This is a genomic window from Woronichinia naegeliana WA131 (genome assembly GCA_025370055.1).
GTDB lineage: Bacteria > Cyanobacteriota > Cyanobacteriia > Cyanobacteriales > Microcystaceae > Woronichinia > Woronichinia naegeliana.
The window spans coordinates 1,038,088-1,095,758 of record CP073041.1; the positions used below are offsets into that span (position 1 = coordinate 1,038,088).

54 protein-coding genes, 1 tRNA gene and 12 pseudogenes (1 of these 67 running past the window's edge) are annotated in these 57,671 nt (G+C 41.3%); 22 read left to right on the plus strand and 45 right to left on the minus strand.

Going from position 1 to position 57,671, the window contains the following annotated elements:
* Positions 1–515: 515 nt before the first annotated feature.
* The 3 genes from KA717_05490 to KA717_05500 all read right to left on the minus strand — a co-directional run bounded on the left by KA717_05490 (position 516) and on the right by KA717_05500 (position 5,036).
* A complete protein-coding gene (locus KA717_05490) occupies positions 516–2,360 on the minus strand; it encodes an AAA family ATPase (GenBank protein UXE62271.1) in 1,845 nt (614 codons plus the stop codon).
* 84 nt (positions 2,361–2,444) lie between these two features.
* Positions 2,445–4,346, minus strand: a complete 1,902-nt coding sequence (locus KA717_05495) for an ArsA family ATPase (GenBank protein UXE62272.1) — start codon at positions 4,344–4,346, stop codon at positions 2,445–2,447.
* A gap of 12 nt (positions 4,347–4,358) precedes the next feature.
* Complete coding sequence (locus tag KA717_05500) at positions 4,359–5,036, minus strand: GvpL/GvpF family gas vesicle protein (protein UXE62273.1); 678 nt, start codon at positions 5,034–5,036, stop codon at positions 4,359–4,361.
* Between the two features lie 98 nt (positions 5,037–5,134).
* On the opposite strand from KA717_05500, the gene KA717_05505 reads away from it, so the two are divergent.
* On the plus strand, positions 5,135–5,467 hold the full coding sequence (locus KA717_05505; GenBank protein ID UXE62274.1) for a hypothetical protein: 333 nt from the start codon (positions 5,135–5,137) through the stop codon (positions 5,465–5,467).
* Positions 5,468–5,756: 289 nt separating this feature from the next.
* Here KA717_05505 and KA717_05510 read toward each other — a convergent pair whose 3' ends face one another.
* The 10 genes and pseudogenes from KA717_05510 to KA717_05555 form a co-directional block, all read right to left on the minus strand.
* Positions 5,757–6,017, minus strand: coding sequence for a gas vesicle protein GvpG (locus KA717_05510; protein ID UXE62275.1), 261 nt, complete (start codon positions 6,015–6,017; stop codon positions 5,757–5,759).
* A 14-nt stretch (positions 6,018–6,031) separates the two neighbouring features.
* A complete protein-coding gene (locus KA717_05515; protein ID UXE62276.1) occupies positions 6,032–6,772 on the minus strand; it encodes a GvpL/GvpF family gas vesicle protein in 741 nt (246 codons plus the stop codon).
* 9 nt (positions 6,773–6,781) lie between these two features.
* Positions 6,782–7,255 (minus strand): gas vesicle protein K, encoded by a 474-nt coding sequence (locus tag KA717_05520; GenBank protein UXE62277.1) that lies wholly within the window; start codon positions 7,253–7,255, stop codon positions 6,782–6,784.
* 667 nt (positions 7,256–7,922) lie between these two features.
* Entirely contained in the window at positions 7,923–8,333 is a 411-nt protein-coding gene (locus KA717_05525; GenBank protein UXE62278.1) for a gas vesicle protein, read from the minus strand.
* Between the two features lie 29 nt (positions 8,334–8,362).
* Entirely contained in the window at positions 8,363–9,406 is a 1,044-nt protein-coding gene (gene gvpN / locus KA717_05530; protein UXE62279.1) for a gas vesicle protein GvpN, read from the minus strand.
* Between the two features lie 764 nt (positions 9,407–10,170).
* On the minus strand, positions 10,171–10,623 hold the full coding sequence (gene gvpC, locus KA717_05535; GenBank protein ID UXE62280.1) for a gas vesicle protein GvpC: 453 nt from the start codon (positions 10,621–10,623) through the stop codon (positions 10,171–10,173).
* Between the two features lie 886 nt (positions 10,624–11,509).
* Positions 11,510–11,725 (minus strand): gas vesicle structural protein GvpA, encoded by a 216-nt coding sequence (gvpA, locus tag KA717_05540; protein ID UXE62281.1) that lies wholly within the window; start codon positions 11,723–11,725, stop codon positions 11,510–11,512.
* Positions 11,726–11,979: 254 nt separating this feature from the next.
* On the minus strand, positions 11,980–12,195 hold the full coding sequence (gvpA, locus tag KA717_05545) for a gas vesicle structural protein GvpA (GenBank protein UXE62282.1): 216 nt from the start codon (positions 12,193–12,195) through the stop codon (positions 11,980–11,982).
* Between the two features lie 444 nt (positions 12,196–12,639).
* Positions 12,640–12,860: pseudogene (locus tag KA717_05550) on the minus strand (ISAs1 family transposase).
* Between the two features lie 613 nt (positions 12,861–13,473).
* Positions 13,474–13,593 (minus strand): annotated as a pseudogene (locus KA717_05555) (ISAs1 family transposase).
* 75 nt (positions 13,594–13,668) lie between these two features.
* Here KA717_05555 and KA717_05560 point away from each other — a divergent pair.
* Positions 13,669–14,950, plus strand: a pseudogene (locus KA717_05560) (ISKra4 family transposase).
* Between the two features lie 36 nt (positions 14,951–14,986).
* On the opposite strand, the pseudogene KA717_05565 reads toward KA717_05560, so the two are convergent.
* Positions 14,987–15,175: pseudogene (locus KA717_05565) on the minus strand (ISAs1 family transposase).
* A gap of 413 nt (positions 15,176–15,588) precedes the next feature.
* Between KA717_05565 and KA717_05570 the strand changes: the two are divergent.
* Positions 15,589–15,783 carry a transposase gene (locus KA717_05570; protein UXE62283.1) on the plus strand — a complete coding sequence of 65 codons (195 nt, stop codon included), beginning with the start codon at positions 15,589–15,591 and terminating at the stop codon, positions 15,781–15,783.
* Between the two features lie 17 nt (positions 15,784–15,800).
* Entirely contained in the window at positions 15,801–16,976 is a 1,176-nt protein-coding gene (locus KA717_05575; GenBank protein UXE62284.1) for an IS4 family transposase, read from the plus strand.
* Between the two features lie 1,113 nt (positions 16,977–18,089).
* Here the strand turns inward: KA717_05575 and KA717_05580 are convergent.
* Positions 18,090–20,096 (minus strand): NAD(P)H-quinone oxidoreductase subunit 5, encoded by a 2,007-nt coding sequence (locus tag KA717_05580; GenBank protein UXE62285.1) that lies wholly within the window; start codon positions 20,094–20,096, stop codon positions 18,090–18,092.
* A 380-nt stretch (positions 20,097–20,476) separates the two neighbouring features.
* Here KA717_05580 and KA717_05585 point away from each other — a divergent pair, with 380 nt between their 5' ends.
* Positions 20,477–20,950 carry a hypothetical protein gene (locus KA717_05585; GenBank protein UXE62286.1) on the plus strand — a complete coding sequence of 158 codons (474 nt, stop codon included), beginning with the start codon at positions 20,477–20,479 and terminating at the stop codon, positions 20,948–20,950.
* A gap of 38 nt (positions 20,951–20,988) precedes the next feature.
* Here the strand turns inward: KA717_05585 and KA717_05590 are convergent, their stop codons facing one another.
* Positions 20,989–22,104 carry an IS630 family transposase gene (locus KA717_05590; protein UXE62287.1) on the minus strand — a complete coding sequence of 372 codons (1,116 nt, stop codon included), beginning with the start codon at positions 22,102–22,104 and terminating at the stop codon, positions 20,989–20,991.
* 48 nt (positions 22,105–22,152) lie between these two features.
* Here KA717_05590 and KA717_05595 point away from each other — a divergent pair, with 48 nt between their 5' ends.
* The 4 genes from KA717_05595 to KA717_05610 all read left to right on the plus strand — a co-directional run bounded on the left by KA717_05595 (position 22,153) and on the right by KA717_05610 (position 23,751).
* Complete coding sequence (locus tag KA717_05595; GenBank protein UXE62288.1) at positions 22,153–22,395, plus strand: hypothetical protein; 243 nt, start codon at positions 22,153–22,155, stop codon at positions 22,393–22,395.
* Positions 22,383–23,261: an ISKra4 family transposase gene (locus KA717_05600; protein UXE64558.1), complete on the plus strand. Its 879-nt coding sequence runs from the start codon at positions 22,383–22,385 to the stop codon at positions 23,259–23,261. The genes KA717_05595 and KA717_05600 overlap by 13 nt, the downstream gene beginning before the upstream one ends.
* A gap of 149 nt (positions 23,262–23,410) precedes the next feature.
* On the plus strand, positions 23,411–23,557 hold the full coding sequence (locus KA717_05605; GenBank protein UXE62289.1) for a hypothetical protein: 147 nt from the start codon (positions 23,411–23,413) through the stop codon (positions 23,555–23,557).
* Positions 23,506–23,751, plus strand: a complete 246-nt coding sequence (locus tag KA717_05610) for a hypothetical protein (protein ID UXE62290.1) — start codon at positions 23,506–23,508, stop codon at positions 23,749–23,751. Before KA717_05605 ends, KA717_05610 begins: the two co-directional genes overlap by 52 nt.
* Before the next feature lie 205 nt (positions 23,752–23,956).
* On the opposite strand, the pseudogene KA717_05615 reads toward KA717_05610, so the two are convergent.
* The 3 pseudogenes from KA717_05615 to KA717_05625 form a co-directional block, all read right to left on the minus strand.
* A pseudogene (locus tag KA717_05615) lies at positions 23,957–24,538 on the minus strand (transposase).
* A 54-nt stretch (positions 24,539–24,592) separates the two neighbouring features.
* Positions 24,593–24,889: pseudogene (locus tag KA717_05620) on the minus strand (ISKra4 family transposase).
* Positions 24,890–24,913: 24 nt separating this feature from the next.
* Positions 24,914–25,674: pseudogene (locus KA717_05625) on the minus strand (transposase).
* A 365-nt stretch (positions 25,675–26,039) separates the two neighbouring features.
* Here KA717_05625 and KA717_05630 point away from each other — a divergent pair.
* From KA717_05630 to KA717_05645, 4 genes and pseudogenes are all read left to right on the plus strand, one after another.
* Positions 26,040–27,652, plus strand: a pseudogene (locus KA717_05630) (IS1634 family transposase).
* An 80-nt stretch (positions 27,653–27,732) separates the two neighbouring features.
* On the plus strand, positions 27,733–28,236 hold the full coding sequence (locus KA717_05635) for a helix-turn-helix domain-containing protein (GenBank protein ID UXE62291.1): 504 nt from the start codon (positions 27,733–27,735) through the stop codon (positions 28,234–28,236).
* A gap of 70 nt (positions 28,237–28,306) precedes the next feature.
* A pseudogene (locus KA717_05640) lies at positions 28,307–29,632 on the plus strand (IS4 family transposase).
* A 52-nt stretch (positions 29,633–29,684) separates the two neighbouring features.
* Positions 29,685–30,050 (plus strand): transposase, encoded by a 366-nt coding sequence (locus KA717_05645; GenBank protein ID UXE62292.1) that lies wholly within the window; start codon positions 29,685–29,687, stop codon positions 30,048–30,050.
* Positions 30,051–30,069: 19 nt separating this feature from the next.
* Here the strand turns inward: KA717_05645 and KA717_05650 are convergent.
* Positions 30,070–30,207: pseudogene (locus KA717_05650) on the minus strand (ISKra4 family transposase).
* Between the two features lie 95 nt (positions 30,208–30,302).
* Entirely contained in the window at positions 30,303–30,746 is a 444-nt protein-coding gene (locus KA717_05655; GenBank protein ID UXE62293.1) for a hypothetical protein, read from the minus strand.
* Positions 30,747–30,992: 246 nt separating this feature from the next.
* Here KA717_05655 and KA717_05660 point away from each other — a divergent pair.
* Positions 30,993–32,329 (plus strand): annotated as a pseudogene (locus tag KA717_05660) (IS5 family transposase).
* Between the two features lie 268 nt (positions 32,330–32,597).
* Here KA717_05660 and KA717_05665 read toward each other — a convergent pair.
* Both KA717_05665 and KA717_05670 read right to left on the minus strand, forming a co-directional pair.
* On the minus strand, positions 32,598–33,773 hold the full coding sequence (locus KA717_05665; protein ID UXE62294.1) for an IS4 family transposase: 1,176 nt from the start codon (positions 33,771–33,773) through the stop codon (positions 32,598–32,600).
* 17 nt (positions 33,774–33,790) lie between these two features.
* A complete protein-coding gene (locus KA717_05670) occupies positions 33,791–33,985 on the minus strand; it encodes a transposase (protein ID UXE62295.1) in 195 nt (64 codons plus the stop codon).
* A 495-nt stretch (positions 33,986–34,480) separates the two neighbouring features.
* Here KA717_05670 and KA717_05675 point away from each other — a divergent pair, with 495 nt between their 5' ends.
* Positions 34,481–35,524 (plus strand): IS630 family transposase, encoded by a 1,044-nt coding sequence (locus KA717_05675; protein ID UXE62296.1) that lies wholly within the window; start codon positions 34,481–34,483, stop codon positions 35,522–35,524.
* On the opposite strand, the gene KA717_05680 is transcribed toward KA717_05675, so the two are convergent.
* The 3 genes from KA717_05680 to KA717_05690 form a co-directional block, all read right to left on the minus strand.
* Positions 35,506–36,096, minus strand: a complete 591-nt coding sequence (locus tag KA717_05680) for a hypothetical protein (GenBank protein UXE62297.1) — start codon at positions 36,094–36,096, stop codon at positions 35,506–35,508. The genes KA717_05675 and KA717_05680 overlap by 19 nt on opposite strands.
* A 50-nt stretch (positions 36,097–36,146) precedes the next feature.
* Positions 36,147–36,284: a hypothetical protein gene (locus KA717_05685; GenBank protein ID UXE62298.1), complete on the minus strand. Its 138-nt coding sequence runs from the start codon at positions 36,282–36,284 to the stop codon at positions 36,147–36,149.
* Positions 36,285–36,806: 522 nt separating this feature from the next.
* Entirely contained in the window at positions 36,807–37,850 is a 1,044-nt protein-coding gene (locus KA717_05690; protein ID UXE62299.1) for an IS630 family transposase, read from the minus strand.
* A gap of 99 nt (positions 37,851–37,949) precedes the next feature.
* On the opposite strand from KA717_05690, the gene KA717_05695 reads away from it, so the two are divergent.
* Positions 37,950–38,384 carry a discoidin domain-containing protein gene (locus KA717_05695; GenBank protein ID UXE62300.1) on the plus strand — a complete coding sequence of 145 codons (435 nt, stop codon included), beginning with the start codon at positions 37,950–37,952 and terminating at the stop codon, positions 38,382–38,384.
* 92 nt (positions 38,385–38,476) lie between these two features.
* Here KA717_05695 and KA717_05700 read toward each other — a convergent pair whose 3' ends face one another.
* The 3 genes from KA717_05700 to KA717_05710 are packed head-to-tail and all read right to left on the minus strand — an operon-like array spanning position 38,477 to position 39,589.
* Positions 38,477–38,839 (minus strand): type II toxin-antitoxin system RelE/ParE family toxin, encoded by a 363-nt coding sequence (locus tag KA717_05700; GenBank protein UXE62301.1) that lies wholly within the window; start codon positions 38,837–38,839, stop codon positions 38,477–38,479.
* Positions 38,820–39,029, minus strand: coding sequence for a hypothetical protein (locus KA717_05705; protein ID UXE62302.1), 210 nt, complete (start codon positions 39,027–39,029; stop codon positions 38,820–38,822). The genes KA717_05700 and KA717_05705 overlap by 20 nt, the downstream gene beginning before the upstream one ends.
* Before the next feature lie 5 nt (positions 39,030–39,034).
* Positions 39,035–39,589 carry a hypothetical protein gene (locus tag KA717_05710; GenBank protein ID UXE62303.1) on the minus strand — a complete coding sequence of 185 codons (555 nt, stop codon included), beginning with the start codon at positions 39,587–39,589 and terminating at the stop codon, positions 39,035–39,037.
* A 192-nt stretch (positions 39,590–39,781) separates the two neighbouring features.
* Between KA717_05710 and KA717_05715 the strand changes: the two are divergent.
* Positions 39,782–41,063: pseudogene (locus KA717_05715) on the plus strand (ISKra4 family transposase).
* On the opposite strand, the gene KA717_05720 reads toward KA717_05715, so the two are convergent.
* From KA717_05720 to KA717_05775, 12 genes are all read right to left on the minus strand, one after another.
* The gene (locus KA717_05720; GenBank protein UXE62304.1) at positions 41,036–41,290 is read right to left on the minus strand and encodes a hypothetical protein; all 255 of its coding nucleotides are present in this window, start codon (positions 41,288–41,290) and stop codon (positions 41,036–41,038) included. The pseudogene KA717_05715 and the gene KA717_05720 overlap by 28 nt on opposite strands.
* A gap of 8 nt (positions 41,291–41,298) precedes the next feature.
* Positions 41,299–41,541 carry a hypothetical protein gene (locus KA717_05725; protein UXE62305.1) on the minus strand — a complete coding sequence of 81 codons (243 nt, stop codon included), beginning with the start codon at positions 41,539–41,541 and terminating at the stop codon, positions 41,299–41,301.
* Between the two features lie 320 nt (positions 41,542–41,861).
* A complete protein-coding gene (locus tag KA717_05730; protein ID UXE62306.1) occupies positions 41,862–42,653 on the minus strand; it encodes a Uma2 family endonuclease in 792 nt (263 codons plus the stop codon).
* Positions 42,654–42,740: 87 nt separating this feature from the next.
* Entirely contained in the window at positions 42,741–43,298 is a 558-nt protein-coding gene (locus KA717_05735; protein ID UXE64559.1) for a Uma2 family endonuclease, read from the minus strand.
* Positions 43,299–43,321: 23 nt separating this feature from the next.
* Positions 43,322–43,504, minus strand: a complete 183-nt coding sequence (locus KA717_05740; protein ID UXE62307.1) for a hypothetical protein — start codon at positions 43,502–43,504, stop codon at positions 43,322–43,324.
* Between the two features lie 402 nt (positions 43,505–43,906).
* Entirely contained in the window at positions 43,907–45,049 is a 1,143-nt protein-coding gene (locus tag KA717_05745; GenBank protein UXE62308.1) for a transposase, read from the minus strand.
* A gap of 129 nt (positions 45,050–45,178) precedes the next feature.
* Positions 45,179–45,334 (minus strand): hypothetical protein, encoded by a 156-nt coding sequence (locus KA717_05750; protein UXE62309.1) that lies wholly within the window; start codon positions 45,332–45,334, stop codon positions 45,179–45,181.
* A 283-nt stretch (positions 45,335–45,617) separates the two neighbouring features.
* Entirely contained in the window at positions 45,618–46,661 is a 1,044-nt protein-coding gene (locus KA717_05755) for an IS630 family transposase (protein UXE62310.1), read from the minus strand.
* A 77-nt stretch (positions 46,662–46,738) separates the two neighbouring features.
* Positions 46,739–47,122 (minus strand): hypothetical protein, encoded by a 384-nt coding sequence (locus tag KA717_05760; protein UXE62311.1) that lies wholly within the window; start codon positions 47,120–47,122, stop codon positions 46,739–46,741.
* Between the two features lie 129 nt (positions 47,123–47,251).
* On the minus strand, positions 47,252–47,407 hold the full coding sequence (locus tag KA717_05765; protein ID UXE62312.1) for a hypothetical protein: 156 nt from the start codon (positions 47,405–47,407) through the stop codon (positions 47,252–47,254).
* A 157-nt stretch (positions 47,408–47,564) separates the two neighbouring features.
* Positions 47,565–51,107 (minus strand): tetratricopeptide repeat protein, encoded by a 3,543-nt coding sequence (locus tag KA717_05770; GenBank protein UXE62313.1) that lies wholly within the window; start codon positions 51,105–51,107, stop codon positions 47,565–47,567.
* Between the two features lie 108 nt (positions 51,108–51,215).
* On the minus strand, positions 51,216–51,677 hold the full coding sequence (locus tag KA717_05775; GenBank protein ID UXE62314.1) for a hypothetical protein: 462 nt from the start codon (positions 51,675–51,677) through the stop codon (positions 51,216–51,218).
* A 226-nt stretch (positions 51,678–51,903) separates the two neighbouring features.
* Between KA717_05775 and KA717_05780 the strand changes: the two genes are divergently transcribed.
* The 4 genes from KA717_05780 (at position 51,904) to KA717_05795 (ending at position 54,530) form a co-directional block, all read left to right on the plus strand.
* A complete protein-coding gene (locus tag KA717_05780) occupies positions 51,904–52,095 on the plus strand; it encodes a hypothetical protein (protein UXE62315.1) in 192 nt (63 codons plus the stop codon).
* An 84-nt stretch (positions 52,096–52,179) separates the two neighbouring features.
* Positions 52,180–52,746, plus strand: a complete 567-nt coding sequence (locus KA717_05785; GenBank protein ID UXE62316.1) for a hypothetical protein — start codon at positions 52,180–52,182, stop codon at positions 52,744–52,746.
* 77 nt (positions 52,747–52,823) lie between these two features.
* Positions 52,824–53,378: a type I restriction enzyme HsdR N-terminal domain-containing protein gene (locus KA717_05790; GenBank protein ID UXE62317.1), complete on the plus strand. Its 555-nt coding sequence runs from the start codon at positions 52,824–52,826 to the stop codon at positions 53,376–53,378.
* A gap of 147 nt (positions 53,379–53,525) precedes the next feature.
* Positions 53,526–54,530, plus strand: a complete 1,005-nt coding sequence (locus KA717_05795; protein UXE64560.1) for a zinc-dependent alcohol dehydrogenase family protein — start codon at positions 53,526–53,528, stop codon at positions 54,528–54,530.
* Positions 54,531–54,536: 6 nt separating this feature from the next.
* On the opposite strand, the gene KA717_05800 is transcribed toward KA717_05795, so the two are convergent.
* Positions 54,537–55,790, minus strand: coding sequence for a molybdopterin molybdotransferase MoeA (locus tag KA717_05800; GenBank protein ID UXE62318.1), 1,254 nt, complete (start codon positions 55,788–55,790; stop codon positions 54,537–54,539).
* 50 nt (positions 55,791–55,840) lie between these two features.
* A tRNA-Val gene (locus tag KA717_05805) sits at positions 55,841–55,913 on the minus strand.
* A gap of 92 nt (positions 55,914–56,005) precedes the next feature.
* On the opposite strand from KA717_05805, the gene KA717_05810 reads away from it, so the two are divergent.
* Positions 56,006–56,575, plus strand: coding sequence for a metal-binding protein (locus KA717_05810; protein ID UXE62319.1), 570 nt, complete (start codon positions 56,006–56,008; stop codon positions 56,573–56,575).
* A gap of 57 nt (positions 56,576–56,632) precedes the next feature.
* On the opposite strand, the gene KA717_05815 is transcribed toward KA717_05810, so the two are convergent.
* Positions 56,633–57,097 (minus strand): hypothetical protein, encoded by a 465-nt coding sequence (locus KA717_05815; protein UXE62320.1) that lies wholly within the window; start codon positions 57,095–57,097, stop codon positions 56,633–56,635.
* A gap of 415 nt (positions 57,098–57,512) precedes the next feature.
* Positions 57,513–57,671: the end of a valine--tRNA ligase gene (locus KA717_05820; protein ID UXE62321.1), read on the minus strand. 2,562 nt of this gene lie beyond the right edge of the window; 159 of the gene's 2,721 nt are visible here — the last part of the coding sequence; its start codon lies beyond the right edge, outside the window; the stop codon is at positions 57,513–57,515.

Consider the following 57,671-nt stretch of genomic DNA (forward strand, 5'->3'; position numbering starts at 1 on the left):
GTGAGTCAATGTTTTAAAAATTGCATCTTTAGAGATTCATACCTCAAGTCAGCAACGCCCGATTTTCTTCGTCCAATTTCCCCTCAAACAGGTTTTTGAAGTTTTCCAGTGTTTTTCTGCGTACTGTTCTTTGCAGTACATACTATTGAGGGGAGGGATGCAAGGTTTTCGGCTCATTTTAGCTTATTTTCCTACACCTTTGACATTGTATATTGTTATTGTTATTATGGCAGGGCAAACGCATCTAAATTCTAGACTCCTTATCTGATAAGACTTTCAGCGTTTCATAAAAAATCAATCATGATCTCGGAAACCCTTATCCAGCCTACCTTTCAAAAATAAGATGCGTTCGCCCTGGTTATTATGGCTATACTCTTTTCTCTATAAGGGTTTTAGCCTTTTTCAGTAAGCCCTAATTAGACCGATTATTGCAGACATTCTGGCAAATTTTCCTTTTTAGGATGGTTTTCCTGAGTTGAGATTCTCCCTCCTTACTTTAAGTAAGGGGGAAAAAATTAATTGGCACGCTGTTCAACCAACATTTGGTAAGCATGATCAAAATCAGCCGTTGTAATGCGAATCTCAGCCGGGTCAGTCATTCCCTGATGGCGATAACGACGAATTGCCATCAGGGCCGCTTGGTTACATAATAACGCTAAATCTGCGCCATTCCAGCCTTCGGTTGTCTCGGCCCAATAGCCTAAATTCACATCCTCTAAAGGACGTTCATCATTATGAACCCCTAGAATTGCTAAACGACTAGAGGCATTCGGTAAATCAACTTTTAACTGTAAATCCAAGCGTCCCGCTCGCAATAAGGCCGGATCTAACGCATCTGGACGATTAGTAGCCCCAATCACTAAAATCGTTGCCCCCGTTTGCAACCCATCTAACTCCGTGAGGATTTGTCCTACAACCCTGTCACTCACTCCTGAATCCCCACTATAACGACCTCTTGCTGGGGCTAAAGTATCAATTTCATCAATAAAAACCACACAAGGGGATGCCTGACGAGCTTTGGCAAACAACTCACGCACCGCCTGTTCACTCGCCCCTACCCATTTACTCAAAAGCTCAGGTCCATTAATACTAATAAAATTAGCTCGCGCCTGAGATGCAACCGCTTTGGCCAATAAGGTTTTTCCCGTTCCGGGGGGACCCCAAAGTAAAATCCCTTTGGGAGCTTGGGCTTTGGTTTGCGTATATAATTGCGGATGGAGTAATGCCCCTTCCACGGACTCCTGTAGGGTTTGTTTAATCTGTTCAAGTCCGCCAATATTGTCCCAAGCCACATGGGGAGATTCCACTTCCACAGACCGCAATACCGCCGGTTTAACTTCTTTAAGGGCTTGTAAAAAGTCAGCTTGAACCACCGTCATTGTTTCGGGAATTTGCGAATCAATCGTAGGAACCTGGCGTCGCAAAGCACTATAGGCCGCTTTCTGACAAACGGCTTTTAAATCTGACCCGACAAATCCCACCGCATTATCGGCAATCAGAGCTAGGGAAACTGATTCATCTAGGGGCATGGAACGGGTGAGAATCTGGAGGATTTCTAAACGGCCTTTGCGGTCAGGCACCCGAAAGAGAACTTCTCGGTCAAACCGTCCAGGACGACGGAGGGCAGGGTCAAGATGGTCGGGACGGTTTGTCGCCGCTAGAACAATCACCCCTTGACTTTGGGCAAAGCCATCCATTAAACCCAGCAATTGGGCTACCAATCTTTTTTCGACTTCCCCTTCAACTTTACTGCGATCAGGTGCCATGCTGTCAATTTCGTCAATAAAAACGATACAAGGCGCATTCTTACTAGCTTTTTCAAAAATTCCCCGCAGTCTTTGCTCAGCCTCCCCATAATATTTACTGATTACCTCCGGTCCGACTAAGGCAATATAGTTAACATCAAGTTCTTCGGCCAAAGCACGGGCGGTTAGGGTTTTACCTGTTCCAGGAGGGCCGACTAAGAGAACGCCGCGAGTAGGTTCAAGTCCTAACTTGGCCAACAAGTCAGGGCGTTTCAGAGGAATGGCAATTAGTTCTTTGAGTTCCTTAATCACTTCCGTCAATCCACCAACATCTTTCAGGGAAGCCGTAGTGGGTTCTTCGGGCGGTGTCATACTGTCTTCAACCCCTGAATCGGTGGAGGATGAGCGATGGCGATTGACCTCAAAATCACCCCCATCAGAATTGCTCGGGCGAGAAACTCCTCCTGAACGGGGAATACCGCCAGAACGGGGAATATTACTCAAGGAACGAGAATTAAATTGCACTTCGGTTTTAATTTCCCCTTTTTCCAGTTTTTCTTCTAAGGTTTTGGCTAGTTCGACTAATTGCTCAAAGCCTTTGAATAATTCTGCCATAAAATTTCTCCTGAATCAATTGAAGGATGGGGACTGGATGATAGATGGGGTTAAGAAGTCCGACTTGATTCAGACTAATTACCTTTAGAATAACAGATCTGCCGCGCCTTTTACCCTGGCTAGAGGTTCTACTGACCGGGGTAAACTGGGTAAGCGGATCAAAGTTTGAGCTGGGAATAAATCCTGATCAATTTCCTCATTAGCGTGATAACGATTCTGCACGACATAACGTTGATAGACTCCCATTTTTTTCAAAGATTCTGTCAATCGCAGTTGTTCAGCAACGATCGCATCTTGGGCTTGTAAAATTCCAATAAATTCTGTATGTTGGGGGTCTTTTAGTTTTTTCTGGGCATACATCACTTGTTGTCTTAAGGTTCGCAATCGTCCCATTAAATCTACGCGCCCTAAGACATTTTGATACTTTATCCAAAGCTTAAAAATCCAACTTAACCAATCTCCTAAAGCCGTTGGCATTTCCAAAAATCGCAGGAGATGACCGGTAGGAGCCGTATCTAAAATAATCAAATCTTGTTGTTTCTGGTCTAATAAATCCATCACTGTTACTAGGGATAACATTTCATCAATTCCTGGCAGAGATTGAGCTACAATTTGTCGCCAAGCTTCTGGAGTATAAGCTAGTTTGATGTTTCCTTCTTCCTTACCTTCACCACTAATCATTTCTGCCAGTTCCCATAAATAATCATCCCGAAATTTTTCTAAAATGATATTAGCATCAACTTCTTGACCACTTAAATTAGCAGTTAATTGTGTGGATTGATGTCCTAACTTTGTCCCAAAGGCATCTCCTAAAGAATGCGCTGGATCAATAGAAATAATTCTAATTTTTTGATCGGGATAACGATTAGCTAACGCCCAACCAATGGCCGCCGCAACGGTTGTTTTTCCCACCCCTCCTTTACCACCAATGATAATGAGTTGGCGTTTATCGTCAATAAAATCACTAAAACTCGGCAGAATTTTTTGCGGCCATTGAAGAGGAGGCGGGGTAATAAATTCTACTTTTTCGAGGATTTTAATTTGACTCATGATCTGATCTAATGCTTCACCTCCTAGGGGTTCTTTTACTTGTTGGGGCAGGGTGAAAATTGTCTCTTGACCTGGAATTTTTAGGAATTTATCGAGAAGTTGCTGTTGCTCACTATAGCGATCTAAATTTTGATTAGGGTCCGTTAGAATGCGATTAATAAATAAGCTGCCGCAGGGAATGTTTAAGTGATGCAAACTATTGAGTAATCGTTCGGTTTCTAATAAACTCATCGGTTCAGCAATTGCTACAATTAAACAAAGAGTAAAATCTCGATCTTGTAGGAGTTGTTTGCCTTCGGTTAATTCTGATTTTGTTTTGACTAAAAAGTCATCCACATCATCGGCATTGTCGGTTTTTGAAAAAGTTTGCGAAATAACACGGTGTTTTTCTTGAAACAACTCTAAAGAATTGAGAATAATCTCTAAAAAATCTTTAATTTCCAATAAATTTAAGGTATGACCAGAGGGAGCCATATCAACAACAATTCGATCAACAACATTCTCAATAAGTAATCGTTCAATTTCTAATAGACCCATGATTTCATCTAAACCTGGCCAGTCCAAATCCCAAACGGGAGTTAAATCTTCTCCTTCAACAAAACTGCCTCGTTCTACTAAAAGTTCTAAAAATTTTCCGTATTTTGCTTTAAATTCTAAAAGCAATTTTTCCGCATCTAATGCCCTAACTTTTAAGTTAGGTAAGTCTTTTACAGGTAATGCCTCATCGCTAACTTCTGTTTGCAATACATCCCCTAAAGAATGAGCAGGATCGGTTGAGATTAACAGGATTTGTTCCTCGGGGAATAATTTAGCCCAACGGCGAGCAAATCCACAGGAAAGGGTGGTTTTTCCCACTCCTCCTTTGCCACTAAACATAACTAAATGTCGAGTGTCATAACGACTTAGAGAGTTATTTACCAAGTTAAAGTTAGTCATAGAGAAATCAAGTTAAGTAAAGTGATAGGGGGGAGAAACTTGTCCTAATTGTAATTCCCAACGGGGGCAGGCTTTCTGCCAACGCAAGACTTGCTCAATTAGTAAAGGTTCTTCTTGAAAATTAACTAAAAGATAAATTCGTGATTCTGTCCCTGGAGCAGTAATAATCCTCGTTGACGAATAGCTTTGGCTCACTAAATGCACGAGATTTTGCCATTCTGAACCTTGCAAAGTATAAAAATCTTGTTGGGCTTCATAATGCTGTTTTTTTGCTAAAAAATATTGTCGCCCCTGGCTTTCAGAAAAGAGTACAGGCTCTTCTAACTTACGGGTAATACATTTTAAAAAATATTCCCCTTTTCCTTCAAGTTGTTCAATTTTCTCTTGATATTCTTGGGCATGAGAACAAAGATAAGTCAGTAAATTTTCCGCCTCTAAAAAAGATGTACCAAAACGTAAGGGTAAAATAGTGGTTTGTTGAAATAATTCACAGATGACCCTATCATGACATAAAACCGATTGAATCAAGCGTTCATCATCATTTTGTAAAGTGTCTAAACAAACTTCGGGTTCAACTACAGCCGAGAGATCTCCACCAGTTATCAGTAACAATGGGTTAGCCATTCCAACCGGGAATACTAGGCTTTCTATAGGGGTCTTCAAAAAAGCGTAGGCATATAGATTGTACAATTTCATAGGGTTTACCAAAAGAAAATTGACGATTTTTTACAAATCTTTATATTGGGGCGTTGATATGCTAGAATATCCTAAGTTATTCGGGGATTGTTATGACAACCACTCGTTCACCCAGACCAATTAGATCTAAAATTAGCACCATGCCTCGGAAACAATCTGAAGCAGATCACCAACTTGAGCTTTATAAGTTAATTACTGAAAAACAACGTATCCAAGAAAAATTAGAACTGATGGAGCTGCAGAGCCAGCAATTAAAAAATCGTCTGACGTTTGTGACAGAGCAAATTGAGACTACAGAACAAAGTATTCAAAATTTGCGTACAGTCAATCCTCCTAGTTTAGCTAAAAAACCTGATTCCCCTAAAACTGTTGCTCACTCCTCTAATAATTCTAGTAATTTCCAAGCTTTTTACCTAGAATATTAAGGCTTAGTCAAGGGCTGGTTCTGACCAAGCTTCAACGAGTCAGGGCAAACGCATCTAAATTCTAGACTCCTTATCTGATAAGACTTTCAGCATTTCATAAAAAATCAATCATGATCTCGGAAACCCTTATCCAGCCTACCTTTCAAAAATAAGATGCGTTCGCCCTGTTCAACGAGTTCTTGTGCTTGTCAAATCCGTCCTTATTAAACTTACAACTTGTGATTTCTGTCCATGGCTTATAGGGTGAGAAAAATTGCCAGTTCTGAGACTGAAGAAGTATATAAAAATTTTAGAGAGAAGATTCAGATTGGTTTTCTGCCTCCTCTTCTTCTAAGGCTTGAATTTTTAATAAAAGTTCTTCTTCCCTAATTTCAAACTCTTCCTCAGGAATATTGCCCATATCGTAAGCTAGTTGTAAGGATAATAATAATTTGTGCAAATTTTCAGACTCATCATGTTCTATATTTGCACGCTCTTGAATTTTCTCTCCAATCCAGATCAGACCTCCAATAGGACCGGTAACAGGAAGAAATAAAAGATCGAGAAACATAACTAATACTCTCCTTATATAAGTTGGGCAAAGGTATAGGGTGCAGTTAAGTTATTATAGCGGATTCTTAGGCGATCGCCAAACTGCTGATCGATCGCTTCGACATTTTGGCTAAATTCTGGCTCTTGCTCCCAGGGAATTAAATAAGCTGCATTGTAAATCATGTCATCGGTCATCGGATCGCTTTCAACCACCTCTTGGGCCCGATGATTTAATTGATCTCTAAAGACTTGAATAATGCCTTGTTTCCGTTGAAATACAGTGGCTTCAATGAGTTGACCTATATGGATAATTTCTTCCATATTTAAGTTTTTCCCCATCATCGCATCTCGTTCTTGCTTTAACTTAGGATTAGACTCCAAAGCCGCTTGTAATTCCCACTGATTATCCCAAAAAATCTTAATGCTAACTTCTCGTTGGCCTGACAGTTTAGCAAATAATTCTTTCAGTTGGGTTTTATAGGGATTAATTAATTGTTCGGTGACGGATTCCCATGTTTTGGTAACTAAGCCGAACCGCAGGGGCAACAACGTTGTAAACCCTGCTTCCATGGCACTTTCTAATACTTTTTCATGGCAAATTAAATAGCGACGGGATGCCAAATACTTCTCTTTATGAGCAGCGGAGTAAAGAAAACTAAAACCATCAATCATCTCACTGTGAACTGGCTCATTATCAATCCCTTGCAAAACGAGTCCGTCAGGAACTGGTTCGGGAAATATGCCATATAAATAAAGACCCACTGTCATCAGCATTCTCCCAAATTAAACCGGCTGAGAAGTTAAAACCAAACGAAGCTTTAGATGAATTAGATCTAGTTGAGCTAAACCCAGATCAACATTTCCTTCCACAACAACTCCCGTATTGAGGAGTCGATCCACTAATTCTAACACAGAAGGCTTAATACCCTCCTCTCCCGGGTAATAACTCCCTGCTTCCGGTAAAAGAGTGCCAAACTCTCCTAGGTGGACATTCAACTCTTCTGGCTCAATTTCAAAAATTTCACACAAATAGAGAATTTGTTCTTGCAATTTTTGGATACTTTCTGCAGCTCTATCTAAATCAGACTCACTGAGAATCCCCTTTTCCATCCGGCGAATGATTTGGGCTTCGAGCAGTTGGCGTACTAGCTCCACGACAGTTAACAGTAAAGGGGCTAAACCGGCTTGGCTATTACTTTCTGGACGGGTCAGCAAGGCTTGATTATCAGAATCGTAAGGTGTGCAAGCAAGTGTCATGGTTAGAATTGAGTAGATGAGCAGTTCTTAACGGTGAGTCTCTAGTGGGGGAGCTTAACCAAGAAATTTTATCTGAGGGAGGAGAATGATGTAACTAAACAATGTCAACTTGCCTCTGCCCTGTGACGAACTCCCCCGACAAGAGGAATGTGCCTGACGTTCGGACTGGTACCATGGCTCTCCATTGCCTCAGATTGGGGTAGGGATTTTAAGGATTGAAGTTTAGATCCTAGGGTTTGAAGTCGGCGTGAAAGTTCTTAGGTTGCTGCCAATAAAACATAGGATTGGGGATAGAGACAGGGGTCCGCTCTTCCACCCATTAGTTGCTATCTCTCTTGCTCTATCGCCTCTATTATCAGAGGCAATCGCTAACTGGTGTAAACTTCTTTACCGTTTGAGGATTCAAGTGAGGAATTTCAATGTATATAAAGAATGTGCATGATCGTTGGGACTGGTACCACGGCTCTCCATTGCACTCGATTTGGTTAAGGATTTTACGGTTTGAAGTCGGTGTAAAAGTTCCAGGTTTTCTGCGAATAAAGCTTGGCATTGGCTAGGGAGGTAGGGATAACCTTGCAAGCAGTTAATCGCCATTTCCCTTACTTGGTCAAGAGGAGCAATCGTCTCGTGTAAATTCCCTAACCTTTGAGGATTCAAGTGAGGAATTTCACGCATCTGAGGGATGTGCTTCATTGTTCGGACTGGTATCATGGCTCTCTATTTTACCCAATTGAGTTAAGGATTTTAAGGTTTCAAGCTCAGTTTCCATAGTTTGGAGTCGGAGTGAAAGCTCTCGATTCTCTGCTAGTAAAGATTGGGATTGGCTATGGAGGTGGGGATCCCCTTCCCACCAGTTGATTCCCATTTCTCTTGCTTTATCAACAGAGGCAATTAACAAACGAATGCGGATATTTAGAAGTTCAGTGGAGGCGATCGAAACGGAAATATCGCCGGCAATCACAATTCCTTTATCTAAAACTCGTTCAAGGATATCCGCTAAACTCGAACCTTGAGTTGCTGTTTTTAGGGAGTTGCTTGATTGGTTTTTGAGCGAGCCAGCAAAAGTAGAAGAAGTCACGGTTGGTTTCACCCAATAAGAGTATAAAACTAGTCTTTTTGCTTCAGCAAGTTCGTTCGCAGTAAAGATTGAATGGCTTTTAATGATTTACTTTCTGTTACAGGCTCAGAAGTTGAGGCTTGGGCGTCGGAAGGCTCCTCTTCCTCCACAACTAATAATAATTCTACCGGATTGTCGTCGAGGATTTCCCATAAAATAGCTCTTGAGCTATCAATAGGCAAGCTTGTGCGGGACAAAAGAACATCAGCACAGATATCACGGAAGTCAGCATTAGAGGAGTTGGCTACAATGTCGTGGGAGGCGCAGACTTTAGCAATCATTAAACAAGAGCGCAAACCTGACGTTTTTTCAGCCGCAGTTTTCAAACGAAAGGTTTTGACGAGGCTGACAATCAATAAAGCATCTTCTCGACCAATCCCCGTTTTTTGGGCAAGAATTTCCATCTGAGTCAGTTGATCCGGTTCAGGCATATTGATAGTTACCAACCGATCCATTAAAGCATCTTGGGTGGCATGAACCCCACAGTATTCTTCTGGGTTAGAGGTGAAAATTGCCCGAAATTGAGAATTAACCTGTAGGTAATCGGGTTGATGGCTAGTGGGCGGCAGGGTGAGAATTTTTTCTTCCAAGGCAGAGAGTAAAACGTTGTTGACCTCGGGGCGAGAACGATTGAACTCATCATAAACGAGGGTAAACCCCTCTCGACAGGCCATTGTTAACCGAGAATCTACCCAATTATGTTTTAGCTCGTCTTCAACTTTGAGAACGTTGTGGATATAGTTATCCATAAGTTTTTTATGGGTATAACCAGACTGGCTACCAATTAAATCGGAACTGGTGAAGTCATCATCGCCAAATATCAGCATCACAGGTCTGGCTAAACAATTGGCCAAGTGCATTGCCAAGGTTGTTTTTCCCGTTCCTGCCGGACCACATAGATGAATGGAGAAACCAGCGTTTAGATAACGTAAGGCACGAGTGGTAATTTGATCAATCGAAGGTGTAACAACAAATTGACCGGGGCGAAGGCAGAGGACGGATCTTCTTGTTGTTTGAGTTTCAGTAAATGTCATAGTTGAAATCTAGTAAGTACTATTGGTGATTCCCGCCCTGAATGAAAGGGTATTATTGAGCTAACAACCGCCCGTTCAGGTTTCCCTTTAATAGCCGAGTAGGCAAGGATACTTGAGTTACCCGAATTTCATGGCAGGTTTAATTGTTTTCAGCTTTCAAGGCTCACTTTATCATAACATAATATTGCCAAAGATTAAGAACTGTCATTAATTAGCCAGCAATTCTAAATTTAGGGTTTCATTACATAAAAAGCCTTATAACAAGTCATTAACATAAAAAGCCTTATAACAAGAGGGTTGTACAATTCTTAACAATTACAGCGATCACTGAAACGATGCAAAATCGTTCCAAATTTATTTTTGCTGTCAATTAGCTCTAGAATCTTGATCCTGAAGGTATTTTTAGGATATTCATTAGTCGAGGGCTAAGGATCTAAAATTCTTGTCTAGATTACTTTTTAAGACTTAAACAACAGTAATTCTGAATTTAGGGTTTCATTACATAAAAAGCGTTATAACAAGAAGGTTGTACAATTCTTAACAATTACAGTACTCCCTGAAACGACGCAAAGCCGTTCCAAATTTATTTTTGCTGCTTAAACATTTATTTTTGCTGCTTAAACAATGAAGAGCCTAAAAGTAGGTTGAACACCAAAGTCTTATAAGGTGAAAACCGCTATAGTCTTCTAGTTTAACCAGAAAAAGGGACTAGAGGAATTTTACTCTAGCCCTAGGCTTAAGTGGTTTGTAATTAACCTAGAGATTTACTTGCCAAAAACGTAGATAGACAAATCTTGACGAAATTGACGCAATTCGTCTTTCAGCTGTTTTGCTTCCGCTAAACGTCGTTCCTGAAATTGACTTAAATCTTCTTTCTGCTGTTTAGCTCGATCTAGATGCTGTTGACGTAAGTCTTCCTCTAGCCGTTTCGCTTCCGCTAAACGTTGTTCTTGAAATTGACTTAAATCTTCTTTCAGCTGTTTAGCCCGATCTAGACGCTGTTGATGTAAGTCCTCCTCTAGCCGTTTCGCTTCCGCTAAACGTTGTTCTTGGAATTGACTTAAATCCTCTTCTTGCTTTTCCGCCTGAGCTAAACGCTGTTTTTGGGTAGCTGTTAAAAACAAGCGGCTTTCCTGTTGAACTTTTTGGAAAGATTGGCGCAAAGCAGTTTCCTGTTCTTGCGCCTGTTTTTGTCTTTCAGTTTTGACATCCAACAAAAAAGCTTGGACTTCTCGCGAGAGCTGAGCTACTTCTTCAACAATCGATAAACGATCATCGCGGAACTTTTCCATGAGAGCAGGCATGGGGTTGTCCTCAATTACTAAATGTTATGGAATGGATTAGACGCAATCACCCGTTGAAAAAAACTTCACGGGGACTGGGAGGAGAGCTGGTTGACTGACAAAACATGGCTCACTAACCCCTGAGACCCTTAGCTGACAAGGATTACAGGCGAGACAAAGCCATAAAACGATCTTGATCACCTAAAACCCTTACTAGAAGGGGCTTTGAGTGGCATCAAGGCAAACTTTTGTCAGTCAATCAGAGGGGGAGAGACAGCAGATTTCGGCTTTTCTTGATTATCCCAAAGTTGAGGTAGGGGACTACTCCAGACTAAACTAAGGTGTGCAACTTTCCATACCAAAGATGGCTTTCTACTGTAAAAAATAGTCAGCTTCACATTCTGGCGATGGGCGGTAAACCAAGCTACAAAGGTCAAATCACGGTTACAAAAATAACTTGTAGGGTATAGCTTTGTTTTTGTTATCCGTTGCCGTGCCAGCCTGATCAATTATAGACCACTGCTCCCCAAGAGAGGTAGGGCTGATTCATTCTAACAAATCTCAATCAATCAAATCCTTATCTGGCAAGGTTTTAAGGCGATTTCTCAGAATAAATATCTGAAAATTTTTAAAAATACCTTACTTTGCTTACCCCATAAGCGATTGAAGAGAGACAAAAAAGGAATCAAACCAGAGAATGAATCAGCCCTACCCAAGAGAGGGGGTAACTAAACTCAATAGAAGTTTATAAAGAAAGCCGAGAATCTGGAAAACCCGCTAGGGTTTTGACTCAACAGATAAGAGAATCTGTGAGCAATCCTTAAGCAGGGACTGCCGCAGATTTAGTCAGACCGACAGCTTCAGCGTATTTGAGGTAGGTTTCAACCGAAGCGATGACTACACGAGCTTCAATCGCTAATAATTCGATGCCCACCAGAGAGACGCGAACCCAAGCATCAATAACGATACCTTTGTCGAGGATGCGATCAATAACTTCAGCTAAGCTAGAGGAAGAGTTAGTTTTTTCAACTGCCATGGTGATAGACTTTCCAGATAGGTTTTTTGGGAAGGGGGAGCATCTTATACTTATGCAATTAAGTAATTATACTTGTGTCCGAAATTAGCTTGCAGCAAGGTTTTCAAAATAGCTTGACATCAAACCTAATTTAGCAGTTACAAAGGATAAGGTGCTCCCTTTAGAAAGTGTGAGAAGTAATTAAACTTAATAGGGATTTAGAGAAAAACCGCTAGGGTTTTAACTCAACAGATAGGAGAATCTGTGAGCAATCCTTAAGCAGGGACTGCCGCAGATTTAGTCAGACCGACAGCTTCAGCGTATTTGAGGTAGGTTTCAACCGAAGCGATGACTACACGAGCTTCAATCGCTAATAATTCGATGCCCACCAGAGAGACGCGAACCCAAGCATCAATAACGATACCTTTGTCGAGGATGCGATCAATAACTTCAGCTAAGCTAGAGGAAGAGTTAGTTTTTTCAACTGCCATGATAGTTAGACCTTTGTGTTGTTTTCATAGAGAGTGTACGTTGCTGAAGTCATGGAGGATTCAGAAATTCATTTGGTTTTCTGCCTTCACAACTTCTACGCCTTTGAAGATAACACCCTTGTCTTGTCGTTGTCAATATCTAATCTCGAGTTTTTAGTTGAAAAATATACAATTTTTAGTTAAGAAGTGTAGTTAATTCTCAGTTTTCGGGTTAAGAAATGCAATCAATTCTCAGAAAAGCATCACACATATACTTTCATTATGAAGCGGTCACTGGCTCTAGCCAAGATCTTACACAAAACGAATCAACCAATAGCACAATAGCAAAAGCCTTACAGGGCAAAATTTTTAGGATTTTAAGACACAAGTGTATTGAAACTTTAGTTTTGATGATCGCTATCTTGGGTGTTATTCGTGGAGCTGAGGGGTTAGGGCGAACGCATCTTAATTTTCTCCCCGTAAAACCTGAAGAAGATAATCTTCGTCCCAACCAGCACGCAGTCGCTTACCCTATAATACCGAGTTTTAGTTTCTTCTCCGTATGTGAGCAAGTTCAGAGCGATATGTCGCACGACCGCTAAATTCTCAGGAGCAAAATCCTTACGAATACGACAAGCATCCTCGTTGAAGGCCAAGTCTAAAACCTAATGTAAGGAGTTCTCTATACTTGGCACGGTCATGGATTGAGATTTTCGCCCCCTGAATCCCCCAATGCTGGGGGACTTTGAAACCGATAAATAGAGAATGTTTCCCCAAAAACTTGGGGGGCTAGGGGGGCTGAACTAAAAAACGCAAATTATCACCGTGCGAGGTATATTAACCAATGACTGCGAACGGATTGGGATAATTTTTGAGCATCACTAGGCAGACTACTGATATAGTAGCGAGTCTCATACTATGTTTTGTCTTTCAATCGCCTCTCTGCTTGAATCATCGAAAAAAATGGGTCTGAAACCCCGTCCTTCTCAGCAATTCCAAATTCAGAATATACGCCTTATGTGAGTTGTCCAAAGGGTTGAACAGGAGTCTGCTCAAAGGTGAGAACATCGATGCCAAAAAGCTGGCGCAACAATATACGTAGCAGGGCGAACGCATCTTATTTTTGAAAGGTAGGCTGGATAAGGGTTTCCGAGATCATGATTGATTTTTTATGAAACGCTGAAAGTCTTATCAGATAAGGAGTCTAGAATTTAGATGCGTTTGCCCTGTCAATATCCTCACATAGATTACCTTGATTGCCCTTTCAGGGCTAAAATATAATCTCCTCCTCGTCCTACCTATCTGCTGGGTAATCTTTGTCTGAGTTCCTATGGCATCAATCGTTACGATACAGCCTTTGACCTCTAACATTTTTAGTAATTTAGGAATCGCTGTGATTTCATTCGACTTACTCTCCACCGGGTGTGACCTTTAGTTGATGAAGGAAAAGAAAAGTGTTAACATGGGATGAAAAGTGACAAAGAGGAAACAATGATGACAGCAAAACTAATTAATGTAGAGGGTTCAAAGATAAAAATAGAACTAACATTAGAACTCAGTCGTTCAATGTTGGATACAGAAATAAATATTCAAAAAGGCTTAAACGAAGTAGGTTGCATCGCCAGCAAAGAAGCCTTGAAATATTTAGATACAGATGGTTCACCCTTAAAAATCGGTGAAGAAATCTGGAAGAGTAAGGGAGAGCAACCGAAAGAATATCAAACACCTTATGGTGAGGTTATAGTGAATCGTCATGTATATCAGCGTTCACCTTTGAGGAAAAACGTATTGCCCCTTAGAAAGAGAAGCAAGGATAATCATAACATCAACGCCATTATTGGCAAAACAGGTATCCTCAAAAATGTCAGGGATGGCAGGCAAAGAGGTGAAAAATGATTTATTAGAAAATCATGGTAGAAAAGTAGCGCTATCCTATATCCAAAGATTGAGTGAAGCAGTAGGAAGTGTGGTACAGGCAAAAGAAGAAGCGTGGAGTTATGCCCCGCCCAAGGAGGATAGCCAAATTGCAACAGTGGGAATAGGATTAGATGGAACCTGTATGCTGATGTGTGAGGATGGCTACCGTGAAGCAATGGTGGGAACCGTTTCCCTATACGATAGTGAAGGCGAACGTCAACCTACAATCTATCTAGGTGCGGCACCAGAGTATGGAAAAAAGAGTTTTCTAGAAAGATTAGAAAGAGAAATTGAGCGAGCGAAAAACCGTTATCCAGAGGCAACATTGGTCGGGATAGCAGACGGGGCAGAATCAAATTGGAAGTTTTTAGAAAAGCAAACGGAAGAACAGATATTAGATTTCTATCATGCCTCTGGTTACTTAGGTGCCTTGGCAGAAGCGTTGCATCCGAATACCGTGTCAAAACAAAAAGAATGGTTGACTGAAAATTGTCGAGAACTCAAGCATGAAAAAGGAAAAGCAGGAGAACTGCTAAATCTGATGAAAGAAGTCAAAGAAGAAAAAAGTCATTCTAAGAATCTTACCGAGAAACTACAAGCGGCGATTACTTATTACGAGAATCATCAGCATCAAATGGATTATGCTGAATACATAGAGAAAAAGTATCCGATTGGTTCAGGTGTTACGGAAGCAGCTTGTAAGACGTTGGTCAAACAACGATTATGTTGTTCAGGGATGCGATGGAAGGAAAAAGGAGCAGGAATTATTTTGAGCCTACGAGCTTTGGTATTGACCAAGGAACGATGGAGTCAATTTTGGGCAAAACTTGATCAATATGGGTTCCCTGTAGAACCCTGATTACAACAGCTTTTATCAACTAAAGGTCGCACCCCTCTCCACCTTGCACTGTCCTAGCACTAAACGATTCGCTGTTGCCCATGCGCTCACCATCTGAATCGCCCCCTTGCCGTTGGCATTATCATCGGACTGGCGAAGGGTTTTACCGTCAATCGCTATCACTTCTCCGCTCCTTACCTGCGCTATACTTCTTACTCAATTCAGAAAGCACTCTTGAAATTGTTCTTGCTGTAAAATTTTCGTTGATTACATCTGACGCGAGCTCGAAAGCCCTATCGTACCGTTTCACAGGATAATCTATCAACGAATTATTTACAGGTAGAAAGCTTTTGTCAATGCGTAACTCCTACATAGGGCTTGCTGAATAAGTATAGAACCCTTGCCAGACAATGCTTTCAAGCATTTTAAAAACGATCAGGTGCAAGGTTATGGCCTTTCTGACTTTTCCCGTTAAGTCCAAAATCCAGCAATGCAAACTTCTAGAGGCTTTATCTGGCAAGGGTTTGAGTAATGATTCTCTTGACAGGAAAAAAATATTCTGAAGCCATCATCCCGCTTATCGTTCAAATTTCAAAAACAAAGGATGAAGGGAGTATGAGACTGTAAAATGGAGAAAATCTTAAAGGGCAGGTCAAAAAATGTTGGAATGGTGGACAAAAAACTTTGCCAGTTGTGAATTGGGAGACGAGAGGCTAAACAATCGTGCCTTCTCGATTGGGAAAAAGTTAAGTGAGGGGTTTGGAAAAGCCTTATCAGAAGTGTTTAAGGGAGGAAACGAGTTAAAGAGGGCCTATGAATTTTTGGGAATCCGAAAACAGACTTTGTCAAGATAATAGAGCCGCACTGTGAAATGACAACTGCCGCCGTAGAAGAATATAAGATAATGCTATCAGTCGGAGATACGACCTTCTTAGATTATCGCAATATCAAGGAAAAAAGGGAAGGGTATGGGCCGACTGGAAAAGGAGGGAATGGATTAATACTGCATAGTGCTTTAGCAATTGAGCCAGAAAAAGGACAAGTATTAGGTTTATTATGGCAAAAACTGTGGAATAGGGAGGTAAAAGAAAAGCCCCCAACAGATGAAACGGCGAAGCAGAAAAAAGAAAGACAGAAAGAACAAAGAAAAGCAGCTCGTCAAAGACCATTTGAGGAAAAAGAATCCTACAAATGGGTAGAGGCTCTAAACACCTGTGAGAAACAGGTAGAAAGTTCAACGAGGGTAATTCATGTATTTGACAGAGAAGGAGATGTTTCAGAAGTCTTTGACTCAGTGCGTCAACTCAAGCATACAGGAGTGCTGGTCAGAGCGTCTCATAATCGTAGTTTAGACAAAAATAGTGAACGACTTTGGCAACATTTGGAATCAGAACCGATTCGTTTTCATCAAGAAATCGAGATTCCGAGTACAGGAAAAAGAAAAGCACGGAAGGTTAAGCTTGCCGTCCGATTTTGCTCAGTTAATCTACGAACTCCCTATCGTTTTGATAATCGTGACCCGTTGAATGTCTATGCTGTTTATGCGACAGAAATCGATTGTCCCGAAGGCGAAACTCCTTTATCTTGGATGCTTCTGACTACAGAAGTTGTTGAGACTATTGAGATGGCTGTCACTATTCTTCGTTGGTACACCTACCGATGGCGGGTTGAAGAATTTCATAAAGTCCTTAAGTCTGGTTGTCAGAGTGAGCGTTATCGACTTGCCTCTGATGGAATGAAAACTCTTTTGGGTTTTTTAAGTGTCATTGCTGTTGAACTTTTACACGTTACTTATCTTCATCGTACCCAGCCCGATGCTCTCGCGATTGAAATTCTTAATCCTCTTCAACTTCAGGTGTTAAAAGCAGCCGCCTCTCAAAAACTTCCCCCTATTTTGACTGTTGCTTGGGCTGTCGAGTCTGTTGCTTTTCTTGGTGGTTATCTTGAACATCGTCGTAAAACTCCTCTCGGTATCCAAGTCCTTTGGCGCGGTTGGTTGAAGTTGCATGACCTTTGCCAAGGCTGGCAGCTTGCAATCCGCACTTAACGGGAAAAGTCAGATGGCCTTTGGAGACTCAAAGCCCATGCACGTCGTTGAAAAACTGGGGGTTGAAATTGGAAACAACTCTCTGAAGTCACCATTTTTCGCGTCCTGTGGCATCTAGGTTCGTTTTGTGGACTTTTTCAGCAGACCCTACATAATTGACAATCCGATGTTTATGTTTGTTTACTGGACAGTGCGAAGTTCTAGGAAAATCAACGAGTTTACTAGGGTTTCAGCCCCCAACGCCCTTCTACCCTCTTCCAGACTCACAATCGCTGAAACCCTTTCAATGCAAGGCTTTTAGGCATTTTATCAAAATGTCTGACAGAGAACTTCGCACTCTCCAGATCTATAAAAAGAAGTATAAATTGGGTATTCCCTCAGAACGCGATCGCAACTAACAGAATATGATCAAAATCGTTAACAAAAAGCACCTCCATTAAGAGAGTGCATTGATTGTAGGTTTAAGAGTGTTTTGGGGTATAAATTTTGGGGTAAAAGTTCTGGGCGCACGCAATCATTGGTGTCAACTTAAGCCAAAACCCTTATTAAATAGGGCTTGCTGAATAAGTATAGAACCCTTGCCAGACAATGCTTTCAAGCATTTTAAAAACGATCAGATGCAAGGTTATGGCCTTTGGAGGCTCAAAGCCCATGCACGTCGTTGGAAAACTGGGGGTTGAAATTGGAAACAACTCTCTGAAGTCACCATTTTTCGCCTCCTGTGGCATCTAGGTTCGTTTTGTGGACTTTTTCAGCAGACCCGAAATAAGGATAGGATTGTGGGATAAGCTAGGTAAGGATTGTGGGATAAGCTAGGTGGTGCTAATAAATTATCAATCAACGATTAATCAAAGGTTATGGCTCCGAGTACTTACAAATAAGGCTCAATAAGATGTCCTAAAGTAGTTTCAAAGCCTTAATCAGAAAGAGTTACCATGGCAAACGCATCTAAATTCTAGACTCCTTATCTGATAAGACTTTCAGCGTTTCATAAAAAATCAATCATGATCTCGGAAACCCTTATCCAGCCTACCTTTCAAAAATAAGATGCGTTCGCCCTGAAAGAGTTACACGTTAAGTTGACACCAATGGCACGCAATGCGTCCCTACGGTTTAAACGACACTAAAAACAATTACAAATCCCAAGACTGCTGCAAAGACAATCAGGGCATAGAATTGGGCGCGACCATTTTCTAAATACTTCAAACCTTCACCACTAACTAAAGTAACTAACCCTGTGAGGTTAACGGCTCCGTCAATGACTTTGTAATCAATTTCCATGATCTGCCGTGCTAAACGACGAGAACCCTTAACAAAGAGGCGATCATAAAGGTCATCAAAATACCATTTGTTTAGGGAAAAACGGTAAAGTGCGGGGTATTTTTCGGAGATCGCGGCGGGATCAATTTTGTGTTGCAGATACATCAAGATAGCAAAACTAATACCGATTAAACCTATACCGATGGAACTGCCCGCCATCACATAAAACTCAGACCAGTCAAATTCTGCCGCTTGTTCAAAAATTTCCCCAGGGGCATGAATAAAGGCTTCAAATTGATTAGCCCAGGGACGACCAATTAAGCCAATTAAAATCGAAGGAACAGCTAAAGCCATTAACGGGAAAGTCATGGCGATCGGGGATTCGTGGGGGGAATGACCGTGACCGTGATCATCGTGATCATTTTCCGTCGGTACTAACCCGTAAAAATCAAATACTTTTTTGTGCAGAGCCTTATCATTACCGCGAAATGGGCCTTCAAAGGTCATAAAGTACATACGGAACATATAAAAGGCGGTTAACCCTGCGGTTCCGAAACCAATTAACCAAAGGGCTGGATTGGCTTGGAAAGCTAGACCGAGAATTTCATCCTTTGACCAGAAACCGGCAAAAGGCGGAATCCCACAAATCGCCAGGGTTCCGATTAAGAAACAAGTGGAGGTAATGGGCATATATTTTCGCAAACCGCCCATAATTCTCATGTCTTGGGCTAAAACAGGATCATGGCCGACCACGCCTTCCATACCGTGAATAACGGAACCCGAACAGAGGAACAGCATCGCCTTAAAGTAAGCGTGGGTCATCAGGTGAAATAAGCCCGCAGAATAGGCTCCAATGCCCATGGCCATGACCATATAGCCCAATTGGGAAATGGTGGAGTAAGCTAAACCCTTTTTAATATCGTTCTGGGTGAGGGCGATCGTGGCTCCCAAAAAGGCCGTCACACAACCCGTCCAGGCGATCACATTCATCGCGGCGGAAATCGGTTCAAAGACGGGATACAGCCGTGCGATCAGAAATACCCCTGCGGCTACCATTGTGGCGGCATGAATCAGGGCAGAAATGGGAGTCGGGCCTTCCATCGCGTCGGGAAGCCAAACGTGTAGAGGAAATTGAGCGGATTTAGCGACAGGGCCAAGGAAGAGTAAAACAGCAATGAAGGCGGCAATGCCTGCTCCAATGGTTCCAGAGTTAACGGCCTGTTCTAGGCGTTCTCCTGCAATACCGAAGTCAAAACTGTTGGTGGACCAATATAAGCCTAAAATGCCGAGCAGTAAGCCAAAGTCACCGACACGGTTAGTGACAAAGGCTTTTTGACAAGCATCCGCCGCCGCCTTGCGATCGTACCAGAAGCCGATGAGCAGATAGGAACACATCCCCACCAATTCCCAAAAGATATAAACCTGCACCAGGTTGGGACTAATGACTAGACCGAGCATGGAGGAGGCAAATAAGCTGAGATAGGCGTAAAACCTAACATAGCCAGGGTCATGGGCCATATAGCCATCGGTGTAGATCATCACTAGAAAGGCTACGGTGGTCACGATGACCAGCATTAACGCGCTGAGGTGATCAATGGCAAAACCCATATTCAGGTGAAAATTGCCCGCACTGGCCCATTCCAGTGATCGCGTATAGACTTCATGGCCTTGCAGTTGATCCGCAAGTAGCAGGAAGGATAACACCATCGCGGTTCCAGCCAAAAAGACAATGAGAAAGGCATTGAGTTGCCGTAACCCATTGGTAACTTGATTAAAAGAAATGAGTCCTAGACCGACGATCACTGCTCCCACCAGAGGCAGGACAGGAATTAGCCAGGCATATTCATAAAGCAGTTCCATATTGTGTAATACCCACCTAAACGATTCGCTTCTTATTCTAGGGATAAGGCCCTTTATTGTGACACAGGCGGGCCTTAAGAAAGTATTTATACTTACCGACTGAGGACAAACGGCGATCACAGCTTCAATAACCGGCTAATCAGCGATCGTGATTTTCGATAGATAATGGGGAGGCGATCGCGAATTGAAAATTTGAATATGAGCAATGACGATATTTACGCACAAGTTAGACAAGCGGAACTGGTATCGTCTGATCAAAGTTGAAAAAAGTTATGGTGTAAGGCTTTGAGAAAATAGAAAAATAGTTTAAGACTAGACATCGGCCCGTTTTTATTATATTATTATTGTCATTATATCAAAGAAGAAGGAAACAGAAAACAATGTCAATATTAAAGAAAAGCTCTATGGAAATCCTGAATGATGTTGGCTTGTGCCAAAAGAAAGAGGATGCCTTATTCAAGAAAAACTGTCCTCATTGCTATAGTGAAAAAGTAAAAATACATTCTCATTATCAAACGAAAGGTAACGGGGAACGTAAAATGTTCATTTGTCAAGAATGTAGTTCTTGTTTTGCTGAGACTTATGGTAGCGTAATCGCTGGCTTAGAAACCCCATTAAGTGAAATTGTAAAAGTATTAAAAGCCAGAATGGAAGGAATAGGATTAAATGCAGCAGCCCGAGCATTCGGCTACGCGAAAACAACAATATTGAATTGGGAAAAGAAATTATCAGGATTACAAGAGACATTATTTTTATACGCCTTAGTGAATGAATTTGTTAAATTAGTAATAGAAGGGGATGAACTATATACAAAAGTTGGAAAAAATAAAGAAGCAAGTGCCTCTGAGGGTTAGACAATCGTGCTCATGGAAAGGGCTAAGCTGTCATCAGTTTAACTTGCAATAATACTTGAGCCCTTGTTTTTGATTTTACGTCCCCAACATATTGTCAATCCACCTTCATTAAGAAGTTTATGGATGAGAGATTCTAATTCTTCAATTGATTTGAATAATTTATTTGCAATATATTCTTTTGCTGAATGCCATACCAATTCCATTAAATTATAATCGGGACTATAGGGGGGTAAAAACTCCAAAATAATGTTTGGCATTTCTTCCGTGCTCTCGTCTAGAATTTCTTGCTTTTTGTGGAAGCTCGCATTATCTAAAATAATCACAATCTTCAGACCATTCTTTTCAAAGTCTTCTTTTTTATTTCCTTGTTCTATCCATTCTCTTTGTATGTCTTTGTAAAATTTTAATAATACACTCTTGAAGTTCTGAGAGTTACCAGTGGGAATCAAATCAACCCACCGTTTTTTGTCAGTATATCTAATACCACCCATTACATTGACTCTTCCTTTTCTTCTATCTCCCCTCACTTTTTTACGCTTTCCTTTTTTTGTCCAATGTTTTCTCCGTATTACTCTTAAGCTGAAGCCACTTTCATCCCAAAACCATATCTGGATTGATTCTGGCTTTTCTTTCAAAAGCTTCTTGTACTCTTCAACTTTCTTTCTAAATTTCTCTCTTTTTTGCTCATCTTGTTTATCTTCTAGACTATATTTTGCCCAGATGTAGACAAATCGCTTTTTTTTAAGCATATTTCTAAGTTGTGTATTTCCTAACAATATACCCGTTTCTTTTTCCATATGAGTTGATAGTCTTGCTACTGTCCAACGTCCAAATTCATATCCAAACTCTTCAGGCTCTTTGATTATTATCTCCGTCAATTTCTCTATGTATTCTTCTGTTACTTTCCTGTGATTTCCTTTTTTTCTTTTGTCTCTTAAGCTTTCTATCTCTTTCGGATTTCCATTATTGCACCAGTACCACACTTGTCGTTTGCAACATCCTAATAATCCTGATATTTCATCATACGTTTTTCCTTCATTTCTCAGTAACATAATCAATATTCTCTCTCTTGTAACTGCGTGCTCTTCCGTTTTAAGGGCTTTTTGTAGCTCTTTCTTGGTCTTTTGGTCTAAGAAGTTTAACGTCGGGTACATCCCGGATAAAGTAGTACACAGAATCTGGGGTAAAATGGAAAAAAACTGATGAGCGAAAAAAGTATGTTACCGATTCCCCCAGAAGAAAAAGCACTGTTAAAACAGCATCTCACCGAATCAGCCCGTATCTTGCGCAAATATACGGAACCAGAGAAACAGAAGGACTTTGGAAGCATCGAAGTAGAAGTCAGAACCCAGATGTTAGAAATTGTGGGGCCAACAATGGGGGAGTTTTTTTTTCAGAAGGGGGAAAAAAACGGTCTGGAAACAAGCGAAAAATCAAAACCCTAGTCGGAGAAGTGGAAATAAGCCAAAAACAAGCCAGAAAACTAAAGGTGTCGCCAAAAATCGTCTTAAGTCCAGGTTTAGAGAAATGCTGTCTAAGAGCCAGTGCGAAAACATCCTACCAACAAGCAGAAGAAGATATAGAGGAGTTGATGGGGATAAAAGTAGGACATAGCAGTTTACATCGCTTGGTAGAACGGACAGAACTGCCCTTAGCTCAAGCTCAGTCAGAGAGTGCGGGGGTCAGTATAGATGGGGGAAAGATTTGTCTGCGGGGCGAGGAGAAGGAAGGGGGACAGTGGCGAGATTATAAACTGGTGAGTCTTCATGGCAATGTCTGTGAAGCCTTTTTCCAAGACCCAGAGGGCTTAAAGAATTGGAGCAATGTTCAACCTTTGTCCCCAATAGTGACCTTTTTGGGAGATGGTCATCCCGCAATCTGGAATGCGGTAGAGAGTTTCGCCACTCAATCGTGGCTGATACGACGAGAGGTGTTGGATTGGTATCATCTCAAGGAGAATCTGTTCAAAGTGGGTGGCTCTCTCAAACGGCTAGAAGCAGTGGAGCATTTACTGTGGCGGGGTTTTGTGAACAAGGCAATAGATGCGTTTGATGGAGTCAAAAGCAAGAGGGCAAAGAATTTTCAAGCCTATTTGACGAAGCATTATCAGCGTATCCCTGATTACCAATACTATCAACAGCTTGGTATTGTGATTGGTTCTGGTGATGTGGAGTCTAAGATTAAACAGGTGGGAGCTAGGGTTAAATTGTCGGGAGCACGTTGGCATCTTCATAATGTTTCTCGTATTCTTCGGCTACGATGTGCTTATCTCAATCACTCTCCTCTTTTGAGTGTCAATGTATTATCTTAAGTGGGATGCACCCTTTAACGTCAGCATAGTCATACAAAAAAGTAAGTCTATATATTCTACCTTATATCCACTTAGAGTGATGACAGCTTAGCCGCTTTATTTGGCATTTAAAATGTGGTCGAAAAGAGCAGAAATTATTTCTAGAAGCAATGATGACGGTAGCGGAATTATTTGAAAGGAGTGCAGAATCTCTCCAGTTATTTACAGATGGAGAAAAGCGATATAGTCAACTGCTATTTGATATTTGTCACGAAGTATTAAGGACTGGAAAGCGATATTACCGAAGGGTCTTGTAGTAAGACTAAAAAATAAGAGTAGTAAACGTCGAGATTCTGAGGGTAAACTAAAGAAAGTAGAAACTCCGAAACCAGAACATCCAGAGATAACAGAAAAACCAGAAGAAAAGGACGTCCATGCCAACCACGTTGAGGCATTTAATAGTGCTATCCGACGCTATTTAGCCGCCTTTCGTCGTCGTACAAATACTTAGGGCTTGCTGAAAAAGTCAAAAAACGAAAGAAATGTGGGTTAGGGAAGTATGGACTGAAAAAGCATAGATAACTTATCCTTATGGAAACAAATCAAAATACAGATTTTGTTTAATCTATTGTTCCTTTCTGTCTAAAAAGGTCAACACAAATCACTCCTCACAAAAGAGAGGAAAATTAACACCATTTTTCACAAGAAAAACGACTCTACAACTTTTTACTTTTTGTCTTCTGAAGTAGAGTAGAAAGATTCATTACCAAAAAGTTCATCGCAATTACCGTTTCCGAGGTCTCAGGTAGTTTGGCCATCACTCGACCAAGACTAAATTTCCTCTTTCCCTGTCCGAATTTACCCTCAATGGCATTATGCACTCTTTCATCTGAGCGTGCCTCTTTCTTTTTTTCTTTGCTCACCTCTTTCGGCGGTCTTCCCAATCGGGGACCACTCATTCTTATATCCCTTTCTTTACAATAAGCTCGATTCGCTTTTGTTCGATAGATTTTATCCACATGAACCGATTCCGGATAACATCCTGTTTCCCTTTTATATTCTTCTATTCGCGCTTGTAAATCTCCCGATTCGTTGTAATTATCCCAACTTAATTTGTCTAAGAAGACAAAGCCATTCACATTACTTGCCGATATTTTAGCTCCAAACTCTACTGCTTTTCCCGCTTTTCCACGCACTATTGGACGCACGTGAGGTTGGCTTACACTCACAATTCTGTTTTCTACTTTATTTGTCTTTTTTTCATACATTTCTAACTGTTGCTCATACACTTTTCCTAGGGAGCATCTCACCTTTGCAATAAGTAGAAATACTTAACGAGGTAAATGAAAGAGTCAAAAAAGGTAATCATTTAAATAGGAACAGCGATGACGAAGTACTTGTGGTACATTGTCAGAATTCCAACTCGCACCAGTAATTTTAAGACGATGACCAATTTGTTTAACTTGAGATTCGACAGAGCCAGAGCCAATAGAAATGCCCTCTGCCTGCAAATAACCATAATTGACAATCCGATGTTTATGCTTGTTTAAATAAATGATAAAATTCTCAGCTTGAGGCTCTGACCATCCCTCAAAACAGGAGATAGCGGCATCCACTTCACCCGTCCAAAGAAAAGACTTGACCTCCTCTTTTCCTATCGTTACAAGCTCTTCTTGCTCTTTTTTCGTTAGTTTTTCTAACTTTGCTCCCTCTTCTATCATTTTTTCTATATGAGACAAGTTTCTTTTTATATATCCTAGTTGTTTTTTTGTTCCTTTTCTTCTTTCTTTTTTTGACACACGACGTTTTTTTGCTATGGCTAAGTACTCTTTTCTTGCCACTTCCCTATAAGTCCTCGGCTTTTCTTTCCTTTTCTCTTTTATTTCTTCATACAGCTTATCTATTATTTTTTCTGTTTTTTCTCTGGCATCATTCAATATTCCTATATCCGTTGGATATTTTATATCTGCTGGTGTACAAGTCGCATCTAACAATAACTTTCCTTCATTTTCTTTTTTTCTGACGCTACACCCGTCGCTTTTTTTTCTATTTCTTTATTAATTTTATTTATTAATTCCATTCCTATTTTTTTACGAAAATGAACCATCATTGACGCATTAAATGCTTCTTTGCTACTATAGCTTTCCATTCCTATAAAGTACTGTAAATAAGGGTTCTCTTTTATTTGTTCTACTGTTTCTCTGTCACTTTTTCCTGAAATTTCTTTGATAATTAATGCTCCTAATGCCATTCTAAATGATTTGGCTGGGGCTCCTTTTTTTTCTGTGAAGTTTTTTGCATATTCTTCCTCATATTCTTCCCAGGGAATCATTTTTGACATTTCTATCCAACGATTTTCTTCGTCTAACTGCCCGCCGAACAGATTTTTCAAGTTTTCTGGTGTTTCAATTGAGTACTGTTGCTTTCGGTACATCTGCTTTCTCTCTTCTTAATGCAATGGTTTTGAGGCATTCTACCCTATTTTCGTGCATTCTAGCGGTTCTTAATTCGCCTACTATTTTTCTCCGTAAAGGTTTCAGCTTTTTTCAGCAAGCCCTACTTATGCTAAATCTGTTGTGGGATTACAGCGAGTCCTAGATATTTTCTGGATGGTTCATAACTTTGTTCGCAGCCATTTTACTACTAGTAGTCTAAGGCGTAAGTTAAGATACTATTATTAGGCAACCGATAAAAAGATAAATATAGCCCGTATTTCGTACTAGTTTTGAAAAAATAAAAATAGATTCAAAAATGGCTACAGAATAGTTAAAATAAAAAAGCTAATAAACCCAAGAGAAAATGACCCAATTAAACGTTAAAAATCTCGACCATTTAGGAATAATCGCGGCGATAGTTGATGAACTAGGTCTAGTGGATTATATCAATGAACAACTAGGAGAAAATGACCGTGCTAAAATCAGTGCGGGTCTGGTAGTGAAAGCGATGATTCTCAATGGCTTAGGCTTTATCAACTCTCCTTTATATTTGTTCAGTCGTTTTTTTGAAGATAAACCAGTAGAACATCTTTTAGGAAAAGGAATAAAAGCCAGCGACCTGAATGATGACCGTTTAGGGAGAGTCTTAGATTTAATCTTTATGGCCGGCATCAGCCGTTTGTTTCTCGGAATTTGTCTAAAAGCCGTAGAAATCTTCAAAATAGTGATGAAAAGTTCCCATTTAGACTCCAGTTCATTATCGGTACAAGGGGAATATAAATTATCGGTGGAGAGAGAAGACAAAGAAAGCCAAATAATCCATATCACTCATGGCTATTCAAAGGATAAGCGACCAGACTTGAAACAATTTGTCTTGAATCTAGTCTGTTGGGGGGATGGCGACATTCCCGCTTTTCTCGAATTAGGAGATGGCAATCAAAGTGATAAAAAAGAGTTTGCTAAACTCTTGAAAAAGTTCAATGAGCAGTGGCAATTCGATGGTTTGTATATAGCAGATTCAGCCTTATACAGTGCCGATAACTTGCAAAAGTTAACCGGCATATACTGGTTATGTTCTGTGCCGAAAACGATTAGAGAAGTGCAGGATGTGGTCAGTCAATTAGCCTCGGAGCAATTCATCACAACTGATTTAGAGGGCTATCGTCTTACCTCCTTAGAAAGTGAATATGGGGGAGTCAAACAACGTTGGATAGTGGTAGATAGCGAGCAAAAAAAGCTTTAGACCTCAAACAACTGACGAAGAAGACAGAGAAAGCAACGGCTCAAGCTCAAAGACAATTAGAACAATTACAGCGTCAGGAATTTGCTTGTCGGGAGGATGCTTTAACCGCCCTGAGCCGATGGGAGAAGAGTTTAGAATGGCATCTTCTTCAAGACCTAACTGTCGTCGAAAAATGTCATTACGGTCATCGAGGTAAACCCCGTCCCCATGAACAGCCCATTCGTCGTAGCTATCATGCCCAAGCCACTTTCAGCCTCAATAGTGCGAAAGTTCAAGCTTCAGAGCGGGCAGCAGGACGTTTTGTCTTGGCGACGAATCAGCTAGATGGAGACTCTTTGAGCGATGAGCAACTGCTTGTCCACTACAAGCAACAGCAAGGGGTAGAGCGAGGTTTTCGCTTCCTTAAAGACCCTCTGTTTTTGGCGTCCAGTGTTTTTCTCAAAACCCCTGAGCGGATTATGGCATTGAGTTTCATCATGGTGTTGTGTTTACTGGTGTACAGCTTGGGACAACGTAAACTGAGACTGGCTCTGGCAGAGCAGGAGGAGACTGTGCCTAATCAGTTGGGAAAGCCGACTCAGCGTCCGACACTGCGTTGGATTTTTCAGACTTTGAGGGGGATTCATTGGGTTGTACTGGATAATTGTCCCCAAATAATCAATCTAACGCTTGAGCGAGAGAGGATTTTGCGCTTTTTTGGGGCTACTACTTGTCAGTATTATCTTTTGTCATAATGACTTTTCTTATTTTCTTTGTTCTTTTTTTATGTACGGAATGTGGGATATAGGTATATAGGTATATAGGAGAAAAAGTCATGCCCCGATTAGCCCCCAAAGAGTTAAAGTTGGAAGCAAAAGAACGAGAACATCTAGAAAAACTGATAAATCGTCATACAACAGAGCAGCAAATTGCCTTAAGGGCAAAAATAGTGCTTCTGGCAGATGAGGGAGAAAATAATCGAGAAATTGCTAGAAAATTAAAAATCAGCCGAAAAATGGCAAGTCAATGGAGAGAAAGATGGATAGCAGGACAGAAAAGTGAAATAGAAATAACAGAAAGAATCAAAGATGCTGAACGTAGTGGAGCACCCGCCAAGTTTAAACGCGAACAAATCTTGAAGTTGTTCAAATTAGCCTGTGATGACCCAAAGAATTATGAGCGTCCGATAAGTCACTGGACAGGACGAGAATTAGCCGAGGAATTAGTAAAGCAAGGAATAGTGGAAAGTATATCTCCTCGACAGGTAGGAAGATTATTGGAAGAAGCAGATATTCATTGGTGTCAACTTAAGCCAAAATGCCTACTCACAAAAGATTAGCCTAAAAGCAGGCGGAAGTAAGAGTAGGCTGAAAAAAAGGTTAGTATATAAAAAAGTGAGCAAAAAACAAATGGCAAGACAACATCCTCGGAGAAAAGGAAACCCAGACTTACGTCGTAAGACAAATCAGCCAGGGGTAGAAATCCCTGAAATAACAAAAGAGTTGTTTGAATTACTAGAACCCACAATGTTTACACCATTAAAATATTTACAGGGAACTCATGAGAAAATGATGAGAGATAGGGTGTTAAATTTACCAGTAATGGTGGCATTAGTGTTAAGTATAGTGTATCGTCAAATAGCGGGTATAAGTGAAGCGGTAAGACTGTTAGAGGAAGAGGGATTGCTATGGGTAGCATCATTAAAAGTAAGCAAACAGGCAGTATCAAAAAGAATGATGAATGTGCCAGCCGAAATATTTGCAATATTACTAAAAGGAGTGTTAGAAAAAGCAGCCGAAAAAGGGAAGAAGCTCCAAGTAGGAGAAAAATGGGAAAAAATAAGAGAAAAGTTTAGTGCAGTGTGGATAGCAGATGGCTAAACGCTAGAGCAGATAAGGAAAAATATGAAAATAAGTAAAGAAGAAAAGAGTAAATTGGGGGGTAAAATAATGATGGTAGTGGAAGCCTTTACCCAAAGACCCGTTACTTTATGGTACACAGAAAATGATAAATCAAATGATAAAATATGGTGTAAAGAATTGGCAGCTAAATTACCAGAAAATGGTTTAATTCTCGTAGATATGGGATTTTTTAGCTTTGTGTGGTTTGATTTGTTAACAGAAGCTAAAAAGTTTTTTCTAACCAGATTTAGAGCGGGTACATCTTACAAAACCAAACAAGTATTGTCTCAAGGTAGTCATTACAGAGATGAGATTATCATTATGGGAAATTACCGTTCTAATCCTTGCAAGCATCCGGTGAGATTAGTCTCAGTATTATGGGGAACAATCTGGTATCAGTATTTAACAAATGTGTTGTCTCCCGAACAACTGTCCGCCGAAGAGGTCTGTGATTTATATCGAAGACGATGGACAATCGAAGAAGCCTTTTTATTAACGAAAAGACTTTTAGGACTAGCCTATTTATGGGTAGGGAATAAGAATGGTGTCCAAATCCAGATTATTTGCACTTTGATTTTCTATACGGTCTTAAATCAATTGGTAGGGGAAGTGGCGATTGCTCTAAATCAACCGAAAGAAAAAATCTCAGTAGAGATGGTGTTTCGGAGTCTATACTATGTAGCGAAGGCTATTGCTAGAGGAGAAAAGCCTGATACAGTAACCTATCTGGCTGAACGTGCTAAGTTATTTGGTTTGGTCAAAGCTGAGAGAAAGCGACATCGAGAAAAGGCCGCTCTCAATCAACAAATTTGGGAACCCATTCCTTTAAGTTGACACGGATGTTCCCCCCGAAGCCAATGCAGAATTCGTCTGTTGCATGGAAAATGTGCTGAATATTTACAAACGTCCTTATGACCCCAAGCATCCCGTAGTTTGCTTTGACGAAACCAACAAACAATTGGTCAAGGAGAACAAAACGCCCTTAGTTGCCGAATTAGGACAGGTAGAAAGGTATGACTACGAATATGAACGGAATGGGGTGAGCAATTTGTTTATGTTTTCTGAACCCCTAGCTGGATGGCGACACGTAGAAGTAACCGAACGTCGTACTAAAAAAGATTATGCTCATCAACTGAAATCTCTGGTCGATATTTATCATCCAGAAGCCGAAAAGATAACACTTATTCACGACAACCCGAATACCAATGTTCCCTATGCCTTATATGAGACCTTTGAAGGGTGCGACCTTTAGTTGATAAAAGCTGTTGTAATCAGGGTTCTACAGGGAACCCATATTGATCAAGTTTTGCCCAAAATTGACTCCATCGTTCCTTGGTCAATACCAAAGCTCGTAGGCTCAAAATAATTCCTGCTCCTTTTTCCTTCCATCGCATCCCTGAACAACATAATCCAGCAATTCCAAATTCAGAATGTAGTCAAAGATACAAAAGGCTCGATGTATTTACTGGCAAGGGTTTTGCTATGAAAATTGCCAATTAATCAACTAGGAAGAATTCGAGACAGCGAGAGAAACTGAGTCGTCAAGCATAAAATCTAAAAGATGATGCCAGCTTTCAAAGAACAGATATTTGGTCAAAGAGAGAATATCTTGAAAGAATCCCTTACGAGTGCCGCGTTGGACGCGAATTCTCTGGTAACGTTCATCAACCAAACCTAAAACCGTGTGCAAGAGAAAAGCCAGCAAATTCAGGGTAAGCAAAACAGAGGCGAGGTGTTGTTTACCATGCCCAAAATTATGCTCTAAGTGATAGCCTCGATTTTTGAGAATATTGTGATTCTCGTTCTCAGTACGCCAACGAGTCCGTCCAGCACGACAGACATCAAGAACGATGTGAGGGGTGAGAAAATGATTGGTAATCCAACTATTGTGATAAAGAAGTTGAGCATCGGATTCGCGGTGGATTTTTAGCTCACACCAGTTAACCAACAAAGCAGGCTGTTGGTCTCGCAGGGGAATCTGATTGAGATAACGGCAGTGCCAAATCTCGAAATACTTCCCATTCCAACGTCGGTGTTGAGTGGTTTTGACTTCTCCATTAGCTTCTAAATAGGGCTTGCTGAAAAAAGCTGAGACCTTTACGGAGAAAAATAGTAGGCGAATTAAGAACCGCTAGAATGCACGAAAATAGGGTAGAATGCCTCAAAACCATTGCATTAAGAAGAGAGAAAGCAGATGTACCGAAAGCAACAGTACTCAATTGAAACACCAGAAAACTTGAAAAATCTGTTCGGCGGGCAGTTAGACGAAGAAAATCGTTGGATAGAAATGTCAAAAATGATTCCCTGGGAAGAATATGAGGAAGAATATGCAAAAAACTTCACAGAAAAAAAAGGAGCCCCAGCCAAATCATTTAGAATGGCATTAGGAGCATTAATTATCAAAGAAATTTCAGGAAAAAGTGACAGAGAAACAGTAGAACAAATAAAAGAGAACCCTTATTTACAGTACTTTATAGGAATGGAAAGCTATAGTAGCAAAGAAGCATTTAATGCGTCAATGATGGTTCATTTTCGTAAAAAAATAGGAATGGAATTAATAAATAAAATTAATAAAGAAATAGAAAAAAAGCGACGGGTGTAGCGTCAGAAAAAAAAGAAAATGAAGGAAAGTTATTGTTAGATGCGACTTGTACACCAGCAGATATAAAATATCCAACGGATATAGGAATATTGAATGATGCCAGAGAAAAAACAGAAAAAATAATAGATAAGCTGTATGAAGAAATAAAAGAGAAAAGGAAAGAAAAGCCGAGGACTTATAGGGAAGTGGCAAGAAAAGAGTACTTAGCCATAGCAAAAAAACGTCGTGTGTCAAAAAAAGAAAGAAGAAAAGGAACAAAAAAACAACTAGGATATATAAAAAGAAACTTGTCTCATATAGAAAAAATGATAGAAGAGGGAGCAAAGTTAGAAAAACTAACGAAAAAAGAGCAAGAAGAGCTTGTAACGATAGGAAAAGTGTATGAGCAACAGTTAGAAATGTATGAAAAAAAGACAAATAAAGTAGAAAACAGAATTGTGAGTGTAAGCCAACCTCTCGTGCGTCCAATAGTGCGTGGAAAAGCGGGAAAAGCAGTAGAGTTTGGAGCTAAAATATCGGCAAGTAATGTGAATGGCTTTGTCTTCTTAGACAAATTAAGTTGGGATAATTACAACGAATCGGGAGATTTACAAGCGCGAATAGAAGAATATAAAAGGGAAACAGGATGTTATCCGGAATCGGTTCATGTGGATAAAATCTATCGAACAAAAGCGAATCGAGCTTATTGTAAAGAAAGGGATATAAGAATGAGTGGTCCCCGATTGGGAAGACCGCCGAAAGAGGTGAGCAAAGAAAAAAAGAAAGAGGCACGCTCAGATGAAAGAGTGCGTAATGCCATTGAGGGTAAATTCGGACAGGGAAAGAGGAAATTTAGTCTTGGTCGAGTGATGGCCAAACTACCTGAGACCTCGGAAACGGTAATTGCGATGAACTTTTTGGTAATGAATCTTTCTACTCTACTTCAGAAGACAAAAAGTAAAAAGTTGTAGAGTCGTTTTTCTTGTGAAAAATGGTGTTAATTTTCCTCTCTTTTGTGAGGAGTGATTTGTGTTGACCTTTTTAGACAGAAAGGAACAATAGATTAAACAAAATCTGTATTTTGATTTGTTTCCATAAGGATAAGTTATCTATGCTTTTTCAGTCCATACTTCCCTAACCCACATTTCTTTCGTTTTTTGACTTTTTCAGCAAGCCCTAAATAGTTTAACCATTCATAGAGTGTGCTGACTTTTCCCGTTAAGTGCGGATTGCAAGCTGCCAGCCTTGGCAAAGGTCATGCAACTTCAACCAACCGCGCCAAAGGACTTGGATACCGAGAGGAGTTTTACGACGATGTTCAAGATAACCACCAAGAAAAGCAACAGACTCGACAGCCCAAGCAACAGTCAAAATAGGGGGAAGTTTTTGAGAGGCGGCTGCTTTTAACACCTGAAGTTGAAGAGGATTAAGAATTTCAATCGCGAGAGCATCGGGCTGGGTACGATGAAGATAAGTAACGTGTAAAAGTTCAACAGCAATGACACTTAAAAAACCCAAAAGAGTTTTCATTCCATCAGAGGCAAGTCGATAACGCTCACTCTGACAACCAGACTTAAGGACTTTATGAAATTCTTCAACCCGCCATCGGTAGGTGTACCAACGAAGAATAGTGACAGCCATCTCAATAGTCTCAACAACTTCTGTAGTCAGAAGCATCCAAGATAAAGGAGTTTCGCCTTCGGGACAATCGATTTCTGTCGCATAAACAGCATAGACATTCAACGGGTCACGATTATCAAAACGATAGGGAGTTCGTAGATTAACTGAGCAAAATCGGACGGCAAGCTTAACCTTCCGTGCTTTTCTTTTTCCTGTACTCGGAATCTCGATTTCTTGATGAAAACGAATCGGTTCTGATTCCAAATGTTGCCAAAGTCGTTCACTATTTTTGTCTAAACTACGATTATGAGACGCTCTGACCAGCACTCCTGTATGCTTGAGTTGACGCACTGAGTCAAAGACTTCTGAAACATCTCCTTCTCTGTCAAATACATGAATTACCCTCGTTGAACTTTCTACCTGTTTCTCACAGGTGTTTAGAGCCTCTACCCATTTGTAGGATTCTTTTTCCTCAAATGGTCTTTGACGAGCTGCTTTTCTTTGTTCTTTCTGTCTTTCTTTTTTCTGCTTCGCCGTTTCATCTGTTGGGGGCTTTTCTTTTACCTCCCTATTCCACAGTTTTTGCCATAATAAACCTAATACTTGTCCTTTTTCTGGCTCAATTGCTAAAGCACTATGCAGTATTAATCCATTCCCTCCTTTTCCAGTCGGCCCATACCCTTCCCTTTTTTCCTTGATATTGCGATAATCTAAGAAGGTCGTATCTCCGACTGATAGCATTATCTTATATTCTTCTACGGCGGCAGTTGTCATTTCACAGTGCGGCTCTATTATCTTGACAAAGTCTGTTTTCGGATTCCCAAAAATTCATAGGCCCTCTTTAACTCGTTTCCTCCCTTAAACACTTCTGATAAGGCTTTTCCAAACCCCTCACTTAACTTTTTCCCAATCGAGAAGGCACGATTGTTTAGCCTCTCGTCTCCCAATTCACAACTGGCAAAGTTTTTTGTCCACCATTCCAACATTTTTTGACCTGCCCTTTAAGATTTTCTCCATTTTACAGTCTCATACTCCCTTCATCCTTTGTTTTTGAAATTTGAACGATAAGCGGGATGATGGCTTCAGAATATTTTTTTCCTGTCAAGAGAATCATTACTCAAACCCTTGCCAGATAAAGCCTCTAGAAGTTTGCATTGCTGGATTTTGGACTTAACGGGAAAAGTCAGATAGAGTGTGGGATGAGAAGTCGGTAAACAGACGAAGATAAAGTTGAAATCGTGGTCGAGACAGTGCTGACAAGTGGGCTGACGACTGTACAAGTCATCCCCTAGCAGAGTTATCTTCTGTCCCGCAAACAAACTAGCATGGTTACTTATCCAACGTTTCGCCGCATTTTGCTCACAATCTTGCTTTTCAGAACCGTCTTGAGGGGTAATATACTGAACACGGTCACAAGTTGCGAATTTAAAAAATAAGAGATAATATAGTAAAAATAGAAAAAGTAGTCAAGAGGCTGAGAAATGATTAAGTTAGAATTTACGGAAGAAGACAAAAGACTGTTGTCTTACGGTCGGTTTAATTACCCGCATCCTAGAGTACAGCTAAAGATGGAAGTTTTATGGTTAAAAAGTCAGGGATTATCTCATCAAAAAATTGCTCAATTCGCAGGAGTTTCAGTAAATACGGTGACAAGCTATATCCGTGATTATCAAGAGGGCGGGATAGAAAAACTAAAAGAAATAAAATTTAATCGCCCGAAAAGCGAGTTAACAGAGCATCAAGGGACAATTGAGGCATATTTTGAGTCAAATCCACCAGCAAGAATAAATGAAGCAGTAAAAAGAATAGAAGAATTAACGGGAATAAAAAGAAGTCCAACGCAAGTCAGAAAATTTTTAAAGTCAATAGGAATGAGGTTTCTAAAGGTGGGAACATTTGCATCAAAAGCAGATGTAGAAGCTCAGGATAGCTATAGAGAAAAAGAACTAGAACCAAGGCTAGAAGAGGCAAAAGCAGGAAAAAGGGCAGTTTTCTTTGTAGATGCCTCTCATTTTGTAATGGGAGCATTTGTAAATTTTATATGGTGCTTCAAGAGGATTTTTATTAAGTCACCATCAGGGAGAAAACGTTTTAATGTGTTAGGAGCATTAAATGCAATTACCCATGAAGTAATTATGGTAACGAACAGTTCTTATATTACGGGAACTCAGGTTTGTGAACTCCTAGAAAAGATAGCAGAATTAGGACTATTAATACCGATTACGTTGGTATTAGACAATGCTCGTTATCAAAAATGCCGAATTGTGCAGGAGTTGGCAGAATCATTAGGAATAGAGTTACTGTACTTACCTCCTTATTCTCCTAACTTGAATTTAATTGAAAGACTGTGGAAGTTTGTGAAGAAGAAGTGTTTATACGCAAAATATTATGAAGATTTTACGCAGTTTTCTGCAGCAATTTCAGGATGTCTTGAAGATGCTAACGTAAAATATAAGGAGGAGCTTGATTCTTTGCTCACCTTACGATTTCAACGCTTTGATAAATCTCAGATTATGAACGTTTGAAGTATAAATTCAGGGGGTAAGGAAAAAACTGATTCATGGTCTGGGGAAACAATCACGGGCAATAATGCCTGATGGAAGTAGGTGACTTTTCCCTGTTTTGACGTTTTGGTTGAACAGCATGGACAATTTACTTTTTCCGAACTGTAGTAATTTGTCCCATCCATTGCCACTAGAAGATTTCCCCTCAATATTTCATAGGCTTTCAAGAATCCCATGCTCCTCAATGCTTGGTAAATTAACCCAAACAAAGGGAATAGACTACTCGCTGCTACCCCATCCACAATGTTGCGAATCTGTTCTACTGTTGGTATTTTTTCTAGTCCAAACAAGCTCTGAGCATTATCTCGCCCACAACGGCTGTTAAGCTGACGTTGGTACTCTAAAAATGACTCATTTTGCATAAAAAAGGCGGCAAATGCCCCCAGTATCGTCTCTCTTAGACTATATTTCGTTGCATTACTAACCGAACGGGGGTCATCTATCTTCCCAATGACCTCGTTTAAACAGTGAACGATTCCGTCAAAACTTAGGTCGTTTACTTCCATCTTTCTCTCTGCAAAATCAGTAGACACTTTTCTCTTTATTCATAACTTCCTATAGGTCAAAGTTTTTCTGTCTCTATTTATACCATTTGAATTTGGAATTGCTGCTGAATTTGTGTATCTAAGCGATCAATGTAGTCTAGCAAGATTACAGTGGGATATTCTTGACCTAGAGCTTGCAATTGTTGAACAAATTGGCGCAATTCTTTCATAATCATGGTACGACACAGCTTCTCCCATACATCGTTCAGTCTTTTACCAATGTTAAGCTGTCACACATTGAGATTGTATAGTGATTTTTCTGAAAGCTCTGTAAAAAGAGGCTTAAGCCCCTTGCCTGTAGGTATTTTAGATGATTAAAAACTTATCAAGACATAACTTTAAAAATTGCTTTAAGAATCTTGACTTTCTCCCCCCCTCATGTTAATTTACTCATAGTGAATGTATTTTGAAATCAACTCAACTTTCAAGTTTATGAAAAAGCGATTGTTCGGAACCTACTCTCTGATCGCTCTCTCGATCCCTGCGACACTGTTGACTCTTGCCCCTAATGCTCAAGCGATAGGACGGGTCTTGGGTTCAACTGCCACTACCAATATGGGTACATTTACTAGTGGAAGTCCTCTCTCGAATCTTACTAATCAGAGTGGATTGTCTGCAACCTATACGAGTGGCACAACGGATTTTGATAGCTATGTTAGTAACACCACTTCTAACTCTGTTCAGGGTTCTAGTATACTTCAAACGTTCATAATCTGAGATTTATCAAAGCGTTGAAATCGTAAGGTGAGCAGAGAATCAAGCTCCTCCTTATATTTTACGTTAGCATCCTCAAGACATCCTGAAATTGCTGCAGAAAACTGCGTAAAATCTTCATAATATTTTGCGTATAAACACTTCTTCTTCACAAACTTCCACAGTCTTTCAATTAAATTCAAGTTAGGAGAATAAGGAGGTAAGTACAGTAACTCTATTCCTAATGATTCTGCCAACTCCTGTACAATTCGGCATTTTTGATAACGAGCATTGTCTAATACCAACGTAATCGGTATTAATAGTCCTAATTCTGCTATCTTTTCTAGGAGTTCACAAACCTGAGTTCCCGTAATATAAGAACTGTTCGTTACCATAATTACTTCATGGGTAATTGCATTTAATGCTCCTAACACATTAAAACGTTTTCTCCCTGATGGTGACTTAATAAAAATCCTCTTGAAGCACCATATAAAATTTACAAATGCTCCCATTACAAAATGAGAGGCATCTACAAAGAAAACTGCCCTTTTTCCTGCTTTTGCCTCTTCTAGCCTTGGTTCTAGTTCTTTTTCTCTATAGCTATCCTGAGCTTCTACATCTGCTTTTGATGGAATTGTTCCCACCTTTAGAAACCTCATTCCTATTGACTTTAAAAATTTTCTGACTTGCGTCGGACTTCTTTTTATTCCTGTTAATTCTTCTATTCTTTTTACTGCTTCATTTATTGCTGCTGGTGGATTTGACTCAAAATATGCCTCAATTGTCCCTTGATGCTCTGTTAACTCGCTTTTCGGGCGATTAAATTTTATTTCTTTTAGTTTTTCTATCCCGCCCTCTTGATAATCACGGATATAGCTTGTCACCGTATTTACTGAAACTCCTGCGAATTGAGCAATTTTTTGATGAGACAATCCCTGACTTTTTAGCCATAAAACTTCCATCTTTAGCTGCACTCTAGGATGCGGGTGATTAAACCGACCGTAAGACAACAGTCTTTTGTCTTCTTCTGTAAATTCTAACTTAATCATTTCTCAGCCTCTTGACTAATTTTTCTATTTTTATTATATTATCTCTTATTTTTAGAATTCGCAACCTGTGACCGTGTTTAGTATAATTGGTTATCAGCTTTGAACGTCACGACAGGCTTTGTTACTTTTGATTTAGGAGCATCCTATGACGTGAATGCTCTCGCACTTTGGAAGCTCCAATCTGGTAATACCAACGCTGTTCGTAACTTTAGTCTCTATGCAGATACGGATGCTAATACTAGCTCTCTAGGGACTTTGTTGGGCAATTTTAGTGCAGTTAACGCAGCGGGTGCTCCTAGTGCGACACAATCCCAAGTATTTAATTTTGCGACTACCAGCACCCGATATATTCAAATGAATATTACCTCTAATGCAGGTGGCGCACTAGCTGGGATGAGTGAAGTCGCTTTCCGTGAATCTGCCACGCCTGTTCCCTGGGAAACGGATGCACTTCCCGTCATTGGCAGTGTGCTTTTCTTTGCGGGCGGAGTTTGGGCAAAACGTAAATTAGCCAAACCTCTTGACAAAGAATAAATTAATTGATCGCTAAAGGTTAGTATAAAAAAATTAAGGACAAAATCACGATCAGAGTTGTCCTTTTTTATTGCCTATACACGCGACAAAAATTATTGAGACCCAAAATTAGCGATAATTCGATGAATTGTCTCTACTGAAATATCCCCCTGATCTGATTTTGAATAAACCGTAATCAAAACAATTTGAGTATCTGTTTTTAGATAGTAAATAAAACGATAACCTCCACTTTTTCCTTTTTGATTATTACTATTTTTAATCCGAACCTTAAAAACAGAGTAACCCACGTCTGGTATCTGATCGCCAACCACATTACCCGCCTGTAACGCATCAATAATGGGCTGAATATCAGAACGAATGTTGCGATAGCGTTTGGCTAAAGAGCGTAAACTCCGTTTAAATTCAGGTGAGACTTCAATTTTAACTATTTTTGAGTCATTCTGCATCAATTCCATCCCAAAGCTGTGAAATAGGAATTGTATTACCTGTCATTGCCTCCTGCCATCCCTGACGAAAACTAGACTCAGCCGATGGTAATGTCACGCTTTCACGAAACAAACGAACAATCTGCAACAAATTGGGTAAATATTCCTGGGGGGTTTGTTCAATTTCTTGAATGGTTTCCTCCAAAACTGTTGGGTGCATCCCACTTAAGATAATACATTGACACTCAAAAGAGGAGAGTGATTGAGATAAGCACATCGTAGCCGAAGAATACGAGAAACATTATGAAGATGCCAACGTGCTCCCGACAATTTAACCCTAGCTCCCACCTGTTTAATCTTAGACTCCACATCACCAGAACCAATCACAATACCAAGCTGTTGATAGTATTGGTAATCAGGGATACGCTGATAATGCTTCGTCAAATAGGCTTGAAAATTCTTTGCCCTCTTGCTTTTGACTCCATCAAACGCATCTATTGCCTTGTTCACAAAACCCCGCCACAGTAAATGCTCCACTGCTTCTAGCCGTTTGAGAGAGCCACCCACTTTGAACAGATTCTCCTTGAGATGATACCAATCCAACACCTCTCGTCGTATCAGCCACGATTGAGTGGCGAAACTCTCTACCGCATTCCAGATTGCGGGATGACCATCTCCCAAAAAGGTCACTATTGGGGACAAAGGTTGAACATTGCTCCAATTCTTTAAGCCCTCTGGGTCTTGGAAAAAGGCTTCACAGACATTGCCATGAAGACTCACCAGTTTATAATCTCGCCACTGTCCCCCTTCCTTCTCCTCGCCCCGCAGACAAATCTTTCCCCCATCTATACTGACCCCCGCACTCTCTGACTGAGCTTGAGCTAAGGGCAGTTCTGTCGGGTGTGACCTTTAGTTGATGAAGGAAAAGAAAAGTGTTAACATGAGATGAAAAGTGACAAAGAGGAAACAATGATGACAGCAAAACTAATTAATGTAGAGGGTTCAAAGATAAAAATAGAACTAACATTAGAACTCAGTCGTTCAATGTTGGATACAGAAATAAATATTCAAAAAGGCTTAAACGAAGTAGGTTGCATCGCCAGCAAAGAAGCCTTGAAATATTTAGATACAGATGGTTCACCCTTAAAAATCGGTGAAGAAATCTGGAAGAGTAAGGGAGAGCAACCGAAAGAATATCAAACACCTTATGGTGAGGTTATAGTGAATCGTCATGTATATCAGCGTTCACCTTTGAGGAAAAACGTATTGCCCCTTAGAAAGAGAAGCAAGGATAATCATAACATCAACGCCATTATTGGCAAAACAGGTATCCTCAAAAATGTCAGGGATGGCAGGCAAAGAGGTGAAAAATGATTTATTAGAAAATCATGGTAGAAAAGTAGCGCTATCCTATATCCAAAGATTGAGTGAAGCAGTAGGAAGTGTGGTACAAGCAAAAGAAGAAGCGTGGAGTTATGCCCCGCCCAAGGAGGATAGCCAAATTGCAACAGTGGGAATAGGATTAGATGGAACCTGTATGCTGATGTGTGAGGATGGCTACCGTGAAGCAATGGTGGGAACCGTTTCCCTATACGATAGTGAAGGCGAACGTCAACATACAATCTATCTAGGTGCGGCACCAGAGTATGGAAAAAAGAGTTTTCTAGAAAGATTGGAAAGAGAAATTGAGCGAGCGAAAAACCGTTATCCAGAGGCAACATTGGTCGGGATAGCAGACGGGGCAGAATCAAATTGGAAGTTTTTAGAAAAGCAAACGGAAGAACAGATATTAGATTTCTATCATGCCTCTGGTTACTTAGGTGCCTTGGCAGAAGCGTTGCATCCGAATACCGTGTCAAAACAAAAAGAATGGTTGACTGAAAATTGTCGAGAACTCAAGCATGAAAAAGGAAAAGCAGGAGAACTGCTAAATCTGATGAAAGAAGTCAAAGAAGAAAAAAGTCATTCTAAGAATCTTACCGAGAAACTACAAGCGGCGATTACTTATTACGAGAATCATCAGCATCAAATGGATTATGCTGAATACATAGAGAAAAAGTATCCGATTGGTTCAGGTGTTACGGAAGCAGCTTGTAAGACGTTGGTCAAACAACGATTATGTTGTTCAGGGATGCGATGGAAGGAAAAAGGAGCAGGAATTATTTTGAGCCTACGAGCTTTGGTATTGACCAAGGAACGATGGAGTCAATTTTGGGCAAAACTTGATCAATATGGGTTCCCTGTAGAACCCTGATTACAACAGCTTTTATCAACTAAAGGTCGCACCCGTTCTGTCCGTTCTACCAAGCGATGTAAACTGCTATGTCCTACTTTTATCCCCATCAACTCCTCTATATCTTCTTCTGCTTGTTGGTAGGATGTTTTCGCACTGGCTCTTAGACAGCATTTCTCTAAACCTGGACTTAAGACGATTTTTGGCGACACCTTTAGTTTTCTGGCTTGTTTTTGGCTTATTTCCACTTCTCCGACTAGGGTTTTGATTTTTCGCTTGTTTCCAGACCGTTTTTTTCCCCCTTCTGAAAAAAAAACTCCCCCATTGTTGGCCCCACAATTTCTAACATCTGGGTTCTGACTTCTACTTCGATGCTTCCAAAGTCCTTCTGTTTCTCTGGTTCCGTATATTTGCGCAGGATACGGGCTGATTCGGTGAGATGCTGTTTTAACAGTGCTTTTTCTTCTGGGGGAATCGGTAACATACTTTTTTCGCTCATCAGTTTTTTTCCATTTTACCCCAGATTCTATGTACTACTTTATCCGGGATGTACCCAAACTGTTTTCTTACGAGTACCATCAGTAACAAAATCTAAGTCGTTCATTGCCAGTTCGTCTTACTTATTAAATTTGAGTGCGATTTACTACTAGAATACAATTTTATTGACAAGGCGATCGCATTTAAAGCATTAGCCAATTAAAAAGCTCATCAATACTGAACTGATAGAAAAATGACTTGCCCAAAGTGGAACAGGAATGATGCTTTCGGGATTATCTAGAATTTTGACCTGTTGTCCTTTTTTATTGCTTGATCATAAAATCATATTTCATCAGGGTTAATTCCCAGCATTTTTAATCTTTCTGCTAACCGTTCTACTTTTCGTTCAGCTTCTTGTTTAGCGACTCTTTCTTGATTGGCAATTAAACGTTGCTGATTGGCAGCTAACCGTTCTTGATTCGCTATCATTTCCGCATTAATCGCTCTTTCATTAGCTGTTAAATAGCGATCGCCTGAAGCAGGATACCAATAAAGCCATTCCCGATACCAAGCAATATGCTCTCCCTTTTCATAACCCAAGGCTAACTGAATTTCTGGCAACCAAACGCGGTTATTTTCCATTTCCAGCAGTTCATACTTTCCTGATATGAGACGATAGATTTCCAACCTTTGTCGCTGCTTAAAACGTCCTCTTCTGCCACTCAGGGGATTGTAAATCGCGTAATAAAGAATACCTAGTTTTTGATAATCTGCTAACTTATCTTCATATTCACTGTTATATTTTTCGGAGACGACTTCTAAGGCTAAAATCGGCATAATATTCTTTTCTTCCCACAATACATAACTCAATCTCCCCCTTTCGCCCGTATCATGTTTTACCCCAATAGACAAAAAACCATCAGGAACGATCACCGGTTCTTCAGGATTGTAATAAATTCCCATATCCACGCCAAAGTACCAATCATCACGATTTGTCCAAAGTTCGGCTAATAAGCTAAGTAATAGATTGGGAATGTCATTCTGTAGTTGATTATCCACGGGCGTTTCGTCGGAAGAGGGTAGGTCTTCGGCGGTGGGAAGAGTTTGATTTTTGTTATAGATGAGGTTAACCATCGCTCAAGCCAGATATGGGAATTGCAATTATTCTAACAGAGGTTATTATTGGGCGATCGCGCAGTGTGCCTACAGCATCGCGTCAAATTAAAGCATCAACCAACCAAAAAGTTCATCAATACTGATAGAAAAATGACTCGCCCAAGGGGGAACAGGAATGATGCTTTCGGGATTATCTAGAATTTTGACCTGTTGATTCGGTAAATAAACCAACACCGTTTTTTCCTTGGGATCAATTAACCAGCCCATTTCGGCTCCATATTCCAAGCAGTGTAAAATATTTTTAATGACTCGAATTGGACTTTGATCAGGAGATAAAATCTCGATCGCCCAGTCTGGAGCCAATTCAAAAAGATCGGCAATTTCACCCGAAGCATCACGGGGCAGACGATCCAAGGTGAATACAGAAATATCTGGCACAATAGAGCGATTTCCAAAGGTACAACGAAGTTCAGCAAAAGCCAGCCCTTGAGCTTTCAAAACCTGGTTAAGCTGTGCCGCGAGTAAGGTTTGTAACAGGCTATGCTTTCCTTTGGGCATGGGCTTTTGTCTGATAATACCGTCGCTATATTCCTGGGTGGGCTTAGTTTCTGGTTGATCTAAAAATTCCGCCAAGGAAATTAATTTTGTTGGAGTTGCAATCATTTCCGCACTCACTAGGGATAATTTCAAAGATAGTCAATCTCACCTGTTAAGTTTAGCTTTTCCCCGATATTGTTACCATGAAGCTTTAAAATTTCTTCAAAAATCTCAATTTCTCGATATAGCTTTAAAATTGCTTTAAAAATCTTGGCTTTCCCCCTCCCCCCTATGATACAATGAGCCAAATTCGCAACACTGTTTTTTTTCAAATAAACTCAATTTTGCTCATCGAAAAACCAACTGTTCAGAACCTATTCTCTGATCGCCCCTATCTCCCAGTCCCCCAGTCCCCCAGTCCCCCAGTCCCCCAGTCCCCCCGTCCCCCCATCTCCAACTAACCAAGGCGGGAAAGAACCGTGTGCAGAATCGCGGCTTCTAAACCATTTAAGCTTTGATAGAGTTGATCTTCGTTGCGTTCTCCTGCCTGCCAGCGAGCCAGGGCTTGAGCTAATTCAACCAAACCATTTTCGGTGAGATATTCTAAAACGGCTTCTATTTGTTCCTGAGCCGAGGAAGATTGACGACGTAGAAGTTGAGCAAGAAGGCCCTTTTGACGTTTGACTTGTTTAACTGGACAGTGGGAAGTTTATGGATGCCAGATAAGGTAATGACTATGCGACGAAAGTAAGCATATCAGGGCTTGGGGAAGAGGCAAGTTTAGCGGTAAGGAATTTAGGCAAAAGCAGACTGGGTGGACTTTGAGGAAAAATCATTTGGGCTTGATGTTGAAGGGCTAGTTGAGCAATCCGTTCACTAGGGTAGCCATGGGATGGTAATGTCCGAAACCATCGAGGAAAATTAGCCCAAATCCCCTGGGGTAACTCTAAGGCGAGAATTTGAAGTAGCCCTAAAGCAATGGCATTAAGGTTAACAAAACGCTCAAAGGCTTCTACCTTGTTTAAAATCTGAGTCTGAACAGCTTGTGGATAGTCACTGAGGATAAGATTGCTGGGCCAGGTAGGTAAAGTAGGAAGACTCTTAAGCCAAAAACGATAGGCAAAGCTGCCCAAAAGATGGACTAATTGACGAAAAGTGACTTCAATCTTAAATCGGAGACCGTAAGCGGCAATAATCTCAGGTCCAGTCAAACAGAGATCAGTAGAAAGCAGAATCAGTCGTCGTCCGTTAGGCAATTGGGTCAGAACAAACTTGACGAGCTGATGGGGACTATCCCAGTGGAACTCAAAGCACTGATAAGAAACCGTGACTTGTTGACCATAGAGCCAGACTTTAGCTGTCGGAAAGTCCGCCGCCAGAGCGAACAGCTTTTCTAGTTTTATCGAACTCCCCCAAATCCGTGGTCGTCCTCTCCCCGTCAGCGTCGGCACGGAACAAAAGGGGGCATAGGCGACGGTGGAGCAACGCACTCTTGTGATTAGATGCAAGGCGTTCTGGCGAAAACTTTTGAGCACTGGTTCGCAAGCAAAATAAGCATCCAAAATTACATAACTCCCTGCCTCTGCGTAAGTAACACAAAGGTCAGCCATTTTTGTCACCAGGCTCGTCTTCACCTTTTTTTTGCCTTTTCCCTCCCCCTTCTCGGTTGCTTTGGACTTGATGCCATCGTCTAGCCGCAACACTAAGGGCAAGGCAAAGCAGGCTTTCCCTACTCCCACCAAAATACTCAAGGCATTGAAGTAATGACCCCTTATCCACTCTGGCTTGGACACATCTTCCGATTCTTGGTGTAGTCGTTTTACACCTGGCATCTTGCGTCCTTCTTTCCCCACTTTGATGCCATCACCCACATACACCCGTTTCCCTTTAATTCTGTATAGACTTTCATGCTGACTTAGCCACTTTGACCATTGTAAAGTTAGTCCTTCGACCCTAAACGCCTTGGAATCAAACCAATGTAGAGCCTGATTGTAGTAGCTCTCTGTTCAGCCAATGGCATTGACATAGCTAGTTATTGCGCTGGGTTGGCTGTTGAGCACTACTCCCCAGACTAACAGGATAAACCATTGGAACGTTGCTTCTCGGCTAAAGGCTGGACGGAGATTATTGAGGATTTGCTCTAGTCGCTGACATAGTTGCATAATTGATAGATAGCACTGGCTATCGATTTTCTTATATCAGCCAGTTTCGGACATAACGGCACTCTTTTGTATCGGATGTCCGATTTTCTTTTCTCCACTTACACGCCTCGAGAACTTCCCACTGTCCAGTTTGGAATTGCTGTATCCGTTGGTTAGAGATTGACGGCATTCAAACTATCGTTAATTTGACCTCCAAACACAAACATATTCTTTCCTTTCTTGGCTCTTCATGTCAAAAGTACTACTTTGTCTCTTGACTTACCTGCGGAATGTGGGTTATACTTCAAACGTTCATAATCTGAGATTTATCAAAGCGTTGAAATCGTAAGGTGAGCAAAGAATCAAGCTCCTCCTTATATTTTGCGTTAGCATCTTCAAGACATCCTGAAATTGCTGCAGAAAACTGCGTAAAATCTTCATAATATTTTGCGTATAAACACTTCTTCTTCACAAACTTCCACAGTCTTTCAATTAAATTCAAGTTAGGAGAATAAGGAGGTAAGTACAGTAACTCTATTCCTAATGATTCTGCCAACTCCTGCACAATTCGGCATTTTTGATAACGAGCATTGTCTAATACCAACGTAATCGGTATTAATAGTCCTAATTCTGCTATCTTTTCTAGGAGTTCACAAACCTGAGTTCCCGTAATATAAGAACTGTTCGTTACCATAATTACTTCATGGGTAATTGCATTTAATGCTCCTAACACATTAAAACGTTTTCTCCCTGATGGTGACTTAATAAAAATCCTTTTGAAGCACCATATAAAATTTACAAATGCTCCCATTACAAAATGAGAGGCATCTACAAAGAAAACTGCCCTTTTTCCTGCTTTTGCCTCTTCTAGCCTTGGTTCTAGCTCTTTTTCTCTATAGCTATCCTGAGCTTCTACATCTGCTTTTGATGGAATTGTTCCCACCTTTAGACACCTCATTCCTATTGACTTTAAAAATTTTCTGACTTGCGTTGGACTTCTTTTTATTCCCGTTAATTCTTCTATTCTTTTTACTGCTTCATTTATTCTTGCTGGTGGATTTGACTCAAAATATGCCTCAATTGTCCCTTGATGCTCTGTTAACTCGCTTTTCGGGCGATTAAATTTTATTTCTTTTAGTTTTTCTATCCCGCCCTCTTGATAATCACGGATATAGCTTGTCACCGTATTTACTGAAACTCCTGCGAATTGAGCAATTTTTTGATGAGATAATCCCTGACTTTTTAACCATAAAACTTCCATCTTTAGCTGTACTCTAGGATGCGGGTGATTAAACCGACCGTAAGACAACAGTCTTTTGTCTTCTTCCGTAAATTCTAACTTAATCATTTCTCAGCCTCTTGACTACTTTTTCTATTTTTACTATATTATCTCTTATTTTTAAAATTCGCAACTTGTGACCGTGTTCAGTATAGATGCAAGGCGTTCTGGCGAAAACTTTTGAGCACTGGTTCGCAAGCAAAATAAGCATCCAAAATTACATAACTCCCTGCCTCTGCGTAAGTAACACAAAGGTCAGCCATTTTTGTCACCAGGCTCGTCTTCACCTTTTTTTTGCCTTTTCCCTCCCCCTTCTCGGTTGCTTTGGACTTGATGCCATCGTCTAGCCGCAACACTAAGGGCAAGGCAAAGCAGGCTTTCCCTACTCCCACCAAAATACTCAAGGCATTGAAGTAATGACCCCTTATCCACTCTGGCTTGGACACATCTTCCGATTCTTGGTGTAGTCGTTTTACACCTGGCATCTTGCGTCCTTCTTTCCCCACTTTGATGCCATCACCCACATACACCCGTTTCCCTTTAATTCTGTATAGACTTTCATGCTGACTTAGCCACTTTGACCATTGTAAAGTTAGTCCTTCGACCCTAAACGCCTTGGAATCAAACCAATGTAGAGCCTGATTGTAGTAGCTCTCTGTTCAGCCAATGGCATTGACATAGCTAGTTATTGCGCTGGGTTGGCTGTTGAGCACTACTCCCCAGACTAACAGGATAAACCATTGGAACGTTGCTTCTCGGCTAAAGGCTGGACGGAGATTATTGAGGATTTGCTCTAGTCGCTGACATAGTTGCATAATTGATAGATAGCACTGGCTATCGATTTTCTGGCGTTGCTGACTTGAGGTATGAATCTCTAAAGATGCAATTTTTAAAACATTGACTCACACTGGTTTCTAGATGTATGCAAAATTCTATTTCATACCCTGATTAAGCAACGCCGATTTTCTTATATCAGCCAGTTTCGGACATAACGGCACTCTTTTGTATCGGATGTCCGATTTTCTTTTCTCCACTTACACGCCTCGAGAACTTCTCACTGTCCAGTTGTTTAAAAGCATCCACAATGGTTTCGATCAGGGGAATAAAGTGTTGCAGGTGGTGGCGGCAAACGGGAGCGGCGAAGTAGCTTTGACGCTCTAAACGGCGATAGTGCTGGGCAGTGGCGGTTTCTCCCTGTTGGGCGGTTATTTCTGCCAAAATTTTGTAAGTGTTCCAAATTTTGGTGGTATTGGGGTCTAGAGTTTGAGAAATAGCCAGGGAGTCCTCGGCGGCTTGGCGGGCTTCGGGGAGACGATCGCGGAATTGTCGCAAAAGAGCAGCCAGGTTACTGAGGGCTAGGGATTGATTAAAGCGATCGCCTGCATCCTCAGACCCTTGAATTGCCTTGCGATACCAAGCCTCGGCACTGTCCAGATTTCCAGCCGTTTTATTCAGCGATGCTAATTGATTCCAAGTGGTAGCGGCTCCATTTTGCCCGCCGATCATCCCCTGTGATTCCTTGATTCGGGCGGATTCACGGTAGGACTGGTCGGCTTCTGCCCATTGCTCTGCTTCTTGATAAACTATGCCCAACAGATGCCAATAGATGGCTTCGCTTTCGGGTTCACCGAGTTGCTGAAAACGGCTGAGGGCGACCTGGTAGCGTTGCGCGGCTTCCGTTAGGTTTCCTTCCTGTAGAGCTAAAGTACCCAGTTGTCCCAGGGTGACAGCCTCTCCTCGTTCATCCCCTAATTCCTGATCAATCGCCAAGGATTGTTCGTAGGCAGTGCGGGCGGCCCCATAGTCTCCCATAGCCGTCAACACATCCCCCAAATCGGTTTGTAAATTGCTGATCTGTCTTTTTACGCTGTCATTGGACTCTAACTGTTGGGCAACGGCGATCGCTTGACGGTAATAGGTAGCGGCTTCTGGCGATCGGCCTTGATGCTCTAAACATCGCCCTAAGCGATTTAAGGTTGCACAGCGTTGATAACTGACGGTTTCTCCCAAAGCATTCAGAATATTCTGGAAAACGGCCTCTGCTTGTTGGGTTTGTCCCGTTTGCCGTAACCGTTCCCCTGCATTACTTTCAGCTAAATACCAATCATCAGAACCAACTTCACCGCTCTGTTGCGAGGCTCTTTCTGTGAGGGCTTGGCGAGTCTTATTCAGCCCAAAAAAGTCGAGAAATTTGTTGAGTTTATCCACAAAATCTACGGCCCAGTCTTCATGCAAACTAAGGGCTTGATCCACTGCAAAGAGCAGGTTGGGCAGTTCCCGTCGTACGATAGACCGCGCAAAGTCGGGATTTTTGCGATCTTCATTGTACAAATAGCGCGACAATTGATAATAGCGTTCTCGGTGTCGGGCGAGGAGTTGGGTTTCTTCGGTGGTTGGGGAAGAGAGGGAGGAGCGTAATTTGAGGAGGAGGACGGGGGCTAGGGTGGGGTGAAATTTGATAAAGGGAGGATTAACGCCTGGTACGGCTTCTAATTCAATTAAGCCTGCATTGACTAAGGATGTCCGCAAATTTAACCAGGTTGATTGATCAATGTCGTCTTCCCAAGCTCTGGTTGCGGGTAAAGAGTCCAATAAATCGGTTAATTGTTGAGGATCGGCTGACAGTTGCGCTAGGGCTTGAAGGGTCTCTGTCGGTAGGTCAAAGGTCTGTGTAACTGCCTCTAGACCTTGACTTTGCAATAGTTCTAATAAGCTTCGTAATTGATCATTTTGAATCTCTTGATCGGTTTTGCCTAAACCCGTAATCGCTAACAAATCATCCTCAAAGGCTCCTCCCTGAAACACGCCTAAACGGGGTAAGAGGGCCTTGGCTTGCTCGTCCAATCGCTCTAAGGACAAATTCAAGGAAGCCACTAAACTTTGATCCTTCTCCTCTAGATTACTGGTGTCCAAAATCGCCTGGTGCAACGCCAGCCCCAATTCCCCTAAAGGACGGGCTTTTAACTGGGGAACCAAAACCTTAATGGAAAGGGGATGAAAGGCGACTAAGGCCAATAAATCCAGTAAATCTTCCCGTGCAGGAATGCCATAGTTGGGTTCGGGGGGAAATTGCATTAAACGTTGCACATAGTCCAGGGCATCCTGAGCCGCTAATCCGCGCAAAGTCAAGAACCGATGCTTTAAACTTGTACTGGAATAATCGGGATGACCCAACTCAGGGGAACGAGTCGTCAAGAGGAGCCGCGTTTGTCCCACTTCTGACCAGAGCTTGGCCGCCGTTAAGAGGGACTGGAGGGCAGTTTCGGGCAGGGCTTCCAAATTGTCCAAAATGATTAGGGTAGGGATTTGGGCCAGGACGGGGATCACCGCTTCGGCATCCAGAAAACTGTGCTGGAGAACGGTGGCCAGGGTGGCAACGGCGACGGCTAGGGCATCTACGCTTTGAAAGTTGGCATAGTCCACAAAACAAACCCTGCTGAACATTCCCGTTGTTTGTAACCAGGCTCCTGCTTCGATCGCCAAGGAAGTTTTGCCCTGACCACCAAAGCCAGATAGGGTGATGCGTCGGGTGTTTTGGGTGAACCAGCGATCGATTTTCCAGAGTTCGCGGCTCCGTCCGAAAAAGCCTGCTTCGGGTTGTTTGGGAAGATTGTGGGGATCCCCCTCAGTTCCCCTTGAGAAGGTTTGATCCCCCCCAGCCCCCCTTGATAAGGGGGGAGAATAGATGTCTGTGCTTTGAACGGGGGGAGAATAAGTGTTTGTACTTGATAAGGAGTGAGAAGATGGATTTAAGGTTTGATCCTCCCCTAGTCTCCCAGTCTCCCCGTCTCCCTTAACCTCCCCATCTCCCCCAACCTCCCCATCTCCCCCAACCTTCCTTAAAAAGGCAGGAGAATTGATAAGAAGGGGTACATCTTGGCCTGATTGGTAGAGGGCGGGTAGGAACCAGTCCTGGAGTTTGAGGGTGATGCGTTTTTGGCCGCGTGGGCGTTCTCCTCGGTCGGGATTGCGGATGAGATGACGGCGGGCATTGTCTAAGGATTCGGCGATCGCTTTACCGTTGGCCAGATTTTCGTAAAATTCCCCTAATAACTTTTCGGTGGAGTCAATCAGTACGGAATAGGTCATGGCGATAATGCTGGGAATGCCTGTTTTCGCTAAACGCACGGCGATCGATCCCAGGGCTTCTTCATCAACGGACTCCTCGGAAGTCCCGACCATGCCAGACTGACAAGCCGATAAAAAGACCAAACTTACCGCCTGTTGATGGAGCATATCTCCCAACTTTTCTGCATCAATTAAGGCCCTTTTGCCCTCCTCTGTTTCAAAGACTAAATAGCCCATATTTTTACGATTGACCAGGCTATTTTCTCCCGCTTTTGTGCCTGCGTAAGCCTCTGGAAAAACCATTTTTGCTTCTTCAAAATAAACTCCCTCCGCATCAAACACCCCATGCCCATCAAAATGCAAAATATCTACCTGGGGAAGGTCAGTATTTTCTAAACGTTTAATCAATTTATCGAAGGTTGCTGGCCGCAAAAATTCCACCGTCACCTGCTCAATTCCCTTGACCGCTAAGGCATTGAGTACCGCTTTCGGCTCAGTCCGAGGATCAAGAAAACCAACATCATCGGGCCGACTAATGACAAACAGTAAATGTAACTAATTTTTAGGATTAACTGTAAAGGGTCGTCTGCCCCCTTTTTTCAATTTGCGACGAATAGAAATACGCGGATTTTCGTTAAATAAATAATTGCCCTGGGGATCATGCAGTAATTCCCAGGGTAAAGCCAAAATTTTAGGATGTTCTGCATTGAGAGTGACGACGCGCCCCTTTTCTCGACTATCCTGAAAAGCATTAAATAGCCGTTGAGCATCCCTCGCGCTAAAAACCTGATTAAATAACGCCTTACCCCATTCCTTTAACTGAGCCGCAATCTGTTCCGCACGGCGATCGTCCACTTCCGTCATGTACCCAGTGGAATAGGTTTCTACATACCAGCGCAAATCCTTTTGATGCTGTTCCGTCCAGGGTGAGCTAAAGGCGATCGCTTCTGAGGTTTCGTCATCAAAGCTAACGGTGACTTGATCGGCAGTCGTAAAATTGAGGGTTAATTCCAACATCGGCTTCAGGTTGATTCTGTTCTTAAAATTATACCTGCCAACCTGTTAAATGTGAAAAGTGCGATCATCTTATAAATACGAGAAGGGCGATCGCTGCTTAACCCAGGAGAAAATCAGTAAGGTGAGAATTGAAATTGTTGTGAATTTGCCCAGCCTTAAAAATGGCCATTTTCCGACAAGAAGCGTATAATCTGAAGATGGCTACGGAATTCAAATCAAGAGTACGATGAAAGATGACATCAAACAAGTTAACGATGTAGCCAAAATTTTCAAGATGACAAAGATACAAAGAAAAGAATTTGGTGTATTCTTAGAACAGGAGAAAAAACGAGGAAAAGTCGGTTCTAAAAATGATAGAGGAGATTTCACTTATACTGAGCTACAGGAAAAAGCTCGTGAATTTCTTAAAGATGGGTAATCATTAAATTCACACATAAAAATAAACTAAATTTCAATTTCATCAAATATTATTTTGTGAGGCTTGACCTAATTTACCTTATTTATGAAAATTAAAACCGATAGCGACTTAAAACTTCTAGAACAAAAAATACGACCTATCATTGGTCAAGTTTGCTGGCAAGCAAGACTGGGTTATGGTGGTGAACTTTGCTTAGAAATTGGAAAGAAAATTCCCTATAATTCTCCCCTTTTAAGAGATGAGTATAAAGGTGAATGGCAATTTGGGTCTAGAGGTTCCAACTGGAAATTAGTCGGAGATGGATTTATTCATTTCAATAATTTAGAAAAGGAAAAACTATCATCTAAATTAAAGATTATTGAAGGCACAAAAATCACGAAATTTGCAATTGCAATTCTACATAAGCCTCATAGGCCTCGTTTCTCTGAATTGATCATTGAATTTGATGAGAAGTATATTCTGGAACTGTTTATAAGTATCCATACTTCTGATGGGACATTCATAGGTTTCAACTCTTCTGATAGAGATCTGCGAGATATGAGTTACTGGGAGTTATTTATGCCTAATAATCGAATTATTGAGTTCTATCCCGATCTTACTTGGTCGGATCAGCCATCTGATGTTCTCGTAGAAGAACTAGTTAATACCTAGAAAAACGTCAGATTTTGTAGGCGATCGCGGCCAAGGATGTAACGCTGAAAGAATTAAAGCAAAATTTTGGCATTCAGATGTCTCAATCTCCCGCTTTTTTTACGGAATGGTTAGAAGCTTTTACGCTCCTAAGTGAAGAAGAACGACATTTATTAGACCGAGTGAAGGCTAACTTTCAGGAACTAATGGAAGAGCCACCCATGTTAGAAAATACTGTGAAGATGGTTGTGCTTGAGCCTTTGCTGGATCTTGCTGGTTTGTATCACAAGCCATTTCGGATTGAGACCGAAACAAGTGTGGCATTGGAAATGAAAGACGAAGGCGCAATCATTCGAGGAAGAATTGATGTATTAGTTATAAAAAATCAACTTTGGTTATTGGTTATTGAATCAAAACGCAGCGATTTTGCCGTAACAAGAGCAATTCCACAAGCCTTAGCTTATATGCTGAGTAATTCGGAAATGGTGCAGCCAACATTTGGCATGATTACCAATGGTAACGAATTTTTATTTTTGAAGACTTCACAAAATGACTATGCAAATTCACGGTTATTTTCTTTGGTAAACCCCAATAATGAGCTTTATGAAGTATTACAAATACTAAAATATCTAGGCTCAAAAATATGTATGTAAGCTTTGCGATCGCGTTTGAGGAGAGAGTTATTGATTCTATTCCAAAATTACACTGTCTAACCTGTTAAATGCCAGAAAGGCGATCAACTAAAATACGAGAATGGCGATCGCTCTTTTAAAATAGAAATAACTTTTTTGACTAAGATTATGAAAGCAATTGTAATGACGGCAGCCGGTAGTCCTTCGGTTTTAGAACTCCGCGAAATCCCTAAACCGGAAATTCAGCATCCTACCCAACTTCTGATTCGCCTCAAAGCGGCTGGTTTGAATCCCATTGATACTAAATTACGCCAACGGGGAACCTTTTATTCCCAGGAAATGCCAGCGATTCTCGGTTGCGATGGGGCTGGAGTGGTGGAAGCGGTGGGTGCAGAGGTGACAACGTTTAAGCCAGGGGATGAAGTTTATTTTTGTGCAGGAGGATTAGGTAAAGCCGGAACGGGAAATTATGCGGAATACACGATCGCTGACCAGAATTCCGTCGCCCTGAAACCTCGAGCCCTTTCTTTTGCCGAAGCCGCCGCAGTCCCCTTAGCTCTAATCACTGCCTGGGAATCCCTTTACGACCGAGGACGACTAGAAGCAGGACAAACAGTTTTAATTCAAGCGGGTGCAGGGGGCGTGGGTTCTTTAGCAATTCAACTGGCAAAATTACGAGGTGCAACGGTTTTTACCACCGTCGGAACCCCTGACAAAGAACGACTTGTCCGCCAATTGGGAGCCGATCGCCCCATTTTGTATCAGCAAACCGATTTTGTGGAGGTGATTTTGGCAGAAACCGAGGGTCAAGGGGTGGATCTGGCCTTTGATACGGTGGGCGGCCAAACCTTTTTTAAGACCATTCCAGCCGTTAAAGTCTATGGAGATTTAGTCACCATTCTGGAACCAAATAGTGCGTTAGGTTCCTTAAAAACGGCCCGCGATCGCAATTTACGGATCAGTTTAGAATTAATGCTCACCCCACAACTATTGAATTTAACGCCAGCCCTTGATCATCAAGCCGATATTCTCAAACAATCGGCCCAATGGTTTGACGAGGGTAGATTACAGATTCACCTTAGCCAGACCTTTCCCCTCGAAGAAGCGATCGCCGCTCATCAATCCTTAGAAACGGGTCACACAACGGGCAAAATTGCTTTAACCATTGACTAAAAAAACTTAGAGATTAAGTAATAAGAGATTGACCCTTTCCTGGGCGTGAATTTCAGTAACACCAACAGGAATAACTGCCAGGGCATTGGTCCCACGCAAATTAATTAAGTTAGCCGAACTGTGACTACCCGCCGCTACCTGAAAATCAAAATAACCAGAGGCATTAACTGTCACCGTTCCCCAGAGGTAGGTTTCCCGTTTACCATCACTTTTTAACGTCGTCAGCGATCGCCCTTGAATAAAGCTAGGATGCCAGCCGGTCGCTAATCCTGACAATTTTCGTAAGGCCGGTTGGACAAATCGCCAACAACAAACCAAGGCAGAAACGGGATTACCTGGAATGCCAAAATAGAGGCAACCATTGGGAAATTTAGCCACTGTTAAAGGTTTACCCGGTTTAATTGCGACCTGACGAATCAGCATTTCACCGCCCAATTCCTCTAAAAGCGATTCGATATAGTCGTAATCTCCAACGGAAACCCCACCAGTGGAAAGTACCAGATCTGCTGCTTCAATCGCCTGCACCATTTTGGCTTTTAACATTTCTCGGCGATCGCTAACAATTCCCAACGCCAGGGGAACGGCTCCTTGCGCCTGTACAAAAGCGGTCAAGGCTGATTGATTAGAATCCACAATTTGCCCTATTTTTAGGGGTTGCCCTGGACTCACCAATTCATCCCCCGTCGAAAAAATAGCCACCTGGGGACGACGATAAACCATCACTTGCGTCACCTGAGTTGTGGCGAGAATTGCCATTTCTGCGGCCTGGATAGGGCTTCCTACGGTTAAAACGGGTTCCCCTGTTTGGCAATAGTCTCCTCGACTCCGAACAAATGCCCCTTTTTTTTGAGGCGCAACCAGAATAATGACCTGTGCAGCTTGCGTTTTAGTTTGTTCCTGCATGACCACCGTATCTGCTCCCTCTGGCATCATGGCTCCGGTAAAAATGCGGGCAGCTTGACCTGGCTCTATCTTGTTTTGTGGTTGCCGACCGGCTGGAATTTCTTCGACAACGGTTAATCGGGTTGGGTTTTCAGGGTCTATCCCACTCACATCCGCAAATCGAACTGCATAGCCATCCATAGCCGAGTTATCCCAATCGGGAAAATCCCAGGGACTGAGCACCTCTGTCGCTAAAATCCGATTCATTGCCTCTCCTAGCAGCAAGATTTCTGTCTCTGTAAGGGGTTCAACGTGATCAAGAATAAGTTTTTCTGCCTGGGCAACCGATCGCATAATATTAATGACAAAATAGGTCAAGAGGCCAAAATAGGAATACCGACAAGAGTTAGAACAATGAGGTTCAAAAATGGGCGATGACGGGCTCGAACCGCCGACATCCTGCTTGTAAGGCAGGCGCTCTACCAACTGAGCTAATCGCCCTCAATTTCACTTTGCTATCATAACATAGACTAATTTACTTAAGCAAATTTTTTCTTGCTGTCTTTTTATTGGCTCCAACCTAATGGTGAATAATGCCTTCTGGTCGAACTCATGATCGCATTACCTGGTATTTGACCCCTGCGATGGCAGGCTTCAGCTATCTGATCACTCATCAAGAACATTTGACCGTTTTGGCAACGGGGGCCTTTTTGTTTAGTGGCCTAATGTTTGGCCCTGATTTAGACATTCATTCTGTCCAGTACAAACGTTGGGGATGGTTGCGCTGGCTATGGCTCCCCTACCGTAGGTTATTGCGTCATCGTTCTCTATTTTCTCATGGGCCAATTATTGGTACTTTTTTGCGAATTTGCTATCTGGCAATCGTCTTAATTTTGTTTCTAGCCCTGTTGGCCGCGATCGCCGTACTGTTCGGAAAAATCAAATTGCTGGAATTGCCAAGGCTTGCTCAAACAATTGGCCAATTAGGTCGGCGTTATCTCCCAGAAAGTTTGGCCCTACTCGTTGGCTTAGAACTCGGAGCCATGAGTCATATCTTCAGTGATCACCTCGGTTCAAGGCTTAAACGATTACAAGCTTCCCGAAAAAAGACTAAATCTTCCGGTAAAAATCCGAAGCGAGATCAACGTGGCAAAAGACAATAAAATAGCTATGTTGGTAGTGAGTAAATAATTAAATTAATCTTGGCTGACCTAAGTTGATTATTTAGAAAAATTTGACCCACCTTTAAAATCTCGCAAAAATAAGAGGGCGATCGCTTTTAGAATAATTTTCTTGAAGGTAATTGAATGTTCTTTTAACTGATCTTGCTCTTGTTTTAGACTAATTTCTAATGATTGCAATTGCTCGCGTTGGGTTTCTAACTCAATCCTTTGTCGCGTTAATTCTAGATTGGTAGCGGTGATTTCCTGTCTCCAAGTCTCAACTCGTTGCTTCTCCGTTTCTACCACTGCTGCGGACAATGGAGCCTCCGTTAAAGACTTGCGAAGGGTAGCGAAGATCCACTCATCTGCATTATTCAGAGATTGAATTTTTTGATGCTCGTCGATTTCTATAAAAACAAACATCGTGGTGTTCGGCTCGACAGAATAATCTAACTGGGCAGAAAAAGGCAGAAGCTCTGAACAACTCTCCCAGAGGTGATCCGATTTTTTACAAGCTAACAAATATAACTGCTGTTCACTCAAGCAGGAATGGTTAATGATTTGAGCCAGATATAACATAACCAACTGAGTCAATAGAGGAAGCAGAGCAGGATAATCATTAGTTAGAATTTTTAGTTTTTTGCCAATACATTAACGCTCTTTAAGGGCGAATCATAAATGACGATTAATTCAACATAGACTAAAAACCATAACAGTCTTAAAAAGTTTGGAGCAATTGAGATTACTGAAAGCCTTACTCCCCAAAGATGAATCTATAATAAACAACTGGAGATTGCTGTCTATTATAGACTATTTTGAAAAATGACCCCTTACTCTCATTGTTTTTTGACTTTTCTATCGTGATCCGAGTGAATCTACTAGGTTACAGTCAATTTGAAACAAGAGAGTAAAAGAAAGTAATTTTTGATCGGGGAAATTACTGGAGTCGTTGCAATCGTTCTCGTAGAATTTCTGCTTGTTTTTGGGACTCTGCTAAAGCTGCCCTGGCTCCTTCAATTACCGCTTCAGGGGCTTTATTGACAAAACCAGGGTTATTGAGACGACCTTCCAGAGATTTAGCCTCATTTTCGATTTT

What these genes read in the sequence shown, in the direction of transcription:
- KA717_05490 (UXE62271.1), bottom strand. Translation starts at nt 2,360, where the DNA reads ATGGCAGAATTATTCAAAGGCTTTGAGCAATTAGTCGAACTAGCCAAA.
- KA717_05495 (UXE62272.1), bottom strand. Translation starts at nt 4,346, where the DNA reads ATGACTAACTTTAACTTGGTAAATAACTCTCTAAGTCGTTATGACACT.
- KA717_05505 (UXE62274.1), top strand. Translation starts at nt 5,135, where the DNA reads ATGACAACCACTCGTTCACCCAGACCAATTAGATCTAAAATTAGCACC.
- KA717_05510 (UXE62275.1), bottom strand. Translation starts at nt 6,017, where the DNA reads ATGTTTCTCGATCTTTTATTTCTTCCTGTTACCGGTCCTATTGGAGGT.
- KA717_05515 (UXE62276.1), bottom strand. Translation starts at nt 6,772, where the DNA reads ATGCTGATGACAGTGGGTCTTTATTTATATGGCATATTTCCCGAACCA.
- KA717_05520 (UXE62277.1), bottom strand. Translation starts at nt 7,255, where the DNA reads ATGACACTTGCTTGCACACCTTACGATTCTGATAATCAAGCCTTGCTG.
- gvpN (UXE62279.1), bottom strand. Translation starts at nt 9,406, where the DNA reads ATGACATTTACTGAAACTCAAACAACAAGAAGATCCGTCCTCTGCCTT.
- gvpA (UXE62281.1), bottom strand. Translation starts at nt 11,725, where the DNA reads ATGGCAGTTGAAAAAACTAACTCTTCCTCTAGCTTAGCTGAAGTTATT.
- gvpA (UXE62282.1), bottom strand. Translation starts at nt 12,195, where the DNA reads ATGGCAGTTGAAAAAACTAACTCTTCCTCTAGCTTAGCTGAAGTTATT.
- KA717_05570 (UXE62283.1), top strand. Translation starts at nt 15,589, where the DNA reads ATGTTGGAATGGTGGACAAAAAACTTTGCCAGTTGTGAATTGGGAGAC.
- KA717_05575 (UXE62284.1), top strand. Translation starts at nt 15,801, where the DNA reads ATGACAACTGCCGCCGTAGAAGAATATAAGATAATGCTATCAGTCGGA.
- KA717_05580 (UXE62285.1), bottom strand. Translation starts at nt 20,096, where the DNA reads ATGGAACTGCTTTATGAATATGCCTGGCTAATTCCTGTCCTGCCTCTG.
- KA717_05585 (UXE62286.1), top strand. Translation starts at nt 20,477, where the DNA reads ATGTCAATATTAAAGAAAAGCTCTATGGAAATCCTGAATGATGTTGGC.
- KA717_05590 (UXE62287.1), bottom strand. Translation starts at nt 22,104, where the DNA reads ATGTACCCGACGTTAAACTTCTTAGACCAAAAGACCAAGAAAGAGCTA.
- KA717_05595 (UXE62288.1), top strand. Translation starts at nt 22,153, where the DNA reads ATGAGCGAAAAAAGTATGTTACCGATTCCCCCAGAAGAAAAAGCACTG.
- KA717_05605 (UXE62289.1), top strand. Translation starts at nt 23,411, where the DNA reads ATGATGACGGTAGCGGAATTATTTGAAAGGAGTGCAGAATCTCTCCAG.
- KA717_05635 (UXE62291.1), top strand. Translation starts at nt 27,733, where the DNA reads ATGCCCCGATTAGCCCCCAAAGAGTTAAAGTTGGAAGCAAAAGAACGA.
- KA717_05665 (UXE62294.1), bottom strand. Translation starts at nt 33,773, where the DNA reads ATGACAACTGCCGCCGTAGAAGAATATAAGATAATGCTATCAGTCGGA.
- KA717_05670 (UXE62295.1), bottom strand. Translation starts at nt 33,985, where the DNA reads ATGTTGGAATGGTGGACAAAAAACTTTGCCAGTTGTGAATTGGGAGAC.
- KA717_05675 (UXE62296.1), top strand. Translation starts at nt 34,481, where the DNA reads ATGATTAAGTTAGAATTTACGGAAGAAGACAAAAGACTGTTGTCTTAC.
- KA717_05685 (UXE62298.1), bottom strand. Translation starts at nt 36,284, where the DNA reads ATGATTATGAAAGAATTGCGCCAATTTGTTCAACAATTGCAAGCTCTA.
- KA717_05690 (UXE62299.1), bottom strand. Translation starts at nt 37,850, where the DNA reads ATGATTAAGTTAGAATTTACAGAAGAAGACAAAAGACTGTTGTCTTAC.
- KA717_05700 (UXE62301.1), bottom strand. Translation starts at nt 38,839, where the DNA reads ATGGAATTGATGCAGAATGACTCAAAAATAGTTAAAATTGAAGTCTCA.
- KA717_05705 (UXE62302.1), bottom strand. Translation starts at nt 39,029, where the DNA reads ATGCACCCAACAGTTTTGGAGGAAACCATTCAAGAAATTGAACAAACC.
- KA717_05725 (UXE62305.1), bottom strand. Translation starts at nt 41,541, where the DNA reads ATGAGCGAAAAAAGTATGTTACCGATTCCCCCAGAAGAAAAAGCACTG.
- KA717_05730 (UXE62306.1), bottom strand. Translation starts at nt 42,653, where the DNA reads ATGGTTAACCTCATCTATAACAAAAATCAAACTCTTCCCACCGCCGAA.
- KA717_05735 (UXE64559.1), bottom strand. Translation starts at nt 43,298, where the DNA reads ATGATTGCAACTCCAACAAAATTAATTTCCTTGGCGGAATTTTTAGAT.
- KA717_05750 (UXE62309.1), bottom strand. Translation starts at nt 45,334, where the DNA reads ATGCAACTATGTCAGCGACTAGAGCAAATCCTCAATAATCTCCGTCCA.
- KA717_05755 (UXE62310.1), bottom strand. Translation starts at nt 46,661, where the DNA reads ATGATTAAGTTAGAATTTACGGAAGAAGACAAAAGACTGTTGTCTTAC.
- KA717_05765 (UXE62312.1), bottom strand. Translation starts at nt 47,407, where the DNA reads ATGCAACTATGTCAGCGACTAGAGCAAATCCTCAATAATCTCCGTCCA.
- KA717_05775 (UXE62314.1), bottom strand. Translation starts at nt 51,677, where the DNA reads ATGTTGGAATTAACCCTCAATTTTACGACTGCCGATCAAGTCACCGTT.
- KA717_05780 (UXE62315.1), top strand. Translation starts at nt 51,904, where the DNA reads ATGAAAGATGACATCAAACAAGTTAACGATGTAGCCAAAATTTTCAAG.
- KA717_05785 (UXE62316.1), top strand. Translation starts at nt 52,180, where the DNA reads ATGAAAATTAAAACCGATAGCGACTTAAAACTTCTAGAACAAAAAATA.
- KA717_05790 (UXE62317.1), top strand. Translation starts at nt 52,824, where the DNA reads ATGTCTCAATCTCCCGCTTTTTTTACGGAATGGTTAGAAGCTTTTACG.
- KA717_05795 (UXE64560.1), top strand. Translation starts at nt 53,526, where the DNA reads ATGAAAGCAATTGTAATGACGGCAGCCGGTAGTCCTTCGGTTTTAGAA.
- KA717_05810 (UXE62319.1), top strand. Translation starts at nt 56,006, where the DNA reads ATGCCTTCTGGTCGAACTCATGATCGCATTACCTGGTATTTGACCCCT.